Source organism: Clostridium uliginosum, assembly GCF_900112485.1.
GTDB lineage: Bacteria > Bacillota > Clostridia > Clostridiales > Clostridiaceae > Clostridium > Clostridium uliginosum.
In genome coordinates, this window is sequence record NZ_FOMG01000029.1 from 1 (window position 1) to 49,779 (window position 49,779).

A 49,779-nucleotide genomic window follows, 5' to 3' on the forward strand; every position below is an offset into this window, starting at 1 on the left:
TAGCATGTATAGTAAGACAAAAAAGTCACCTAAGAATATTTTCAATATCCTTAGATGATCTTGACAAGGATAAATCCTTATCTAAATGACATTGGCATATTGACTTGTTATTTTTTTGAATGTGCCTAAAATTGAAGAACTTTAAAATATAGATAGGCTTTAAAAGAAGTCTATCTTATTTTTTATAAAATATAGTGATTATAAGGTTTGATTATAGTGTATAATCAAAGTAAAGTAATATAGCGTAGATAGGTAGGTGAAATTTATGCCATATAATGTGAAGATTGAGTTAGAAAATTTATTAAAAGAAATAAATCAAGTTTCAGATGTAAATTTTATATATCTATTTGGATCTTATGCATATGGAAATCCTAATGAAGATAGTGATTTAGATATATGTATAGTAACGAATGATAAGAGCAAAAGAAAAATAGAAATTATGAAATTAATAAGAAAATCAATATCTAAAGTGGCAACAATGCCGGTTGATTTGTTAGTTTATTATAGTGATGAGTTTAATGAAAGAGCTAAATTGGAGTGCACTATGGAACATGAAATTTTACTTCAGGGAGTTAAACTTTATGGATAACAAAGGTATAGCTAAAGAATGGTTTGAATTTGCAAAAAGAGCAAGCAAAGGTAATAGGTAAATAATATGCCGACTTATACAATTTTTGCAGGTGTTAATGGTTCAGGAAAAACTTCAATATATAAATCTATATATTACAAAAGTAGCTAGTAAAATGTATTAAGTTTTACTAGCTATATTTATATAAAAAATATTAGCAACAAAGATAAGCTTCCAATCTCTGTAAGGTACCTGCTGCCTTACAAAAACTGGAATAGTTTTTGTTAATATTGAAAGATGGCTAACATTTTTAGAAAAAGATACATCTGAAACTACATTAAAGGAGTTGATGAAATTGGCTTATGTTATAATTAATGTAGTTTTTACGTGTAGCAAAGAAAAATGAGTAGAGGGAAGGGAGAAATATGTATGAGATATGTATCAAAACGTGCTGTTAGCCAAGGCTCCGTGCAAAGACTACATGAAAATACAGAACAAGGTCTTGCTTGGAGCCGAATTTTGACTGATTTAGGCTAAGGTACATTCAAAAAAATAATAGACCAAATATACGACGCATCTTTGGTCTATTATTTTCTTTCAAGTGCCTAAAATGTTTTTGTGTAGACTTTGCTTTCATTATTTACAGACTAAATGTAGATAGGAGCAAGGATTATGAAATACGAAAAGGCACAAAATATATTGCCACAGGATATTATTGAATTAATTCAACAATATGTAGATGGTGGTTATCTGTATATACCTAGGAAAAGTGATAATAAAAAAGCCTGGGGGGAAAACAGTGGTATAAAAAATAGTTTGAATAAAAGGAATAAGGAGATTTTTAATAGATATAGGCAAGGGGTGTCTGTTGAAGAACTTACTGAACAATTTTATCTCACTGAGTATAGTATTAGAAGAATAATTAGAGCAGAAAAACAATTAATATAATTGAAAAGGGTGTTTTTATATCATGTATTTATATGATATAAAAATGCCCTTTTTAATTTGTTAGTGTAAAAACAGACAACTTTAATACAGAATTATTTATGAACTAGATAACGTAGGAGAAATGAAGTTATAATCTTACTGTAGGGTTTCGGTAGTGAACTCTATAGTAAAAGGAGTTTAGAATCAATGATAAAACAAAATTTAAAAATAGAAAATATACCTACAATTTTGTGGGGGGAAAAATCAGATAAATTATTCGTAGTAGTGCATGGTAATATGTCAAATAAGGCAGACGACTTTATTGTTGTATTTGCAGAAGAAGCAACAGCAAGAGGTTATCAAGTGCTTAGTTTCGATTTGCCTGAACATGGTGAACGTAAGGCTGAAAATTATCCATGCAAGGTTCAAAATTGTGTTAAGGATCTTGATACTCTTATGCGTTATGCAAAGTCATTATCAAATAATATAGGTGTTTTTGCTAGCAGTATGGGAGCATATTTTAGTTTACTTGCGTATAGCCATGAGCCCTTGAAACAGTGTTTGTCTCTTTCTCCAATAGTAAACATGGAACATATCATAAATAATATGATGACATGGTTTAATGTAAGTGAGGATAGATTAAAATCAGAAAAGGAAATTTCAATGCCAAATGGACATATACTTTATTGGGATTACTATTGCTATGTGAAAGAACATCCTATTGCCACTTGGGACAAACCAACTTCAATTCTCTATGGTTCAGAAGATAATATGTGTGAATTCGATGTGATATCTGGGTTTGTACAACGTTTTTACTGTAATTTGGAAGTAATGGAGAATGGAGAACACTATTTTCATACTGAAGAACAACTGCAATTTTTCAGACAGTGGCTAAAAAAACATATATGCATAAATGAGCATAATGCGTAGTAAATCTATTGAATAATCTTAATAAATTGTGTTAAATAGCAACAAAAATAGTCAGAAAGCTTCCAATCTCTGTAAGGCGCCTGTTGTCTTACAAAGACTGGAATAGTCTTTATTAATATCAAAGATGGCTAACATTTTTAGAAAAAGATACATCAGAAATTACATTAAAGGGTAGGCTTATTTTAGTCTATCCTTAATTTTTATAAAAAAGTATCAATGAAAATTTGAATTTGGCAATATTATTGAATATATTGTAGATGAGGAAATGAATTGTTATAATGAAATGGTTGCATATTGACTAAATTCCAATTTTTGTAAAGTAACTGTTACCTCACAAAAGTTGGAATAAATTTAGATAATAGAAAGTAGGAGCATAAATGAAAAACATATTTAAAAAGATCTTTGGTGGTAAATCAGAAGGTACTTCAGAAGATGGGACAAATATTTATAGATATAAGGAACCAGTAAGTGATGAGGATAATGTAGTATTTACACCATATGCAGAAGAAATTACAAAACATTTCAATGAAGCTTTTCCAGGAAGGGAATCTTCTACTTTTCATGAGTTAATTTCTGATATTGTACATATTGATATAACAATTATGGAACCAATAGAAAATCAGCCTTTTAAAGTATTATTTACAACTGGTATGAGTAGTATGCCTATGACTCTCCCAGATGAAATATCAGAAGATAAAAGAGATTTATATTATAGGTCAGAATTAATGATGTTTTTACCTGAAGACTGGGATTTAACAGAGCAAAGCATAAAAGATGAGAATAACTATTGGCCTATAAGATTAATGAAACAGATGGCACGTTTTCCTCATGAATATAATACATGGTTTGCATATGGACATACTGTACCAAATTATGAAACATATGATCCATATGCAGAAAATACAGATTTAAATGGTGTTATATTTAATATGTTTAAAGAAGAAATCAGTGTAATAAATACAAATGATGGTAATAGAATTAATATATATTACGTGCTTCCTTTATATAAGGAAGAAATTGAATATAAGTTGCAAAATGGTATGGATGCATTTATGGAGAAACTTGATTCTGTTGATTGGATAATTCTAGATTCCAAAAGAGAAAATACATGTAAATAAAGATATATACGTAATATTAAATAATTGTTTATAAATATTCTAAGATTTATATTAATGAACAAACTTTATTGGAACTTATATAATCTAATGACTATGTTTTAAGTGAATGTTGATATTGTAATATAAAGCTCATGGACAGTGGAATTCACTTTAAGAACTCTAAAACGAATATTAGTCCTATTAATGCATGCTCCCAATCAAAGATTGTGACAAGCAATGAATAGTACAAATATTCATTAAGAGTTCTACAAATCAAATTCCAATGCCAGTTCGCCTTTATATTAAAATATCAACACTATTTTAAAACATAGCCATTCTAATAAATGCTTTTATAATGACAAAATAAGTTATTATAAAAGCATTTTATTTTTTGCAACTTTTTATATGTATTAATTGTCTAATAAATGTAATAATGCATTAAAACAATTGTTAAGTAAGAGTCAAAATTTTATATTTTGTTCCTCGAACTTACTCAGCGAATGCATATGAGTCGAGTTTCCTATATGGATTTCACTGTCCATGAGATTTATATAACAATATCAACACGGTTTTAAAACAAAGCGTATTATTATTTTTAGAACTTGTGGTATCTAGACATGAAAATAAAAATTATTATGGTAAGGAGATAATATGATTAATGATAATACATTAGTATATAGACTTGATGATAAAAGTCTAATGAAAAATAGTTTAATAAAAATGGCCATGAAGGGAGATTCTAAGGCATTTACAACTTTAATAAAGGAAAATAAAATGTACCTTTATAAAATTGCTTATAGTTATGTAAAAAATGAACAGATTGCTTTAGATATATTACAAGAAAGCACTTATAAGGCATTTCTTAATATAAAAAAGCTAAAAAAAGAAAGTGTTTTTAAAACATGGATAACCAAAATAGTAATAAATGAATGTATAAATACAATAAGAAAAAATGACAAAGTTACTTATTTAAATGATGATGCCATTTTTCTTAAAGAAGAATTAATATCTACTGAGGAAAAGCTTGATTTATATGAAGCAATTGATAAATTACGAAATAGCTATAAATCAGTAATAATTCTTAAGTATTTTAATGATCTGCCATTAAAAGATATTTCTTATATTATGGACATACCCGAAAACACTGTTAAAAGTCACTTAAAAAGAGCTAAAAATGATTTGAGTAAAATTTTAAAGGAGGACTTTTTAAATGAATAAGAACTATGAAAATATTACTATACCAGATAATATAGATGATTTTATAGATATGGGCGTACAAAGAGCTATTGATGTAAAAAATATGAAAAGGAAAAAAAGCATCAGAAGAAATTTGGGGATTACTGCAGCTTCTTTAATTGCTATTTTAACTATAGGACTTTCAAATCCAGCAATGGCAGCTAAAATACCTATTGTTGGAAGTGTATTTCAAGCTATTGAAAAAAATATATACTTTCCAAGTAATTATTCAGAATATTCTACATCAGTAAATAAAACAGCGTACTCTAATGGAGTAGGTGTAACTTTGTCTGACATATTATGCGACGGACAATCTTTATATGTAACATATATTGTTGAGAGTGAAAAGCCTTTTAAATATACGTCATGGGGAGATGCACCTTTAACAATGAATCAGCTTATGACAAGGGAAAAATATAATAAAGTAGATTTCTCTGATGAAAAATTAGACAATACAGGAATTGCTGGTCTTGAAGGAAAATTTATTGATGATAACACCTTTGTAGGAATGGAAAAATATAAACTTTCTTCACTTAAAACACCTATTCCAGATCAGTTTACATTCCAAATTAAATATACAGACTTTGAAACTCATTCATTAGATAATCATGAAGAACGTGATGTGAAATCTGGTACATGGGCTTTTAAAATACCTGTAAAAGTAAATAAAGATATTAGAAAAGTTGTGAATTTAGATAATATAGGAAATGATAGTGTAACTTTAAATTCATTATCTATAACACCTTTTGATATGATATTTAGTGTAACTTATAACAAAGATAAGTGGTCTGATTATAAAGTTGCAATTTATGATGAAAATGGAGAAGAACTTCAGTTTTCAGACAGTGGAGTGGACAAGGATAATAAAACTGAAAATATGAGTTTTAAAGCACCTTCTACTGAAAGTAAAAATATAAGAATTGTAATAAATAAACCTATATTAAAAAAAGGAGAAACAATAACAGATTCAAAAGGACAAAGTGAAACTTCATATGAAGAAATTGGGAAAGACTTAATATTTGATGAGATAATAAAAATTAAGGCACATGAAAGAAAATAACAAGTCAAAGAAATAGAAATAACATTTATTAAAGAAGACTAGAAAAATTTCGCTAAGAGTTTCTAACATTTAAAGTTGTACCCATAAAAGATTGCTCCTAATATGCATTAGGACAATCATTTATGGAACAACTTCAAATGAAGAAACTCTAAGCTTATTTTTCAATGCTTCTTCCACAAATGTTATTTCTATTTCTTTTTTGAATATACATCTTATCATTATTTTCCAATTTCATATATTTGTTCTTCTAAAGCTAGGCTTCATCAGCTTTTTAGGATTTAAAAATTCTATACTTTCCTATACATAAATAAATGTATCTACGCTTCATAATCTACTTTAGCCTAACCAAAAAACTTTGAATATATTATTTTTTTAGTTAAAAATTAAATTTTAAATGAGTGTACTATTACATATATTTCTAAAAAAGTTATAAAATTGTTGTTTCATGCAATTAATTGTTATATTTTTAACTTTTATGGCTTAAATATATTGCAATTTATGTTTAAACATGGTATATTTACTCTCGTAAAGTTAGTTGTACATACAACTGAGGAATTTATATATATAATTTAAGCTAAAATAACTAACTTTGAACGAATTACTAGTAATTTATCTAAGATATAACTTTAAAAATTAAAAATCAGAATGATAAAAAATAAACAATCATTCAAAGAAAAATTTTATCCGATAGCTAGCATCCGTAACAATCCTTCTTCTTCAAGTAGGTGATAACGACTGCACGCTCCTGGATAAGTTCAACTAAATTTAGCTGGAGTATAAAACTCCACCTGAAAAGTTTCACTTTATAAACAGAAAGAAGATGAATGTGATAGAAACGAATATAGTAAAAAAAGACAAGTTAACACCTAAAGATTATTTGAATAAAGTTTTAGCTGGAACTGCAACAGGAATTGTTGTTGGGTTAATTCCAAACGCAATTCTAGGTTCAATATTTAAAGGACTAATAGATGTTTCTCCAATATTTGCTATTCTCTACAATGCTGTAAATATTATGCAATTCATAGTGCCAGTTCTTGTAGGTGTATTAGTAGGATTACAATTTAATCTTAATCCTATGCAATCAGTTATTGTTGGAGCAGCAGTATTCTTAGGTTCAGGTGCTTATAAGATCACTGAACATGGAGTACAAATGGTTGGTATAGGTGATCTAATAAACATAATGTTAGTTGCATGTATAGCTGTATATGTTGTTAGATTAATAGGAAATAAATTAGGTTCTTTAACAATATTATTATTACCAATTATTGGAGCTGGTGTGGGTGTTATTGGAATACTTATGCTTCCTTACGTAAGACTAATTACTATAACAATAGGAAATTTAATTAATAATTTTGCAGTTTTACAACCATTATTAATGTGTATTTTAATTAGTATTTCATTTTCAGTCTTAATTATTTCACCAATTTCAACTGTAGCAATAGGTATTGCAATAGGTATAACAGGACTAGGTGCTGGTGCTGCTGCTATTGGAGTTACTGCTTGTACAGCTGTTTTAGTAATTGGATCAAGAAAAGTGAATGAAAGTGGAGTTACTTTATCTGTGTTATTAGGAGCTATGAAAATGATGATGCCAAACTTAGTTGCTCATCCAATAATAGCAGTACCTATTATTGCAAATGGTATCTTAAGTGGAATAGGTGCATATCTGTTTAACATATTAGGAACACCTAATAGTGCTGGATTTGGACTAGTTGGATTAGTTGGTCCTTTAGCAGCTACAAATGGCTCAACAGCAAGTCATTCAATGGCAATGATTGGAGTGGCAATGGCATTCTTTGTGATACCTTTTGTAGGTGCATTTGTTATTGATTGGTTCTGTAGAAAAGTTATACATTTATATGATGAAAATATTTTTAAATATATTTAATGCAAAAGAGGAGAGTGAATTGAAATGAAAATTGCAATTGTTGGAGCAGGAGCTATGGGTTCACGTTATGGATATATGTTACATGAATCTGGAAACGAAGTTTTCTTAATAGATGCGTGGAAAGCTCATGTAGATATTATAAATAATGAAGGATTAACGATTGAAGAAAATGGAAAATGTAAGAAGGTAAAAATACCAGCAATGTTACCAGAAGATGCTAAAGAAGTTCCAGATTTAATAATTTTATTTACTAAATCAATGGGATTAGAATCTATGCTTAAATCTGTAAAGAATGTTTTAGGAAAGCATACAAGAGTATTATGCCTATTAAATGGATTAGGTCATAATGAAACTATTGAAAAATATGTTGATAACAAAAATATACTTATGGGAGTAACTTTATGGACGGCTGGATTGGCAGGTCCTGGACATGTTGTATTAAGTGGAGATGGAAGCTTAGAAGTACAAAATATTGATCCGAATACAGAAGTAGAAGCTAGAGAGATTTGCGACATATTAAGTCAAGCAGGATTAAAAGCTCATTATAGTGCGGATGTTTTATTCTCAATATGGCGTAAGGCTTGTGTAAATGGAACTTTAAATAGTTGTTGCACAATTTTAGATTGTAATATTAGGGAATTTGGAGAATTAAAAGAAGCACCTAAGCTTATTCGTAATATTATAAAAGAATTTTCTGATATTGCTGCTAAATATGGAGTAAAATTAAATGTTGAAGAAGTGGCAAAAGGAATAGAAAAAATATATGATCCAAGCCAAGCTGGAGAACATCATCCATCAATGCATCAAGATTTGATTCAAAATCATCGTCTTACAGAAATTGATTATATAAATGGATATGTATCTAGAAAAGGTAAAGAATTTAATATAAATACACAATGTAATGATTTATTAACAACTATAGTTCATGCAAAAGAACAATTACTTGTTAAATAAATACAGTCCTTTAAAAAGTTGATTATTATTTAAATAGTAATCAACTTTTTTGATATTATTTATAAAATTGGCTTTGTTTTAGAATAGTGTTGATATATTATTAATTTAGTTGTAATTTTTTTAAATTATCCTTAATATATTATTAATTTAGTTGCAAATTTTTCAAATTATCTTTAATATATTATTTATATGGATAAAATTATAAAAAGTTAGAACGGAGGACATAATGCTTGAACAAAATTTTTGTGAGTGTTTATTTTTCACTGCAACTAGATTAAAAAAGATAGCAGCTAAAATAGCTGAAGACGAGTTAAAGCCACTAGGATTATCCCCTACATATGTATATATACTTCTTGGCGTAAAGTTTAAACCTGGAATAACACAAAAGGAATTAAGCGAAGAACTTCATTTAAAGCCATCTACAATAACTAGACTTATAGATAAATTGGTTATAAATGGTTTAGTTGAGAGACAAGCTGAAGGAAAGTTATCTCATATATATTTAACTAAGGATGGAGAAAAAATTCAAGAAGATATACAAAAGTATAGGTTAAAGCTACATAATCGTTATAGAGAAGTATTAGGCTTAGAAGAATATAATTTCTTAACTAATATAACAAATGATTCTGCAAAAATATTAGAATCTAAGTAGATATATATATGTTGCAATAATAAGTCTTCAATAAATCAAGTAGCTGTTTACGGTTTTGTTGTACATTTAAATTTGCAATATATATATTAATTAAAAGAAAACTTTAAGTAAAACCTTAGCACAAGCAACTCAGATAGGGACAATGTATTAACGATATGGGCTATAGTTAAATTGGTTATGATGCGTCTTAAGTAAACTGAATACACAAAAAATAGAGAGCCAAATGTGCTCTCTATTTTTTGTGTATTCTGATTTTCTTCTTATAAATAACGCATAACTCAAATATTTAAACCACTGACTCTTTAAAACTAATAATCTGAATCTCTTTCTCTAAACTTCCCTGTTTTACTAAATAAATCATTAATATGATTAATATATAAAATCATACATAATTATATATATTTATAATTAAAACACAAATTGTAGAAATATATGTATTTATGGAGGAATCTTGAAATCATTGGCGAATTAATTACTATAGATAACATTACAAAATAAAACTTAAACTACTTTTATTTTTTCTGTTCTAAGATATTTTGAAAGGGATGTTAACTTATCATGAAAATTATTCCATTATTATTAGAAAATAAAAATTACATAAAACAGTGTGCAATGCTACTTAAGACTAATTTTAAGGATTTCTCTAATATTGAAATTGCAAAAAAAGCAATACTTAATTCTATAGATGATAATAAAATTAGTATAATTGCAGTCGATGAAGATAATAAGGTATTGGGGTGGATTTGTGGCGTTGAAGAGTACAATGCACATGTTTGGGAAATACAACCTTTAGTCGTACATAAAGAAAATCAAGGAAATGGCATTGGAAAATTGCTTATTTGTAAATTTGAAAAGTTAGTTGCTTTAAGAGGCGGAGTCACAATTATTTTAGGTACACAAGATGAAGATAATAGCACAAGTTTAAGTGGAAAAGATATATATCCAGACATTTTTAAGCAAATAGAAAATATAAAAAATTTAAACCATCATACTTATGAATTCTGTTTAAAACTTGGATATAAAATAGTTGGTGTAATACCAGATTCAAATGGTTTTGGGAAACCAGACATTCTAATGGCTAAAAGAGTAATATGTAATTAATATTTTTTTGTTTACTATAATAATTTCTTTTAGCTTTAATTTGCATAAAAAGAATTTTTTGATGAATGTGCTATGTTTTCCTATAGAAACCAGTATTAGAACCTCTTTTTGATGGCTGTTTGCAGTTTTTAGAATGTTTTTTTGATGTGGTAGTCTGCAAACTTACTACAGAATTATTATTATGGATTCAGTTTTAAAATTGTTATATTATAAGAATCGTTATAATTTAAAGAACTTATCATTAAACAACTCTTATAGGAGAATTTTGCAGTTAGTTTCTTAAGAGTTTTGTAGCAACTTTTTATTCTCTTTAATATATTCTTCTAACTTTCGATAGCCAAATATCATCTTAATGTTATTTCTTTATTTATTCAAATAATATCTAAGTAATTTTTCATAGTGATTTTTGCATGTTGAATAATGCTTTGTTATTTGTGTATAAATTTTATTAAATTCTTTCAATAAGATTGAAAAATTATATACAACTACAAGTGCCCTATTAAAAGTTGCATCTGAAACAATATTAACTCTACTATCATCTTTACTTAGATAAAAAGTATTGTATAATCCATTTACATTTTCCATGCATATTGCATTCTTTTTTGGCTTGTCTAAAGAGAAATACTTTAATTCACATTCACTTTCTATAATTTGAGTTGCTTGGACTTTTGCATTTTCTCCCTCACAAGTTCTTAAACTTCGTTTTAAGTTGTTATTTTCTTTTACTCCTTCAAAATTCTTTACACAAAGTACATACATTACACATATGGCATACTCTTCTTCAACAAAAGTTCCAATCTCAAAATTATTACCTCTCACACATTTGAATATAGTCCATCCAAGTGCACTTTTTTTGCATTTTATATACATTTCTTGTTCAATCATTCCACAATTTATATAAAATATTTCTATACTATTAATTTCTTCAATTACTTTATAATTTTTTTGAAATAATCTTTTAAATTCATTATTCAATTTTAATCAAACCCTCCTTAACCAAATCTGTTATATCATCTAATAATCCAGCATCCATAGTAAATTCTTCTGTAGGTCTATAATAATAATGGTTGGCAATTTCACATTCCTTTTATTCTTGTTTTACTTGCTCCTAAAGGTATTAGGTTTAATTAGCTAGAAAATCCTTTATCAGATATTATGTTAACTACTAAAAAATAATGAACCAGCCTACTTAAATTTCAACTGATTCATTTCATCTTTTCACTGTATTATTAATTTTATGTCATTAATTATTTTGTTCGTTCTATTTACTTTTATTAGCCTAGATAAATAACTATTTTTATGCAGTCAAATAACACTTAATTTTGCAGTTGATTATTTCAATATTTTCCATAATTCATCACCAATTCTTCCTAAAGGTTCATTAGCTTTAACACGTTCATCAAAATCTGCTTTCCATATAAAAAAGTCAGATAATCCACCTCTTGGTGGGTATAAATTGCTATAAATTGACTTTATTTCATTTATAATATTATCAGAATCTGTATAGTTATTCTTTTGACATTCATTTAAAATTTTTACTACGTAATTAACTTCAGAAATATGGTAATTAATATCCTCTTTTCTATTTGCTTCTAATACTAAACTTAATGCACTAAATAAATTTTCTAATTTATCTATAATTAGATTATTTGAACTCATTAATATTCCTCCATTTAGTGAATATACTTCTTCTGGCACTTGGTCTTTAATCAATTGCATTTTTATGTAAAGTTTCTTCTCTGTACCTAGTGCTAATGCTCTACTTGGATATGAAATTCTCTCTGGGGATACAAATGTACCTCCCTCAAATCTATATATATCAATTCTAATTCTGTAAATAATCTAATTTTACCACTATCATCCTTATATTTTATATTTCATCTATTTATAATGTTTCCAATTTTTTCTTTATACTGTTTAATATATTCATAATTAACACTATATACTGACTTTTATCTTCATAATATATTGCTGTGTTTTCACTTACTATATTAATCTTATTTTCATCACTAATATCTGAATTAAGAAATATTGTGATGAATTCAGTAACATATATAAGATAATCCCTCTCCCCCTCATCTAAAATTTCCTCAATTGCATCCTCTACTGATTCAATATCTTGATGAAAATTTCCTCTTAAAAAATTTATGAAGTCATCTCTCATTTCACTTTCTAACATATGTCTTCCTCCATTTATTTAGTTGGATACCCTGTTAACATATAGTATCCACCTTTACCATCTTTTTTTAATATAATCATTCCATTATACATATCTTTTGCTGAACTTTCCCCTCTCTTAACCCCAATACCTATTAAATCTTCTTCTATACCCTTATAATCTAATACTAACTTATTTCCTTTTTTACTATTAGATAACTATTCATTAATTTTAATCTTATTATTTTTATTAGATAATATTTTATAACATACATCTTCAGCTATATTTTTATCAGAAAAAGAAGATGAACCTGATATTTTAGGTTGGTTTTTCAACCTATCCAATAATTCTTGTTCTGTTTTTCCTACATGTTTTTCTAATAGATGACCTCCCATTGATTCATGTACATCTAATCCTCCATTTAAAGTATCTTTTATCTTTTTAGGGTCTGTCGCCCCCTTAATTCTTTCCCCTTTACCAACAACCTTTTCAGTTATGCTCTTAGCCAGTTTTTCAATTCCACTAGAATCCCTAACACCATTCATAGCAAACACAGTTCCTTCAGCTATTTTGCCTGATGTTTCTTCTACTCCCGATGCAAGTCCTGCCTTCACACCTTTATATACTTTTCCTATTAAGCTTCCTGCTCCTACAGCACCTATTGCAAATAATTGTTCTCCTACACTATAGCGTCTTCCTGATACTAAGTCTTTTCCATCAACTATTTCTGCTAACATTTTATATTCACCCAAAACTGGTATAAAATATGCTCCCATAGATATCGTTCTTTCATCATTTGTTTCATAATCAAAGTCTGATGAAGTTATCATTTCATTTATATACTTGTCATAACTATCTATTTTTTTCTTATTTATTTCTGCATCAAATATTAATTTACTCATAAAGTTCGAAGTATTTTCTGCACTCTGTTCTGACAAACTCGCATTATAGACATCTATTTCTACTTTCATATCTTCATATTCTTTATGCATAGCTATTGATATTCTTCCAAATCCAAATAAATCTTCTAAACCGATTTTATCCTTATCAATTACACATCCCTTTTGCCCTTGTTTTACTTGCTCCTAAAGGTATTAGTATTGATTAACTAGGATTTCCTTTATCTATTACTTGAATATGTTAACTACTAAAAATAATGAACCAGCCTACTTAATTTTCAGCTGGTTCATTTCACATTTTTATGCTATTAGATTAAATCTAATTATGACGTGACTTTTATATATTTGCTTGGTATATTGTCAGCTAACCATACTTTATCATTACCTAAATAAAATTTAACTCCTTTATCCCAAGCCTTTTTAGCATCAATTTCAAGAATAACTGGCTTATCATCATGTCTTTTACCAACTTGAAGTGCAGTTTCGATATCATTCGATAAGTGAACATATTGCCTTCCTTTTGGTAATAGACCTTTATTCTCTATTGACTCTAAAAAACGTCTTGCAGTTCCATGAAATAATATTACTGGCGGCTCTGCACTTTCTTTTACTATCTTCATCGGTACAGAATGTCCATATAAAGCTCTAATTTTGCCATCAACTAATTCATGTCTTTTCTTATCAGAGTTCTCAATTATATGCTCTAAATCTCCTATGGTTACACCTTCCCATTTACTATTTTCTTTTAAAGCAGTCAATAATTGTTCTACACTAACCCATCCGTTCTCATCTAGCTCCAATTCATACTCCCAAGGAGCATGTCTAAGAGCATACGATATTTCCTTACTTAATTGTAAATAGTTAATAAGACTCATCTCCTTTTTTATTCTCTATTGAATTCAATCATTTCACTAATGGCAGCCTCTAACCAGCCCCAAAAATCATTATACTCTTTTCTTTGCTCATAACCTTCTGATGCAAAATCATGTATTATTTGGACTTTTTCACCTTTACCTACTTCAAAGCATGCTATATTATCATTGTCATCTCGTCTTGCAAAAGGTATTAGCTTTCTATTCGGATATCTTTCCTTAACTCCTTTTAACCTATTTAATACTCTTTCTTCATCCATTATATACCATAAATCAAAATCTAATAAATTTAATTCTATAGCTTTAATAAATGAATCTGGATATTGAAACCCCTCAATTCCTAGTCTATTTTCTAAAACTTCTACATTCATAATTATTTACCTATCCTTTCCATAGTATCTGCTCCAAATGGATTATTATTTCTAAATGATGCTTTTTGCTTCCCAATTCTTAATTCAATTGCCTCTCCCCATGTCTTGGGAACACCCTTTTTAGTTGTAAATCTATCAATTAGATTTTCTGGTAGAAGCTCGTTAGCATCATGAATAATCGCTTGTGCATCTATTCCTGCCTCTCTTGCTGAAACTACTCTTGTATTATCTATTGTAGTTAGCTTACCATCACTCATTTTAATAACATCAATCGAATCACCGTTCCAACCATTTGCTTTCATGCTACTAATTATTTCATCTGCACCATTAACTGAACTTTGGCTAAATCTGATTTCATTTGCATTTACTAAAACAGGTTGTCTTACACCATTAATTCCTCCCCCTTTACCAACAACCTTTTCAGTTATACTCTTAGCCAGTTTTTCAATTCCACTAGAATCCCTAACACCATTCATAGAAAGCACAGTTGCTTCAGATATTTTACCTGATGTTTCTTCTACTCCCGATGCAAGTCCTGCCTTCACACCTTTATATACTTTTCCTATTAAGCTTCCTGCTCCTACAGCACCTATTGCAAATAATTGTTCTCCTACACTATAGCGTCTCCCTGATACTAAGTCTTTTCCATCAACTATTTCTGCTAACATTTTATATTCACCCAAAACTGGTATAAAATATGCTCCCATAGATATCGTTCTTTCATCATTTGTTTCATAATCAAAGTCTGATGAAGTTATCATTTCATTTATATACTTGTCATAACTATCTATTTTTTTCTTATTTATTTCTGCATCAAATATGAATTTACTAATAAAATTCGAAGTATTTTCTGAACTATGTTCTGACAAACTCGCATTATAGGCATCTATTTCTACTTTCATATCTTCATATTCTTTATGCATAGCTATTGATATTCTTCCAAAGCCAAGTAAATCTTCTAAACCTATTTTATCCTTATCAATTCCACTTGATATCTTAGCTTGCATTGTAAATAAAGATGAAGGTGCTTCGCCTTGTATTCCTACATTGTTTTCTACTCTTATATCTTGCAGCTTTGAATCCCTTAATTTTTGTATTGTTTTAACTTGAGCATTGTAAAATATATCATCTACTTCTCTTTGATATTCTCCTATAAATCCATCATTACTGTTGTAACCCACAGTACTGCTTTGATACATGGTATTCATATTATAATTATAACCACAACTGCTATTTTGTCCAGCACCATTAGTAACTGCTCCGAAAACCTTATATTTGTCCATATATTCTTGAATATGTTCCATATTACTTTTTATTGATGTATAATCTTCATTTCCTAATTCATTATGAGCATTTATCTCTTCAAAAGCATCATTGCCAGTTTCTTCTATATTTCTTAAAATTGGAATCATATAATATAGCATAGAATAAGCATCAGTAGTTTTTTTAGATAAAATACCTGAATCTAAAATATAATTTCTCATTTCATATTCTCCTATACCATATTTGCATTATAACTTTCTGCTTCTTCTTTATCTTGAGCACTCAAATTCTCTAAACAGTAATTTACATAATACTCTGCTTGTCCATAAAAATAGCTTAATGTATTTAAATCTTTAATAAAATTATTTGCCAGAATCTTTTCATCATTCTCTGCTTTTCCTAAATACATCCCTATAAAACTTTCAAAATCTTGCTCATACATTTTAGATGCATTACTTACTAGCTCTGCTGCTTCCCCTATTATATTAGCAATATTTTTTAATTCATTACTTACCTTTATAGTATCAGCCATTTATTCACTCACCCCATATTCAAATATCTTTAAAAGTTCTAATCGTATATCTCTAGGATTTGTTTTCATTAATTCCTTCTTTAAGGTATCATATCTATATGTATAACCTTCCTTATAATAAATGTTGCATATATTGAATTCCTTATTTTTTTCCTTTTGTATACATAAAACTTCTTCACTTTTTTTATTTAATAATTTATTTACAATTAAATCACTAGGTTCTAATATTTCTTTTTCACTATCTGTAGGATCATTACTACATAAAAACATATAATTATTAAATATTGAATATATCATAAGTGATTTTGTTGTTTCTTCAAGGATAAATTGTCCTTTTTTATACTTCTTTAAAAACACTATCGAATCAGTTTCATCTATTGAAATTAGCAAATTATTAACCCATATATATTCTTTTGCATTTTTATATTTCTCTAAATTTCTAATTATTCTAAATGACTTTTCATTTAATTCACCATGACTTTTTAATATATCTTTCATAATTAAAGATTCTTTAGGTGAATCTTCGCATTCTTGGTTATTAATTAAGGTTTCAATTGGGTTTATCCCATAAATATTTGTTCCATCTAATGCACTATTTAAATAATATAATTCGCTTGCACTAAGCATTTTTCTTCCTCCAAACTACTTCCATAGAGATGGCATTTTACCATTCTGCATATATTCACTAGCATTAGTTTCCAATTTAAGCATTGTATCTAAATTATCTTCTGCTACACTTAAAAGAGCCTCATGATATTTCTTAAGTATTAACATTAAACTTATTGCAGAATCTTTACTTTTCCCCGTCCATACATCTGTATCTAAAATTGCTAATGCGGCATTAACCTTATCTAATGACTCTTGCATAGTTTTATTAGCTTTCATAAAATCTCCAATATTATCATGTATACTATTATCTAATTTATATAGCATGCTTTACCTCCTCTAACCATTATGTTTATCATGATGATGTCTACATGCATCTTCATATAATCTTTTATATTTAATATATAGTTCATTAGCCTTAACCTTTTTGTTATTAATAATGCTTATATCATCTCTAATCTTGGAAAATAATCGATTAACTTCTTTACTAAAATCCTCAGATTTATAATTAAAATTATCCATAACTTCTCCCTGTAAATTGTACATTGGTTCATATACAGTAGTAAACTTATTAAAATGCGTTAAGCAATTATCTAAATATCTATCAAGTTCTTCTTTATATGTTTCTAATTTGTTTCTAGCCTTTTCATATTCTCTCATTTTTGTTTTATAATATCCCTTATTACTCATTATTCCTCACTATTCATTTATAATCTATTTTTTATATAATTTTCTTCCTATAGCATATTCTCAAAACGGTCAGTATAACTACCTCTATCTAGAACAAAGGTGGCTGCGCCACGTTTCAATGGACAATGGACAGTTGACAATTAAAAGTTGAAAGCCACAGGCTTTCTTCAAATATATTTTAAAAATCTTCTTAAGAAGATTTCTTCCTTCATTGTCAATTGTCCATCGTCCATTGTCAATTCAAAAGCATCTCCATAACCTTAGATTTCATCAGCTTTTCAAGCTTCGAAAATTCTATACTTTCCTATACATTAAAAAAAGACTACCTATATTTATTAAAAATAAAAGGTAATCTTCACCATAACATAAATATTAAGAAATTTATGTTTATTATTCAAGTTTATTACTTGTTAAAGTATACCATATTGAAACTCACAATTCAACAATTTATGACTTTTTTCGGCGTTAAGGGTTAAATTTATTAGTTAATTCATAAATTTTGTTAAACCATCCTGTAAATCTAATATTTAAATACATAAATAATTAAACTTAAGAACATCAAAATGAGTATAGTCCAATTCCAGCTTGCTCCAAAGATAAGCTTCGGACAAGCAATTAATGTGACAATATCAACACTATATTAAAACAGAGCCAAAAATTTAAAAATAACCTACAATAAAAAACATGTATTAGTATAAATGTTAAATTTGACAAAAATAAAGAAAATTATATAAACTAATAGTGCAAACTTAGCAAAAATAATTATAATTTAACTATTTACTAAACTAGAAAAAATTGATTTTGATAAATAAATTAGGCTCTGTTTTAATGTCAACACGGTTTTAAAACATAGCCATAATTGAGTTAACACAGACAGCGTAAAACACTATAGTTGACTTGTTAAGCCATACCAGGAGGTTACAAATGAATAAAAAAGTAAAAATAGGAATTACTTTTCTAATAATAATCTGTATCATAGCAGGAATTAAGTTGAAAGTAGATGCTATTACTACAAGTAATATTAAACAGATGATGAACAATCAAACACCTAATGCAGATGAAACAACCAAAACAGATGATATCAATAAAGTAACAGAACTTTATCAGATATATGACGATCAAGGAAAATATCTTCACTCATTTAAAAATCTTGAAGTATTAACCATGACAAACCAAATAGGGCATTACCCTGATTTAGAATTTCTTAAAGACAATAAGAAATTACAAAAATTATATATAAACACTATGGACGGAGAAATAGATAATATAGATGGATTAAAAGAATTAACCAATCTAGAGTACCTTGGATTGCAAAATGCTCAAATAAATAACATTAATGCCCTTTCAAATCTTACGAATCTTAAGGAATTGTATATTTCATCTAACAAAATAGAAGATTGGAGTGGACTTAATAATTTAACAAATCTTGAGAAATTAACAATTGAATGTCCTAAGTTTGATAATAAGGCAATAAACGAGTCAATTATTAATTTAAAAAAATTAAAAATATTAACTTTACGTAGCACTAAACTTAGCGATATAAGCAGTTTAGAAAATCTTAAAAATATTGAAGAATTGGGATTACACTCAAATGAATTAGAGGATATAGGCCCTTTAGAAAATCTTAATAATATTCAAACGCTGAGCTTATCAGGGAAAAAGATACAGGATATAAGTTCATTATCAAATTTGACAAACTTAAATAAACTAAATTTATGGCGTAGCAATATAGATGATATACATCCTTTATCGAGTTTAAAAAATTTAAATTGCCTATCTTTAGATTATAATAATATAGAAGATTTAAGCCCATTATCAACTTTAATAAATTTAAATACACTACATTTAAACAATAATAATATAAAAGATATATCACCAGTTAAAGATTTAATTCATTTAAAGGAATTATACCTTCAAGAAAATAAAATAGAAGATATTTCAGCTTTACAAAAATTAAAGTCATTGAGAAATCTTCACATAGAAAAAAATGAAATAAAAAAGATTGATAGTTTGATGGGATTGGAAAATTTGTATGAATTAAAATATGATGATAATACTATTGAAGATAAAGAAAAACTAAAAACATTAGACGATAGAAAACGTAAAAACTTGGATGAGCATATAAAAAAGGGTATATAAATAAAAAGGCCACTGAATTACTAAGTGAAGTAATAACAAAGAAATAGAAATAACATTTATTAAAGAAGACTAGAAAAATTTCACTAATAGTTTCTAACATTTAAAGTTGTACCCATAAAAGATTGCTCCTAATATGCATTAGGACAATCATTTATGGAACAACTTCAAATGAAGAAACTCTAAGCTCATTTTCCAATGCTTCTTACACAAATGTTATTTCTATTTCTTTTTTGAATATACATCATGTCAGTAAATGATTTGTATTATAAGACAACCCCTTTGATTATTTATATTTACGTTGTAATACTCTTATTTTTAAATTTACCCTTTTATTATCATTTTTTCAATGTGCCTTAAGCTTCAGCACTAATTTCATGTTCTGAAGATTTAATTATTTCATTTCTAATATATTCAAGTATTGCATTTTTCCTTCTTATCACTTGAATATAGCTTAGTCCTTTTTTAGCTGCATAATCTTTAAATGTGAATCCATTATAGTAAACTAAGAATATTAATTCAAAGTCTGTAGGAGATAGTTTAGAGATTATAGCTTGAAGTTCACTTAATCTTTCACTTTGAATAAAGTCATTCTCTATAGATTGATTACTTTGAAGTAATTCTGTAAAGTCAGCAGATGAATCCCCTTCACCAATTGGTGTATTAAGACTTAATGTATTTTTATGCTTTTTATTATTTCTGGCAGTACACTTCATACAATTTTTGATTGTAGTGTAGACATAACTAGAAAATGAATTTGATCCTTCTTTGTATTTATCTACTGCATTAATTAATGCGATGTATCCAATTTGAACTAAATCAAAGGTATCATAATTTTTAATATTAAAACTACGAGCAGTCTTAAAGATGAATGGTTTGAATTGAACTAAGAGATTTACTATAGCTTCATCGTCCCCCTTTTTAGCTTCTTCAACTAATTTTTCAATTTCTTTATATTCCATAAAAATCCCTTCCCTTTCTAAATGCTTATTAAGGTATTTCCAAAGAAATAACTAATTAGTATGCTTGTCTTTTTTGAACTATACTGCGTCAGCAAATGTAGCTAAACAGCAGTATTAACTGCCTTTTCTTCCTTGTCTATAGTTCAAAAAATCCTACGAATCTTTGATTAGTTATTTATTTTACAATCCCTATTAATAAATATGCACGAAAAGAAAATAATGATTGCCTGTATCATTTAAAATAAATATAATATAATTATACCATATTTTGTAAATGTTTAACACTAATTGAAATAAACATATGATTGAATTATTTATCTTCTGATAATAAAAATTCTCCTGCCTTTATTGTATATATATAATCACACAGTTTATCAATATCCTCCCTATTATGACTAGATAATAATATTGTTACACCCTTATTTTTTAAATCCAATAATATCTTTCTTACAAGCTCTACTGAATCTTCATCTAATGAATTCATAGGTTCATCCAATATTAATAGTTTAGGATTTTCCATTAATGCTTGTGCTATTCCTAACTTTTGCCTCATTCCTAATGAGAATTTTTTTACTGGTCTTTTATCATTTGGATCTAAAGTCACAAGACTTATATAATGTTTAATTGTTTCATCATTAATTTTATTATTTATGCTAGCTAATATTTTTAGATTTTCAAAAGCAGAATATTGAGGAAGAAAACCTGGATTTTCAATTATTATTCCTGTTTCCTCTGGGAAAGCACCATTCTTTATAGATTTATTAAAAACATAAACTTCTCCATCCGTAGGATTTATTAATCCACATATAGATTTAAATAACATTGTCTTGCCTGAACCATTTCTTCCAACAATACCGTAAATATTCCCTTCTTTAAATTCAGCAGAAATATTTTTTAATATATCTGTGTCATTAGCTTTTTTTGATAGGTTGTTTATTTTTATGATAACTTTATCATTCATAATTTCCTCCTAAATTTAACTACTAATCTAAGAATTTATAATCACTCCTAATAGTTCTAACTCTTCCTATTATATAAATAGTAAATATTAATATAAACCAATACAATATTCTAAATAATATAAATGAATAATTTGCTATATTTTCAACTGGTGAACTAATAAAATATATATTATTTGTAAATGATAATTTAGGTATAATACCACCTAATGAATCGAAAAATCTATTAATTGTATTTATAAATATAACTACAACAAGAGATAATCCATCTTTATTTAAAAATGAATCAATAACAAAGTATAACAATCCTTCTAAGAAAAAATATAAAATAACATACAAATTTATCAATAAAACATATATTGATGGAGTTATCTTCCTAGTCAATATTTGCACACTATCTAAAGATGAAAATACATCTTTTGTACCACCCATAATATGATAAAAATAATCACTCCATAAGTTTTCAAGTGGAAGAGTAGCTATCCCCTCAGCAAATGAAAATAGGTTAATTAAAAGAGTAAATATTATTGATATAATCAATAATGTAATTACATTGATATTATACACTTCTGATTTGTTATTAAATTTTAAATAGTAATATTTATAAAAATTAGTTTTTTGATTTACATTATAAATTATCAGAAGGTATCCTAATGAATAAACTATAAATAACGGGAAGTAATTAAACTGTGTTATAAATAAATCAAAAATATTATGGTGATTTGCTTCACTTAACAGATTGATAAATAAAGCAAAGTGATATAAAAGTAATGGCGTTAAAATTATTATAATTTTATAAGATGTAAGTTTTAAAACAAGATGATTATAAATCTTTTTCATTTCTATACAGCACTCCCACATAAAATAACACTATACCTATAACAAGCAATACAAATTGATAAATTAGCACTGGAATTTCACTTCCAATAGCAATGGGTCTAAATAACATAGCCATATTTAAGCTACTAAGCCTAATATAACAAAACAAAGTTAATGACAATATGTATATAAAAAATGGACATAAAAAAGATAAATATTTATTGTTAATAAAAGGTGACAAACCCAATGACAATGTCGCAAAAATAACATTAAATATAAATGATAATATAATAATACAAATAACATAAATCCATTTACTTTTTTCATACCAAAAAACGTATGCACCTGTAACTTTAAAGAAACTATTAGGATTTGTTTTAATTCCCAAAATTAAACTTATAAAAATTAATATAACTATTAATGCTGCTGATATTATTACTCCACTAGAAATTGCATTAACAAATATACGTGATATAATGTACTTCTTTCTATTCATTCTTGCATAAATAAACTTTAAGAACCCTGAATCTTTATCTTGCAAATAAGAATTAGAAAACACCAAAGCTGCTAATAATGGTGCAATCAAACAAAGTATGCTTGCTGGACCGAATGCCCTAGCCATTAAAAAAATATCTACCGAATCATAAAATTTTTTAAAATGATTTACGTTAATATTAAAAATATTCCAGTCATTACATACAATTGCTAAAAAACTTATTAACATAGTAATTAAAGTAATCAAAAACGTTAATAGTGCAGGTTTGGAAAAAATTGCTCTTCTTAGCTCGTTTTTAATATAATATGACATTTTATTCTCTCCTTTTGTATAATCACTTAAACGATATATCTATCAAGCCTCCCCAGGTAAGAACAACAACATCCATCTCACATATCTGCTACATTTACTCCTAAGAATTTGGATAGTGTTGGACTTTGTTTTGTGTAGCAAACTCGTTCGTTCCTAGTGAGTTTATTTCCTTCAGACCGAGACTTTACCTCAGGCTTCCTTCGCATTCCACCTCACGATGGACACCATTGTCATTGGCTAGTGGTACCATTACTACTTTCGCCGCCCAGTAGTTGCCCTTGCTAGGCACACTACAAAAAATAAGGGCTGTCTCAGAATAAAATGGACCCCGAGTGAAGTAATAACAAAGAAATAGAAATAACATTTATTAAAGAAGACTAGAAAAATTTCACTAAGGCATATGAAACAAAATAACAAGTCAAAGATGTTATGTATATTTTGAGTCAGACAAGAAAGTAACATTAGCCAATAGTAGGCTATTAGCTAATGTTACTGACGTAGTATGACTAAAAATAGACTAGCATACTGACTTGTTATTTTGTTGAATATGCCTAAAAGTTTCTAACATTTATGGAACAACTTCAAATGAAGAAACTCTAAGCTTATTTTTCAATGCTTCTTCCACAAATGTTATTTCTATTTTTTTGAATATACATCATATCATTAAATGATTTGTATTATGATACAGCCCCTTGTTTTATTTATTATGGAGTAAATTTACCATCTACATTACATTTAATAAAATTACTTATTTGTAAATAAAATATTTTTTTAAAGTTCTAACCATTTATTATGCATAAGTAACTATTTAGCTATAGCTATTTATTTACATTGTGGTTAACCATAAATATATTATTACATAGTATCCAAATTAAATAAATATGCATTCCTCTAAACGTACAATATCAGGCACTAAACGCAAATACTTGATTTTTTTGCCTTATTTTTCTGATTTATTCCGTTTAACACCAAAATATTCCGTTTAGTTCCTAAAAATGTACGTTTTATGCCAATAGTATTGAATTTTTATCAAATATAGTATATATTTACTTGTTTACAAATACGATATTGACTTGTTATTTTTTCGAATGTGCCTATCCTATCATGCCACCTGATGTTTTCTAAATGATCTATAAGCAAAAGGTAATAATAAAATCGTAAATAATCCATATAAAACAGGAAGTATCTGATAAGGTGTGATTACCTTTCCTCCAAAATCATAAAATGTATATGTCTGAATCAAGTTCCAACCTAGCAGCATCTGAGATGGGAACATGTTTATACATTTGTCCCAAAAGCCTCCTTCAATTAGAAACTTACCAATGGTTGAAGGAACCATGATAATTAGAACTATCAAAATAATCGTTGCAAAGGATGTTTTTACTTTAGATGAAAGGAACATAGTCAAACTACTAATAAACAGGCAGCCTAGATAACCCAAAAGCAATATCATCAAAAAAGCCTCACTGTTTGTGATATGATAAAAACTTTTCCAGCCTTCGAAATGCGCCTGAATTTGAGAATCACCACCTTCAAATCCAAATATCATAAAAGTAAAACCGAACACTATACACACAGTTATCCAATATACCAAAGAAGTGGATAACAATCCAGCAAACAGCTTATATACAATCCCCTTTTTCTTTCCATGCTCAGTAGTAAGTAAGATTACATCGCTGCCTGTTTGATATTCTACAGAAAATATGGGTGCCATTAAAATACAAATTACAAATGATAAATAAAAGATTACTCTTGCACTATTTTCAAATGATTTAAACCAACCATCTGCATAGGAATACTTAAGCGGTGTAGTTAAGTTTTTAGCAGAATTTATCAAATATTCTTTCTCATTTGCATTAAGGCGGCTTGCTTCATCACTAGCCAGAAATTCTTTTAAATGATCAACCCGATTTGAATAAAATCTATCCGCATCATCAACACTTAATCTGTCAATCATCTCATAATCATAGAAATGAATTTTACAATAAGAGGACATAATTAACTCACGTATATCCATAAATCCCTGCATTCTGGAATACTGCATGTTTGCAAGCTTAATATCTGCTTCATTTGTCAGTTCCCTTTTTTCATTTATACCCGCATATTTACTATCTGAATTGATATCATAATTCTCTTTTATCACATTTCTAATGGTTTCCTCTGTTAAGATTCCATTCCATTTCATTTTTTCATCCTTCAGTAACCTTACTGCTTTAATTCCTTTAATGTGGTTTCCAGCAGCATCAGTATATGACTCTTGGAACAAACTGGAAAACAGCGAGCTTGCTAAACAAACTCCTAATACTATTAAACTTATAATTGCACTCCTTTTACAAAATATTTTTTTCATTTCATATTTCAAAATTTGCATTTTCATTCACCTCGCCAAAATAGTATATAAACAAATCTTCCAAAGTAGGTTCAACCTGTATAGCAGATGATGACGGGCTTGTTTCTGAAATAATCCTAAGTTCAACTTTCTCTCCACAGTTCTTTTCATTGCTGAATAAATACGTTGAACATAATTCTTCTGCTTCTTTCAAATCTGCTAAGCAAGTCCATGTCTTACCTCTTACTTCAGACAGTAAATTTTCAATATCTCCCTGTGCAATAATACTTCCATCTTTCATAATTAAAATTTCTTTTGCTATGGATTCTAAATCTGACACAATATGAGTAGACAATAGAACAATTCGTTCCTCAGCAATGTGGCTGATGAGCATACGGAACCGGATTCTTTCTTTTGGATCTAGTCCTGCTGTTGGCTCATCTAAGATTAAAATCTCTGGATCATTTAAGACTGCCTGAGCAATCCCAAGCCTTCTCTTCATTCCACCAGAAAAAGTTTTTATTTTCTTTTTTCTGACTTTTGTTAGTGAAACTATCTCCAATAATTCACTTACACGTTTTCTTGCGATTATTGGCTTTAATCCCTTTAAGGCAGCTATATATAACAGATAATCCTCTGCGGAAAATTGCGGATAATATCCAAATTCTTGTGGCAGATAACCAAGAATTCTCCTATATCTTTCATCCATATCTTGGATATCTTCATCATCATACTGTATCGTTCCCATAGTAGGAGTAACTAAAGTACAAAGCATTCTCATAAGAGTTGTTTTTCCTGCACCATTAGCCCCTAAAAGACCATATACTCCTTTTTCTAATGTAAAGCTTACCTGGTTAACAGCCGTATTTTCTTTAAAATTCTTACATAAATTATTTACTTGTAATTGCATTAGTACACCTCCAAATAACATTTGCTACATTTCACAATTCTTTTCCCAACAAAAATAAGATACCCCAGAGAAAGAATCAAAAGTACATACCATATTTTCATCTGCAACAATTCATATACATGATAATCTTTCACCAATAGATACCAAAAAACTGCTCCACTTATGCAGCTTCCTCCAGCAAGAAGCTCTGAACATATTCTTCTTTTACTCAATAACAATGAAAAACAGATGCAGCAATTAAAATTAAATGGTACAAAAAAGTAAATCGCTGACTCATACAGAGAAAATCCACCTATTTGCGCTGTTATTACAGTTAATATAGTCAATAATATCAAATCCAACATTCCTACTAACACTAATCTTGAAAGGTACACCTTTCGTAAGTCAAAGTATGTTGTATTTTCCACTTCATAGGTATTAGTGGATATATTTTTCCATAGCTCCGGTATTGAAAATATAATTAACAACGGTGCAAATATGGCACAATAACTCATTTTATTTTCACTTATACCTTCATGTAAGTTCATGAACCCTAAACTAAAAGCAGCTACAAAAAAAACAATAAGTTGTGTCAACCAATACCTTTTACTCAAAGATAACATTTGCTGAAATAGAAACTCTAATCGGTTCATAGGTTCTAAAAGCATTTGCCTGCGATATTCCTTTTTAGAAGCATCAATTGTCTGCATCATCTTTTCTTCATCATAAGCTGGAATTTCCTGATTTAAATGAACATCCATAAAAATCCTCCTTATCTATGCTTTTTTTAAGCATCTTCTTGCTTTCTGAGAGACGATATTTTACTAATGAAATCTTAATATCCAGTATTTCTGCAATTTCTCGAATCTTTAGATTCTGAAAGTAGTATAAGAGAACCACTTCCTTAAACTCATTTGGCAACCTAGAAATCTCTTGTTCCATTGATACCTTTAGCACAATTTCTTTTTGTACTTCTTTCGTATCCACTATTTGGTCTTCCTCTTGCAAGGTGGACACTTCTTTATGCTTTTTATATTCATTTTTACACAAGTTTCCTGCAATAACATAAAGATAGTTTTTTGCCTTCCCCTTGTGAATATAGCTGTTAAAATGTCTAAAAAAATTTATAAAAGTATCTTGTGTAACATCTTCAGCCTGCCATTTATTAGAAAATTTATAATAACAATACCTATATATTTCACTATAATACTGCTTTACAAAATCATTAACCGCAGATTCATCGCCCTGCTTCATTCTTCGTATCAGAAAAAAGTTCTTGTCCACTACTTTATCTCCTTTCTACAGATTAAAAGTACTTTCCATTATGTATAACAACCTATGCAAACAAAAAGTTAGGATAATTTATATTTTTTCTCAAATTACTCTTTAGCTGCCTATTTATGCAAGCAGCCAAATGGTGGTGGAGGTACTCTTATCATACATAAATATACAAACTTTTGTCTTTTTTTGCAAAATAGCCTCCTATGCCATAATTTATAATGTTTTGTAAGATATTAGTTTATTCCTTGGGAAAATATGAACCTAAATGATAAGATATTGTTGAAAATTGAATAATGCGGTGTAAAAAAATAAAACTAACATTAGAAGATGAGTATAATCCTCACTTAATTGAAACACAATCTGTAGATTATATAATCTATATAAGTAAATGGTATTTAGTGTATTGTTTTTATATAAGAATATAAATTAAATTACTACAAAAATATGTTCTTTAAAAATTGAATAATATGATATTTTCAAAAATGTGATATACTTAACAGGGAATGGTAAAAAACATGAAAAATTTATGGAGAATAATGATGAATGAACAAAAAGCACTAAAGTATATAAAGCATGTATTAATAGTAGGAATAATTGTAGGTATATTATTTGGATTAAATATAATATCCGCATTTATGAGAGATGTAGAATTTAAAGTAATATATGCTATGATGACACGTATGATAATGGCTATTTCTATTCTATTGGGAATGACTTGGGGAGTATATATAAAAAGGAGCCGAATATGCTCAGTATTACTATTTAGTATTAGTATGTTTTTTTTCATACTTGAATTGACTGAGAATATTAAAATTAGTACATTGATATCTTTGATATTTATAGTAATTTATTTTAATGGAATAAGAGCAACAATATATTATCATAATAAACTAAAAATTAAAGGATAATATTTGGAGCTGAATGTATATAAAAAATAAGTCTTAAATATTCCTTCATTATGAATCAATAAAGATAAATAACAGATTAAAATATCGCTTATTCGAATGAATTTGCGATATTTTTTGTTGCACAATTCTATTTAGATGTGAGGGGTAACAAAGTGTAGATAAGATTACATGTCTATATTTAATCAAGATTTATTATTACATTAGTAACAAAACATGTAACTATAAATGTCACATAGTTTGTAACATAATATATTACAACGAGTATGATCTTTGATTAGTTATTTATTTTCTGTGTACATCCATAATACTTATAATCCCCCTGATTTAATAAAGTCTTTAGTAACAAAGATTATCAGCAAGCTTCCAATCTTTGTAAGGTACCTGTTACCCTACAAAAACTGGAACAGTTTTTATTTCAGCAGTTTTTGCAGGAAATGGAACAAAAGCAATTCAATCCACTGTATTCTTGTTGTTTAACTTACCTTAATTGGATATAATAATATAAAATAAGGCACATAAAAAATAATAGTTAAGAAATTGAAACAGTGGAACACTAAATTGAAATGAGCAATCAATAATTTGAGGAACATTCAAAAATGGAGAAGGAGATTTTATGACAATTAATAACTTAAGAGAGCTAAGTCTTACTAGTACATCAAAAGGAATGTTATATAAATGTATAGGAAATATAAATGGCAAAAAAGTTTTTATTAAGACAGGAACTAAATTAAAAAATAAATTTTCCATACTAGAACCCGTTAGTGAAGTTATTGCTAGTGAAATAATTAAAAAATTTAATATAGAATGTGCAGTTAATACTTTAAGTGAAATGAAATTACCTAGTTTTAATAAAGAAGTATTGGTAAATATATCAGAGAATTTTTTAAAAGATAATGAATCATTAATGAGTATTAGAAGTATTTTAGGTAATATTAGTAGAGAAAATCTATATGATAAAGTTATAGCGATAATTCCTAGCTTTAAAATAGATATAGATAGAATGATAATAATGGATTTTTTAATAAATAATATTGATAGACATTTAAGAAATTTTAGTGTTGTAAACAAAGATGGAAATATTATAAAATTTGCTCCACTTTATGATCATGGGTTATGCTTATATGCAGATATTCAAGACTTCGAATTAGAACAAGATGATAAAGAAACTTGGGAAATGATAGATGAGTGTAAGCCTTTTTGTGAATCACATTATAAACAATTAGAGTTAATTGGTGATGTTAAGTTACCTAAAGTATCTTTAAAAGAATTATTTGATATAGTGGATAAGTATAAGGAACATTTATCAGAATTCAGAATTGAATGTATTAAGTATTTGTTAGAAACAAGATATAATTATTTAATAGAGAAGGAGATTTTATGATAGAGAAGTATATATTGATGTGTAAAGATGTTCCGGTTGGAGATCTTATTTATAATACAAATACTAAAGAATTTAGTTTTGAAAAATATGATGAAATTACAAATAGAAAGTATCTACCATTAGGCATGTATAGTTATAAAAATTGGAATATAGATTATGAACCTTCTCATGATGATATTGTGTTTTGGCTTGAAGATAGGGTTGTTCCAAAAGAAAGAGCAAATATAGATGAAATATTAAAGGTTATGGGGTTAATAGATTATGATTTTTGGGAATTATGTAGAAGAACTAGGGCAATGTGTATGGAGGATTACTTTTGGTTAAGTAAAGGTGAAAAATATGAGGATGTTCATATAAGATATTTATCTGAACATAATAGAATAGAGGAAACTCCAATACCGTTTGAAGTAGAGGAATATCCTGCTGAATATAAAGTTATAGGAAATAAAATAATTAAGAATAAAGAATAAAGATTCATTATAAATCAATAAAGATAAATAATAGATTAAAATATTGCTTATTCGAATGAATTTGCGATATTTTTTGCTATGTATTGCATAAAAAAAACCACCACTATAAATATGACGGCTTTGTAAATTATTCATCTTTTATACCCTTATAATACCACAAAATAAGGAAAATTTCAAGTCTTGTACTGTTAGAAATGAAGTGGTATTAATTATTAGAGGTGATAATTTTATGGAACAAAAAAGCATGACCGCATTGGTAAGTGCATTTTCAAGGGCATATCATTCAGTGCAAAATACAGAGAAAGTATTTGATGATTACTTGGCAAAGGATATTTTAACTCAACATGAATATGAACAAATTTCAAGCAATATGTCAAAAGGAATTAGTTTCTTCAATCCATCATTTGAGGGTACACAAGAAGAAGCCTTGAAGTGGATTGTAGATAATCAGTTATCTCCATCGCCAATTGGTAGAGCGGCATTTGCAAAAAAAGCACTTGAAAATGCTGTGCGAATTGGTGCAAAGCAATACTTGATTTTCGCAGCAGGATATGATACATTTGCATATCGTCAGCCTGACTGGGCATCAAAAATCCAAATATTTGAACTTGATCACCCTGCTACTGGTTCTGACAAACAAAAGCGTATTCAATCAATAGTAGCAGAAAAGCCTGCTAATCTGCACTATGTATCTGTAGATTTTACAAAAAACAACTGGGAAAGCAATTTAATTGCCTGTTCAGAATTTGCTCAAAGCAAAATCAGTTTTTGCAGTTTACTTGGAATAAGCTATTATTTGTCTAAGCAAACTTTTGCTGAAACAATTAACACTATTTCAAGCATTGTGCCAAAAGGTAGTAGTATTATTTTTGATTATCCAGATGAAGATACCTATACTCCAAGAGCAGGAGAACGAGCCAAAAAGCAAGCAGCAATGGCTGGTGCAGCAAACGAAAAAATGCTTGCAAGTTATTCTTATTTAGAGTTAGAGAAGTTATTAGCTGATAGTAATTTCTTGATTTATGAGCATTTGACACCAAATGAAATAACAGAACAGTATTTTAAAAAATATAATCAAGCAAATCCAGAGCATCCTATAACAGCTTTTGATAATGTGAATTATTGTTTGGCAGTGAAGAAATAAAACTAACATTAGAAGATGAGTATAATCTTTACTTAATTGAAACACGCTCGTAATTTAATATGAATTAAACTTAGGGAGGTGTAAAAGTTAATGTTTTTTCAAAAAATTATTAATCGAGTTAGTGTATTAATCTCATGGCTTTATGGATTTACAATATTACGCATATATGACTTTCTATATATTCCGAAAATTAGTTTTCCAGGTGATCCTTTTTTCCAACATCCAAGCAATAAAGGTATTGTAAGAGGTATTTTATCAGTTGTAGTTTATTTTAGTGTGATGTTTATCTTGAATTATATAGTAAAATTAAAAGTTAAAGAAGATTCTAAAAAGTTTATTTATAAAAATGCTATAGCATTTTTCGTTGGTTTATTTCTATTTTTTATCATTGGACCGTTATTTCTACCTTATAATGACGTTTCTGGGCCATAATGTGGTATATGCGGGATACGTGCAAAAAACATATTATATCATAGATATTTTGCTTTAAATTAATTCACAATCTCTCATTTGGCTAAGTAAAATATAAAACCATTCTTTGAAAATTGAAAAATGCGGCATTTACAAAATATTGAGCTTATATTACTTTCAACTTATCCAACAATTAATATTGATTTGTGAATGAATATAAAATAATTAAATGTGGATAATAACATTACTTGATTAATTTCTAAATTAGATATAGAAGGAGACGCTAAGTACATGGAAAAAGTTTTGTTAATGACAATAATAAAATGTGTTGGAGTATATATTTTGGCAATATTTTTAACTAAAAGCGTTGGAAGAAAACTTATCTCTCAAATGAATTTTTTTGATTTTATTATGGGAGTTTCAATGGGATCAATAGTTGCGTATGCGGTTGTTGATAAACAGTTTGGAGCAATATCAGCCATAACTGCATTAATTTTATTTTGTATTCTTACAATTGTAACGGGATATTTAAGCATGAAAAGTTTAAAAATAAGAAAAATAATAAATTCTGAACCGATAAATTTAGTAGAGAATGGTAAGATAATAGAGAAGAATATGAAAAAAAATAAACTAACAATTAATGAATTAATGATGAAACTAAGAGAAAAAAATATGTTTCATTTAGCTGATGTAGAATTTGCGATAATGGAAACAGATGGGGAATTATCTGTACTGCCGAAAGCTGATAAAAAGCCACTTACACCTTATAATATGAAAGTTAATGTAACTAGTTCAGGCATTGATAAGGATATAATAATTGACGGAATTATAATAGATGAAAATTTAAAAAATATTGGGCTAGATAAAGAATGGTTAAAGTCAGAATTAAATAAAAAAAATATAAAAGAAATTTCGGAAGTATTCTATGCTGGCGTGGATAACACACAAAAATTATATATATCAAAGAAGAATATAAACAAAGAATAAATAATAAAACTTAAATACCGCATTATTCAGAATGATATGCATCCTTTCAAGCAACAGATTTTTATTTTTTTTAATCTGTCTACCTTAAAGTGAGCATATCAGAATGGATTTGCGGTATTTTTTTGTACATAATACTATTTAGATGTGAAGAATGACAAAGTGCAGATAATGTTAAAGACGATTAGTAGAAATATAACGAGTTGTAATTATTTTAAATTGTTATATAATATGTAGATTTGATGTTATCTTTAGTGATTATAGTATAGATAGTAAATAAAAAAGTATTTCTTTGAAAATGAATAATACAAATAATAATTAATTAATATGCATTTATATTGATAAACGATAAAAGTATATTGCTATTTAATAAAAAAAGTGATATATTGGTAATACCATATTTTACAAGGAGATGCTTGTTTATGAAGAAACATTTATCAATTGGCTTTAGTAAAGTTTTTTTAAATTTTTTACTATTTATGTTAGGATTTTTTTTAGTTTCAATGGTATTTGTTACAATATATCATGGGATAAATATACAAGTAGGTATTGAGTTTATAGTAGGATTAATATACTTTTTAATAATATACACTTTACGTAAAATTGTATATAGCACTGATTCTACACCGTTTTGTTTTGATAATGTCAAGAGATTTAGGAGAATTGGATATTACATGCTTGTTATGGCAATAGTTGATGGCATTATAAATTGGAAAATGAAAAGTAATTTTGAAGTATTTGGGACAAACTCTGGATCTCTTAAATTAAGTTTTATCATGTATATTATATTAGCATGTATAGCTTTAGTTTTATCAGAAATATTTGAAAAAGCAGTTGAAATAAAGGATGAAAATGACCTTACTGTTTAAAGGAGCACCATATGGGAATTATCATTAATTTAGATGTAATGATGGCAAAAAGAAAAATATCACTGTCAGAGTTGTCAGAAAGAGTTGGAATTACAAACGCAAACTTATCTATATTAAAAAATAATAAAGCAAAGGCCATAAGATTTTCTACACTTGAAGCGATTTGCCGTGAACTCCAGTGTCAACCCGGTGATATATTAGAATATAGTGAAAATGAAGAATAACAAATTACAATACCTTATTATTCAAAAAATGTAGCAACAAAGATTATCAGCAAACTTCCAATCTTTGTAAAGTGCCTGCTACCTTACAAAAACTGGAACAGTTTTTGTTTAATCCACAGACAAATAGTAATTATTTATATAAGGAGAGGAGTAAAACTATGGCTTATAAATTGAAGGAAGTAACAATAAGAACAAATAATTCTGAAGAAGGAACAAAAAAAATTGGTGAAATTTGGGGGGATATTACGAGCGGAAAGCTACCCCTTCTTTTTGATACCGAGCATATGTTTCAACAAGGCGTTTCTCCAGTTTCAAAATACAGTAACTATTCCAGTGATGAAAGTGGAGAGTATGACCTTACCATAATAGCTGTAACAGCTGATTTTTTTCAAAAAATCGAAACAGCAGTAAGTAAAGGCTTATATAAAAAATATGATGAAAAAAGTGAAAATGGAGAAATAGGTGTATGTACAAGAAATGCCTGGGAAAAAGTATGGCTTGAGCAAAAATCAGGCGATATAAAGAGAGCCTTTACCGAGGATTATGAGAGTACCGTTCCCAGTGAATATACGAAAGATGGAAAACCACATTGTTATTTATATATTGCCATTCAGTAGAATGAAAAAACGAGATTGTTAACATAATACAAAGCTGACAAATTCCAATTTGCCTGATTGAACCAAACAAGCATAATATATGGTACAATATAGCAATATATAAGTTATATAATACGAAAGATAGGGAGAAAATATAAATGAAAAGAGATTATATATTGATTAATGGTAAAAAGCTAGACATTCCCAATTGGGGAAAATGGGCAATACTATATTTGGTTTACAATATAACTATACTTGCAATTCATACAGCAATAATAACAGTAGGAATTCATATTGGGGTAGAGCCGGCAATTATGCGTCAAGTAGCATATTATATTGATGCATTTATTATATTAACATTTATACATGATTTGGCACCAAAATTTAAAAAAACTTTTTCTATGTTTATTAGTTTTTTTGCGATATTCTTTTATGTGGCAGAGTATAATTTGCAGGCTTCATTACCTGCTATTATATTTATAGCCATAATTATTTTATATAATATACTTTTATACAAGAAGTTTGCTTAAAATCTAAAATATATAGTCAAATCAGAATTAAATAATTATTAGAATACCGTATTATTCAAAAAATGAATTTGCGGTATTTTTTTGTGCACAATTCTATTTAGATGTGAAGAATGACAAAGTGTAGATAAGATTACATGTCTATATTTAATCAAGATTTATTATTACACTAGTAACAAAACATGTAACTAAAAATATCACATAGTTTGTAACATAAAATATTATAACTAATGTAATCTTTGATTAGTTATTTATTTTACAATACCTAATAATAAATATGCACGAAAAGAAAATAATGATTGCCTGTACTTATTAAAATAAGTATGGTATAATTATGTCATAAATGTAAACGATTGGAAAATAGAAACCTGTGAAACAAAAGAAAAATTATTAACATATAGGCAAGATAATTAACTATAGCTATAATAATAAGCTATTACATTTAAAAAAGCCTATAAAAAACCAAACCTCCTAATTATATAAGTAAAACATGAATAAAGAGGATGTTGCTTAAAATGGTTTAAAAAATCATTTTGCAACATCCTCTTTATTATTTCTATATCCACATTTTTAAATTAGGCGCTGTTTTAAAACCGTGTTGATATTGTTATATATTGTAAAGTGGGCTAAGAAATTGATATAGGAAACTCGACTCATATTCATTCGCTGAGTAAGTTCGAGCAACAAAATATAAAATTTTGACTCTCACTTAAGAATATCTAAATGAGTATAGTCCCCTTTTAGCTTGCTCCAAAGGCAAGCTTCGGACAAGCAGGAAAGGTGACAATACCCAAGGAAACTCGACTCACATTTGTTCGCTGAGTAAGTTTGAGGTACCAAATGTAAAATGCCCACAGGGAAAGTTCATGTTTCCAAATATAAAATTTGGACATTTACTTTTGGACTCTCACTTAAGAATTCTAAAAGTCCAATTTCAATGTCCACTTTACAAAAATATAACAATATCAACACTATTCTAAAACAAAGCCTTAAATTAAAGTTTTCCTTAAAATTTAATTTAAGGTTTTCACTGTCTGCATGTCATATTTAGTATCTATGCATTTGGTATTTAAATTGTAATTGAATTTAGTTACCATCTTATCTATACCAAATATGGATAAAAATATTAAAACATAGCAACATATATATCCATACCGTCCTTGTTCTTCAACGAATAAATATGCTATTCCGTATCCACCAAGTATTAAATAAAATAAATTTACTTCTTTAATTTTGGTTATTAAATTTTTGTTGCTTAATCCTATAAATACTAACAACATTATTAATGTATAAATCAATTGAATTGCTAATGTGCCTTCTTTTTTTATTGGGAATTTAATTTGATCTTCTGGTACATCCATTTGAGCCCATACATACCCCTCAAAATCGCCTACAGACCATTGAAGTGTAAATTTTCCTAATAAAAATATTATAGTTTTAAATACTGAATTAGATCTAAACCTATCCAATATTATCTCTTTACTTTTTTCCTGTAATTCATCATAGTTATTTATATGTTCTTCTATGAATTTTGCATCTTCCTCGTTCCACCTACCAAATGCTTTATAATTACTCCCCTTAAGAGTACTAGTTATCTTAGGTTCTCTAGCATTCCATAATTGTCTTTCTGTAATATTTAAACTTTGAAGGGTTGTACTTACTATAATCATTATTAACAAATAAGATGTTACTAATATAACTATATCTTTTAATTTTTCATATATAGAATCTAAAAAGTATATCCCTATATATATTACATATGCTATTAAAACAACCATTGCAGTTGTTCTAAAAAGGTTCCCCACGGATAAAATTATCCCACATATTAAAAGTTGAAATTTAGATTTTTTATTTCTTGAATAATGTATAAATATGTACATACTTAATAAATAAAAAGGTATTGCTATATTTTCAGTACATAATACTGATGTATAAGTGATAAATGGTGGAAATATTGCAGCTATAAATGCTACAAATTGTGCGTATTTTTTATTTTTAAATATAATATCACCTAATAAATATAATAAAATTATATCTACTAACCCAAATAATAAATTTATTATTTTGATAACTAATAAACTTTTAAGAGGAAATAAGAAATTAATAAGGGCTGTGTACAACACCATCATTGTAAGATGTGGAAATCTAGCTATATATGCTGTTCCACGAAACATACTTGTATCACCCTTTAAAAACTTAATAGATGAATCATAGATAAGTTTAAAATCTGATGATGGAACACTTGGCATGTTTAATAACCATAAAATTCTAAGCATAAATCCCATAATTAAGATCAAAAGTAATCTTTTTCTTGTAGGTATATTTAACTTAAATATTCTATATCCCATAAATATAGATATTCCTGATACAATTAAATACACTATAGTACTTTTACTAAATCCAATTATGTTTGCAACCATAATTCCTAAACTTCCAATCAAAACAAAAAATAATAAACTCTTAATTGTTTTATTCATAAAACGTGTAAATGTCTCACTAAATTTATTCATAACTTCTCCTATTCATATGTAATTAAGGCACATAAAAGAAAATAATAGACCAAAGATGCATCGTGTATTTTGTGTCAGACAAGAAGGCAAGTTCTTTTAATAGCGAGCTATTAGCTGAATTTGCCAACATAAGTGTATACTAGTCGAGCTTCCTTATGACGCAAAATAAACATGCATACTGGTCTATTATTTTTTGAATGTGCCTAAAGTAGCTGTTGAAAAGTAGAAATGCAATTTCTATTTTTAAGCAGCTCCTTTCTTAGCCTTCAGCACTAATTTCTTGTTCTGAAGATTTAATTATTTCATTTCTAATGTATTCAAGTATTGCTTGTCCTATTAATATAGATACAGATAGTATAATTATACCATAAATTAATCTTATCGCTATCAGGGTTTTTTATGAACTTATATAAGCAAGTGTTTCGTGATAACTGTAGTAAAAGTTTATGTATTTTTATATTGGAATATATATATTTATCTCTGCACCTTTTGTAACATTTGAATTAGTAAGCTCCATTTTTCCATTATGTTGTTTTACAATGGAGTCTGCTATGTATAAACCCATTCCATAATGTGATTTGCTGCTTCTACTTAGGTCCCCCATATAAAACTGCTGTTTTGCATTTAGTAAGGCTTCCTTTGAAAAACCATTTCCATCATCACAAATTGTAAACCTAATATAGTTTGAAATTTGATCTACAGAAAATATAATTGTGCCATTTTCCTTTGAATAATCAACAGCGTTTGAAACCACATTCATAATTGCCCTTTGAAGTAAGTTAAAATCAGCCTTAAAAACCTTTGGAAGATTATTAATTTTTAAATCCACTTTTATTTTTTTTATGGAAGTTAAAGCATTTATATGGTTGTAAATTATATCTAAATATTTTTTGCTATCAAGCTCTTCTTTTTGTAGAATATATCCTATATCAGCCTTTGAAATTTCAATTAATGCCTTAATGTACTGTTGCATATCATGGGCACTATCAATAATGTAATTTGTATATTCTTTTTGCTCATCAGTTTGATTTGTTTCCTCTAAAAGTTCTGCATTGCCTCTAACAATTGTTAAAGGTGTTTTTATATCATGGGCAAGAGAAGAGATTTGTTTTCTTCTTTCTTGCTCTAAATCCCACTGCTTTTTCATGGATGTTTTTAATGCTTCTTTCATTTCATCCATTGAAGAGAGTACATTATCTATTTCAAAAATGCCACTGTATTTTATACTAAAATCTAAGTTTTCATTTTGTATTTTCTTTGCTGCATCCTGAAGTAATTCCATGTTTTTTGTGAACTTTTTTCCAAAATTATAGGCTAAGAAGAAACCTTCCAAAATAAAACCAAAACAAAATAGGAAAATTAAAAATAGATCTGGATTTGGCAAAAACTTACGTAGGGTAGGAGAAGTATACTGGCTGGATATTGAATATTGAACAATGCACACTTCATTTTCTCGAGGTATTTTTAAATAGTGATGTAGAAAATTACTGCCTTTTTCACTATTTTTTACTGCATCCCATGCTTTTGTAGCTTCCTTAGGATTTAAATTTCCTGAAATTATTTTTCCATCATTTGTGTATACTCCATATTTACAGGTATCTGGAATTAAGCTAGGAGTAACATTCTTACTTGATGAAATTTCATTTTTCTGCTCCATAAGTTTATTTTCAGCATAATTAGCAGGAAGCACATTTATGCTTGAAAATATGATAGAGTACAGAATTAATAAGGCAAGCATAATAACAATTGTACTTATACAAAACATAAATAAATACTTAATAAATATAGTTCGGAGTTTTATTTGCTTTTTTATATCCACTTGTATCCAATCCCCCAAACAGTTTCAATAGGAGAAACTTTGAATTTTGAAAACTTTGCCCTTATATTTTTAATGTGTTCTACTACTACTGAATACTCACTTTCTCCATCAAATCCAAAAATGGCTTCATATATTCTTTCCTTTGAAAATACTTGTCCTCTGTTACAGACAAGAAACTCGCAAATTTCATATTCACTTTTTGTAAGAGAAACTTTTTTATCATGAATTGTTATTTCCTTTCCAGACAAATTAAACTGAATATTGCCAAGATAGATTACATTTCTCTTTTGACGGTTTTCACGTCTCAAATGAGCATTAATCCGTGCTCTTAGTTCACCTGATCCAAAGGGTTTTAAAATATAATCATCAGCACCTACTCTAAATCCGTACATAATATCATTTTCCATGGATTTTGCTGTAAGAAATAGTATTGGACAATCTACTTTGCTGCGAATATCTTTACATAAAGTAAAACCATCTATTTCATTCATCATAACATCCAATAAAATTAATTGAAATTCACCAAGTTGCTGCTTTAAAACCATACTTGGATCAGATATATTCGTAACAATGTGGCCATCTTTTTCAAGTATATTTTTTATCAACGCAAGCACTGCCTTATCGTCATCAACAGCTAATATTTTTGACATTTTTTATCACCTTCTATCATATCTAGTATTAAAAGTAATAAAACCTTTAAAATATTTTCTAATTTGGTGTATAGAGGAAAAATATCATACACTATATTACTCTTTTAGTATAATTTAAATGTAAAAGTGGTGCAAATATTACATAATTTATCATATATCACTATTCACTTTTTCTTCCTTCCCATCTAAAAAACCATAAGCAGGCAAATATAGTAATGATAATTGTGCCTAAAATACACAATATAATACCTAAACGAAGTTCTGAAATCTCTTCAAAAAAGCTTTGGTCTTTTAATGTAAATTTATGAAAATACATCATTAATCGCATTCCCCAAGTACAAGGCACAAACTCCCATTTTCCAAGTCCTAAGTCTGTAGCAAAAATAATAGATAGCAAACTTTCAGTAATACCAATACCTATAGACGGTATATTTCCAAACTTCATACTAATAATAATGTGGAAAACATATATAAAAATACTACTAAAAAATAAAATGCATCCAGCATACATATAATATCTAAATTCAAATGGACTTTCATTGAGTATATATGAAAATCCAGCACCAAAGCCGCATACAAGTACTAACATAGAGCTAAGTCCAAATAAAAGAACAACTGTTAACTTGCTTAAAAATGGCATTAGTTTTATATCTGAGGTAAGCATTTGCTGAAAGTTTCCTGCTAAGGCTTCCTGGTCCACAACCATAGAACAAATAAGTGCAATTAATATTGGAAATACAAATGCTGCCATCTGTAAAAATACAAATACTTTAGAAGTTGGCTTCCATGGTGTATAGGAAAAATATGAAAGAAATATTATTATTCCTAAAAGAGGGATTAAAGTATGCATAATTAATAATGGCTGCCTTTTTATTTTTACAAAATCCGATTTAACAAAACGAAAAAAATATGTCATTTATCTTTTCTCCCTTTTTCGAAACAATAATGCAGTTAAAACTGAAAGAAGTATAAAAAGTATAATAGACACCATAACTCCAGGTAAAACTACACTGCTATCTTTTAATGGACTATCTATTGGAATCTTCAATCCACCTGGAAGTACACCTATAGCAGGACACATTAGCCTACTTGTAATACCGTAAGGAAAAGCAATCCATTTTACAGGCTCTATAGCTAATACTACACCTACCGCATTAAATGAAAAATTAATTAACATTGCTGCAATTATACCAAGTTTATATGTTAAAAAAAGGCATAATGGTATTTGCCACAAAAATGTAATAAAGATAAGAATGCTTCCATAGATACTGCTAGGAAAAGAAATGGATCTTCCCCATATAACACTACAAAGATTTATTACTATTGAAAAAATAACAGATGATATAAAATAATATAATATACAAACAATAATCTTACTAATCCACATTTTAGCTGGATCAATAGGAAGGCTTAAGATGGCATGTCCTTTCAATTTTTTAATATCTTTATTAATAACTTCTCCACAAATAAGTGTAAGTACACCAGGTAATATCACTGCATACCAATAGTTATAGCTACTAATTTGGAATAATTCATCTGGAGACAATACAATACAAAGCAATATTGTAATAATTGGCATAGTAAAAGCAAGCTTTTTTGTAAATGTATTTTTAAATTTCATATGTTCTGACATTATACAATTAAACATATTAACCAACCTTTCTATTTTCACTTACTATTTTCATAAATAATTTTTCAAGATCCTGCCCTGGATTAATTTTTTCTTCATATCCTAAAATTCCGTTTGAAATAATGCCAATGTGATCTGCAATTTGTTCAACTTCTGATAGATAATGGCTAGATAATATAACTGTAATTCCGCGATCTTTAAATGAGCGAATTAGTTTACGCAAATCCTGAATACCCATTGGATCCAGTCCATTGGTTGGTTCATCTAGTATTAATAATTTTGGATGATTTACAAGAGCAATTGCTATGCCAAGACGTTGCTTCATTCCCATAGAAAACTGGCCAGAATGTTTTTTACCTGTATTAGTTAAATCCACAATTTCAAGCAATTCATCAATTCTAGAATCTGGGAGACCAAATAAGGTAGTACGAACCTTTAAATTTTCTCTTGCTGTGAGATTTTCATATAATGGTGGTGCCTCAATTAGTGCTCCAATATTTAAAAGATCGTTTCTATTCCATGGGTGTCCATTATACATGATTTCACCAGAAGTAGCTCTAAGGATTCCTGTAATCATTTTTAAGGTGGTGGATTTTCCAGCTCCATTTGGTCCTAAAAGACCATATACAGAATTTTCCTTAACCGAAAGTGAAATATTATTTACTGCTAATTGATTTTTAAATTTTTTACAAAGATTCTCTGTTTTTAAAATATAATTTGTCATATTATTCATCCTTCCTTTTCCTTAAGCACATGAAAGAAAATAACAAATCAAAGATGCAATGTATATTTTGTCTTGTTATTTTTTTGAATGTGCCTTATATAGCATTAATTTTCTGTTCGAAATATAATTTACTATGAATTTATAAGGAATTTATAAGGATTATAAAAAAATAAAATCCGACCATATTTTAGTCGAATTTTATTTACTAGGAATCAAGAGAAAATAATTCATCAACAGTAGTATTAAGAAGTTTAGCTAATTTCATAGCTAGTTCTAAAGTAGGATTATACTTTTCATTTTCAATAGCATTAATAGTCTGTCTTGTTACACCTAGCTCATTTGCAAGATCTTCTTGACGGAATTTAAAAGATTTTCTTAATTCTCTAATCTTATTTTTCATTTGTTCATCTTTCTATTTAAGAAAAAGTGTATACATATATATATAAGATTTTGAGAAATCAAAAGAAAAAATGCTAGGCTATTATTATATGAACCGGTTTTAATAAAATCATAAGTTGACCATATAAACAAAAAAATCACTGTATAAACCCATGCAAATTTAACTGAAGTTAAGTTGATACTTAATTGCATTTCATCCATTTTTTTAAAAACTTTCATAAACAACATCCCCTTAAAATGTATAATCTTTTTTACATTTTAAGCATAACTATCCTAATATAAAATGTCAATAGTTTTTTACATTTCTATTATTTATCACTATATGTAATATACGATTAACCAGTTTGCAATGCTTAAAAGATGTGAAGGATGGCAAACAGTAGATAAATTTAAAGAAGTGCATTAGGAATACAAAGAGTTGTAATGATTTTAAATTGTTACATAATAGGTAGAAAATATGAAGCAATTAATATAAAATGTCCTTTGAAAATCGAATAATGTGATGTTTATAAAATATGTTATAATTTACTAAAGGTTAACTAGTAATATTTGGAGGGAATCATAATGAAATTTGGAGAAAATGAAATAAAATTAAAAGATGGAACGCCATGCATTTTAAGAAGCCCAAATGAAGATGATGCGGAAAAAATGATTGAATATCTAAAAATTACATCAAAAGAAACGCATTTCATGGTTAGATATCCTGAAGAAATTAAGATGACTATTGATGCAGAAAAAGAATGTCTTAAGAATAATTTAATTAGCGATAAAGATATAATGATTGCTGCATTTGTGAATGGTGAACTTGCAGGTAATGCTGGTATTAGCTGCGTAAGAAATCATATTAAACTTAAACATAGAGCAGTGTTTGGAATTTCTATTAAAGAAAAGTACTGGAATAATGGTATTGGAAGTATACTTCTCAAAGAGATAATTGAACAGGCAAAGAAGATGGGTTATGAGCAAATTGAACTTGGTGTATTTTCAGATAATGAGAAAGCACAGGTTTTATATAAAAAGTATGGCTTTGAAGTTTGGGGTACTACGAAGAATGCATTTAAACTTAAAGATGGAACATATCGTGATGAAATTATAATGGGAAGAATGATAAAATAAATATCAATCCAAATTAATAAATTCCACTTTATAGGTGAGAATACAAGTACACTAATGTGATATTTACAAAATATACTATAATTAATTTAAGCTATGTTTTAAAACCGTGTTGATATTGTTACATATTGTTCAGCGTGCTAAAGAATTCAACTTAAGAACATCTAAACGAGTATAGTCCCATTCCAGCTTGCTCCAAAGACAAGCTTCGGACAAGCAATTAATGTGACAATACTCATTAAGAGTTCTAAAAGTCGAATTCTAATGCACACTTCACAAAAATGTAACAATATCAACACTATATTAAAACAAAGCTTTAATTTAAAATGGTAAATAATAGTTAAGTAACAATTATTTGTATTATATAAGAGGGGGATAAACGTGGATATAAAAGATATTACTCAAAATATAGGATATTGCGGTTTGGTTTGCAAATTATGCCATGAGGCAGATAAATGTGCTGGGTGTAAATCTGAAAATAATTGTTGTGGAAGACATTTAAGCGAGAATGGTTGTTTTCAATTTGACTGTTGTGTCAAAAATGGGATAAATGGTTGTTGGGAATGTGAAGATGGTCCATGTGATAAAGATATGTTCAGCGAACATCACGATGTTAGAAATCGGACTTTTGTAAAAGTGGCAAAAAATGAGGGCATAGAAAAGCTTGCAGAATATGTTCTAAAAAATCAAAAGAATGGTATTATGTATGGATGGAATAAAGATTATGATAATTTAGGAAATGAAAAGGCTGTTATTGATTTATTACATAATGGATTAAATAGTAAGTATGCAAAATGAGCATAATATGAAGTTAGATGAAGTGGATTTAATTCAGTCACGCACATCTCATTGTGATACAACTCAAACTAATCAAATAGAAGTAAAATATATCCATCCTGTTTATGGATGTAATCCAGTTTATATAAAATATGAGGGAAATCTTATCAAGGGTTTTAGTGATTGTACATTATGCTTTCAAGCAACACTATATTAAAATAACATTCTGTTTTAATATAGTATTGCTATTGTTACATATTGTTCAGGCTGCTAAATAATTGATATAGCCTAAAGTTATAACATAGATTAAGAATACCGTACTACTTTAGAAATAAATTTGCGGTGTTTTTTGTACTGTATAAGTGCAAATGTTAAACCAATATATATGGTTAGCATTTGCACTTATTTTATTTATAATTACGCTATGTTTTAAGTGAATTCCACTGTCCATGAGCTTTATATTACAATATCAACATTCACTTAAAACATAGCCTATAGTTAAAGGAATAATTGGTCTGGCATCAGTATTTACAAAGTATGTGCTAATTCAGTCATGTAGTAGGAAATTACGAAACAATATACTTTTGAGTGAATACTATAGTATATAAGATTTTTACTAATGACTATAAAGAGATTATTATGAAGCGGGTGCTTAAAATGACTATTGAATTTAATCGAATTATGTTTAATTTAAAACGAGGATATTATAGATATATTGGTTCTGGTTCTGGTAGACAAGTATTCGATTTGGGAAATGGATATGTAATCAAAGTGGCAAGAAATAGAGCAGGAATTGCACAAAATATGTGTGAGTATAAAATTTCATTTAATGATGATTCTGATTTATTTGCAAAAGTTATACAAGCTTCAAACGACTTTGATTTATTGATAATGCAAAAAGCTCATAAAATATATAATATTTCATATGTTTTTGAGTATTTTAATGTTGCAAGCAAAAGGGAACTGTTTAACTTAGAAGAACTACAGAGTATTAAGAGAAGGTATAATTTATTATTGGATGATTTTGATCGAAAAAGCAGCTGGGGAATGATTAATGGAAGGCCTGTCATTATTGATTACGGTTTCACAAGAGAAGTCATGGAAAGATATTATTAATGAACAATTATGTAAGATTGAGCATATATTAAATTATACAAAAGAGGAGAGGTGATTAATATGTTATGTTGCCAATGTTGTAGATGTTGCAGATGTTGTAGATGCCGTAGATGTCGTATACGTTGCAGACGTCGTCGTAGATTCTCTTCTTTATAATGCATGATAAATTAATTCCTTATGTGATAAATCTATAATGAAACCATTAATTCTAGATACCATATTATTTAGGTTTTTATAAATGAATAATATGGTATTTTTTAGTGTACAATACTTTTACGATAGGCTATGTTTTATAATATCAACACTTACTTAAAACATAGCCTTATGATAAGTAACTATTAAGAATTTATATTAGACATATTAAGGAAAAAGTAAACTTAAATATTAACAGGGAGAATGGGAGTCTTATTATTTAAGGTGTAATTATTTAATAGTAACCGTTAATTTATAGAATTAATACAATGATACTAGTAAATAATTATATTAGGAGAATTTAACTGTGTTATCTAATAGTAGATTTATACAACAATCATTGGAATTGCATCTTTTTTTTGCAAGAATTATGAAAGAACATTCATTCTTTTTAGAAGTAGGTTTTACACCAAAGGATTCAAATTATATTGATGAGGCAGACGCCTTTAGAATGAAGTTTGACAAACTTTTAGCTGATGCCATATCTCTTTCTAATGGTGTTGTTAGTAATGATGTATTACAATCTGGTGAAGTAGTAACCCCTTTTACATTAGAAGCTGAACAGGCTTCAGTATATTTTACAGGAGTGAAAATTCCAACTAATATTACTAAAATAGAGCAAGGATTAATGGGTGATTCCTTAATCAGAAGTAATCATCCTGTTCTTGAGCAAAGAGTATCTGAACTTAATGATAGAGCATTGGAATTAATTAGATGTTTAGCAAGGTTTAAGACTAAGTTATTATCAGATGTTATATCCTGTAGGATATTTACAACTAATTATCCTTTGCTTTTAGATCATATTTTAAGAGAAGCAAAGTTTTATTTTCAGCTACTTCAAAGATTGCAAAATCGTGAAGAAATCAACTTAGAGAGAGAAGCTTATGAACAAGAAACTTTCTGGAACAGAATTATGGCTGAACATTCAAAATTTATTCGTGGACTTCTTGATCCAACTGAAGAAGAACTAATAAATACAGCAAATAATTTTGGATATGAGTTTGATCAGTTGACAATAGAAGCAAAAGAAGCTATGGATAATTCCATGCCAATTGTAAAAGTTACAGATGACAGTTTTAAAGCAACTGTAGAAATAAGTAAGTTTAAGACACAAGGTACACAAGGATTGGTAGAGTGTAAAATCAAATCTATAATAATACCATTATTGGGTGACCATACTTTACGTGAAGCAAATCATTATTTGCGTTTATTAAAAATGTTTAAAAAAGCACCAGAAAGTGATTATTAATAAGTTTAACCTAGAAAAGATAGTCTAGTATGAACTTTTTTATATTATTTATAAATAAAAGTAACTAATACAGATTTTCTTGACCACCATCATGAAATAGGAGGAATAACTGGATCTGATATTCCTATTCCAAATAGCAAAAGAGCCTGCATCTTTTATATATGCAGGCTTTAGTTGTCTTACAATTTGTAGGTATTGAAAAAGAAAGGAAGAAAAATACTGTATTTATAAAACGTTAGTTTACATATTATTCCAAATATGATTTAATAAAAATGAACATCTGAATAAATGGGGGGATTTTCTATTAAATATATATTTAAAATAAGTATAATCCTAATTTTAATATTAAATATTACAGGTTGCGATAAAAAGTTAAATACAAAGCAAATGAAAGATATCGAAGAAAATAGAACGGCAGAGGAATCACAAAATAATATAGATATACCAGATACTACAGAAATTATAGACACTTTATGTTCAGATGATTTTGGAGGAAGATTAGTAGGTTCCAAAGGAGATCAGGAAACTGAAAACTATATTTTTAAAATAATTAAAGATTTAAAACTAGAACCATTATTTGATGAAGAATATTATGAGCCATATACTCAAGAAGTATATAAAAATTATGGTTTAATTGATGATAATGATAAACCTGAAAATAAAGAGATTCATAATTTAGTAGGAGTTATTAAAGGTTCCGATAGTACAAAAGCAGTAGTCATATCAGCACATTTTGATCATATTGGATATCAAGATGGAAAGATAATTAGAGGGGCATTAGATAATGCCTCAGGAGTTGCCACTTTAATACGAATAGCAGATATTTTAAAAAAGCAATCTCAAAGTAAGACTTTTAGTCAAGATATAATTATTGCATTTTTTGATGGTGAAGAAACTTCTCAACAAGGAAGTAAAGCTTTTGTTAATGATATAAAAGATAGATATTCAAATTTATACAATATAAATATAGATTGTGTAGGTGGAAAAAAAGCTGGAAAGATATCCTTAAATAATAAAAGTAAGATATCAAATAAATTAACTGTAGCAATGAAAGAAACATTTAAAAATAATAATATGGATTTTTCAGATGTTGAATTAAAAGGTGCAACAAGTGATCATAAAAGTTTTGAAAAAATGGGTATTACTAATATTTATATAGGACAAGAAGACTTAAAACCATATGTTCATAATGAAACTGATAATCCAGATACTTTAAATTGTGATGAAATAGAAAAGGTGGCAAATGTTATAGGTAATTTTATAGAAATAAATGATGGTCAAATTTTTAAAGAGTAAGTTGTATAATATAAGAATAATAGACTTATTTAACAATTTTCTAGATTATAAATTATTAAAAACAAACAATAAATTAAAATACTGTATTGAAAAAGTTGTGGTATTTTTATTGTACAATAGTAAATTAATACGAAGAAAGGGGATGGTTTAATATGCTAATTATCGAACACTTAGCAGACCATAAAGAATATTTAGATAATGTAGTAGATTGGCTTTGGAAAGAATTTGGTAATGAAGATAATTATGCTTTTTGGGAAAGTATAGTAAAAAATAGTTTGAGAAAAAATAAATTACCTTTAACATTTATTGCACTTATGGATAATAAGTTGGTTGGAACTGTAGGATTATGGAGAAGTGATTTATTGAGTAGACAAGACCTTTATCCATGGCTATCAGCATTATTTGTTAAAGATGAATATAGAAGTAAAAATATTGGACAAGAGTTACAGCGATTTTTGATTAATTATTGCAGAAAAAAAGGATATGAAGAACTTTTTCTTTATACCGACATTTGCAATTATTATGAAAGAACTGGATGGCAGTATCTTGAAGATGGTATTGAATATTCAGGTGGAAATATAAAGATATACAAGAAAAAACTAAGTTAGTAATAAATAATATTCTTTTATGGTGCAATTTTATTTGAAAAATTATACTCCTAAAGGGCTGAATCATAATGCAAATCATTTACTGATATGATGTATATTCAAAAAAGAAATAGAAATAACATTTGTGGAAGAAGCATTGAAAAATAAGCTTAGAGTTTCTTCATTTGAAGTTGTTCCATAAATGATTGTACTAAT

The 49,779-nt window shown here is 27.8% G+C and carries 54 protein-coding genes and 2 pseudogenes; 30 read left to right on the forward strand and 26 right to left on the reverse strand.

Translation table 11 applies throughout. The annotated features are described in order from the left end of the window. Positions 1–265 precede the first annotated feature (265 nt). The 12 genes and pseudogenes from BM027_RS14920 (at position 266) to BM027_RS14965 (ending at position 10,413) form a co-directional block, all read left to right on the forward strand. Positions 266–589, forward strand: a complete 324-nt coding sequence (locus tag BM027_RS14920; protein ID WP_090093570.1) for a nucleotidyltransferase domain-containing protein — start codon at positions 266–268, stop codon at positions 587–589. A 66-nt stretch (positions 590–655) separates the two neighbouring features. Then, positions 656–736: pseudogene (locus BM027_RS18595) on the forward strand (ATPase); the annotation flags it as partial. Positions 737–970: 234 nt separating this feature from the next. Beyond that, positions 971–1,105, forward strand: a complete 135-nt coding sequence (locus tag BM027_RS18750; protein ID WP_278320253.1) for a hypothetical protein — start codon at positions 971–973, stop codon at positions 1,103–1,105. Positions 1,106–1,240: 135 nt separating this feature from the next. Then, the gene (locus BM027_RS14925) at positions 1,241–1,516 is read left to right on the forward strand and encodes a CD3324 family protein (protein ID WP_090093572.1); all 276 of its coding nucleotides are present in this window, start codon (positions 1,241–1,243) and stop codon (positions 1,514–1,516) included. Positions 1,517–1,702: 186 nt separating this feature from the next. Beyond that, positions 1,703–2,425: an alpha/beta hydrolase gene (locus BM027_RS14930; RefSeq protein ID WP_090093574.1), complete on the forward strand. Its 723-nt coding sequence runs from the start codon at positions 1,703–1,705 to the stop codon at positions 2,423–2,425. A gap of 377 nt (positions 2,426–2,802) precedes the next feature. Next, complete coding sequence (locus BM027_RS14935) at positions 2,803–3,543, forward strand: suppressor of fused domain protein (RefSeq protein ID WP_090093578.1); 741 nt, start codon at positions 2,803–2,805, stop codon at positions 3,541–3,543. Between the two features lie 630 nt (positions 3,544–4,173). Beyond that, on the forward strand, positions 4,174–4,740 hold the full coding sequence (locus BM027_RS14940; RefSeq protein ID WP_090093580.1) for a sigma-70 family RNA polymerase sigma factor: 567 nt from the start codon (positions 4,174–4,176) through the stop codon (positions 4,738–4,740). Beyond that, the gene (locus BM027_RS14945; RefSeq protein ID WP_090093582.1) at positions 4,733–5,818 is read left to right on the forward strand and encodes a DUF4179 domain-containing protein; all 1,086 of its coding nucleotides are present in this window, start codon (positions 4,733–4,735) and stop codon (positions 5,816–5,818) included. The genes BM027_RS14940 and BM027_RS14945 overlap by 8 nt, the downstream gene beginning before the upstream one ends. An 820-nt stretch (positions 5,819–6,638) precedes the next feature. Beyond that, positions 6,639–7,706, forward strand: a complete 1,068-nt coding sequence (locus BM027_RS14950) for a PTS sugar transporter subunit IIC (protein ID WP_423230339.1) — start codon at positions 6,639–6,641, stop codon at positions 7,704–7,706. A gap of 24 nt (positions 7,707–7,730) precedes the next feature. Then, positions 7,731–8,660, forward strand: a complete 930-nt coding sequence (locus BM027_RS14955; RefSeq protein WP_090093589.1) for a 2-dehydropantoate 2-reductase — start codon at positions 7,731–7,733, stop codon at positions 8,658–8,660. Between the two features lie 226 nt (positions 8,661–8,886). Next, positions 8,887–9,312: a MarR family winged helix-turn-helix transcriptional regulator gene (locus tag BM027_RS14960; RefSeq protein ID WP_090093591.1), complete on the forward strand. Its 426-nt coding sequence runs from the start codon at positions 8,887–8,889 to the stop codon at positions 9,310–9,312. 558 nt (positions 9,313–9,870) lie between these two features. Continuing rightward, positions 9,871–10,413 (forward strand): GNAT family N-acetyltransferase, encoded by a 543-nt coding sequence (locus BM027_RS14965; RefSeq protein WP_090093593.1) that lies wholly within the window; start codon positions 9,871–9,873, stop codon positions 10,411–10,413. A 363-nt stretch (positions 10,414–10,776) separates the two neighbouring features. Here BM027_RS14965 and BM027_RS14970 read toward each other — a convergent pair whose 3' ends face one another. The 11 genes and pseudogenes from BM027_RS14970 to BM027_RS15020 form a co-directional block, all read right to left on the reverse strand. Next, a complete protein-coding gene (locus BM027_RS14970) occupies positions 10,777–11,388 on the reverse strand; it encodes a hypothetical protein (RefSeq protein ID WP_090093595.1) in 612 nt (203 codons plus the stop codon). A 357-nt stretch (positions 11,389–11,745) separates the two neighbouring features. Then, entirely contained in the window at positions 11,746–12,072 is a 327-nt protein-coding gene (locus BM027_RS14975; protein ID WP_090093598.1) for a hypothetical protein, read from the reverse strand. Between the two features lie 226 nt (positions 12,073–12,298). After that, positions 12,299–12,592, reverse strand: coding sequence for a hypothetical protein (locus BM027_RS14980; protein WP_090093601.1), 294 nt, complete (start codon positions 12,590–12,592; stop codon positions 12,299–12,301). Between the two features lie 14 nt (positions 12,593–12,606). After that, positions 12,607–13,563: pseudogene (locus BM027_RS18600) on the reverse strand (RNase A-like domain-containing protein). Between the two features lie 230 nt (positions 13,564–13,793). Beyond that, positions 13,794–14,345 carry an RNA 2'-phosphotransferase gene (locus tag BM027_RS14990; RefSeq protein WP_090093606.1) on the reverse strand — a complete coding sequence of 184 codons (552 nt, stop codon included), beginning with the start codon at positions 14,343–14,345 and terminating at the stop codon, positions 13,794–13,796. Between the two features lie 8 nt (positions 14,346–14,353). Beyond that, complete coding sequence (locus tag BM027_RS14995; protein ID WP_090093609.1) at positions 14,354–14,713, reverse strand: hypothetical protein; 360 nt, start codon at positions 14,711–14,713, stop codon at positions 14,354–14,356. 2 nt (positions 14,714–14,715) lie between these two features. Continuing rightward, positions 14,716–16,197: a pre-toxin TG domain-containing protein gene (locus BM027_RS15000; RefSeq protein ID WP_090093611.1), complete on the reverse strand. Its 1,482-nt coding sequence runs from the start codon at positions 16,195–16,197 to the stop codon at positions 14,716–14,718. Positions 16,198–16,208: 11 nt separating this feature from the next. Beyond that, positions 16,209–16,508 carry a hypothetical protein gene (locus BM027_RS15005; RefSeq protein ID WP_090093613.1) on the reverse strand — a complete coding sequence of 100 codons (300 nt, stop codon included), beginning with the start codon at positions 16,506–16,508 and terminating at the stop codon, positions 16,209–16,211. Beyond that, positions 16,509–17,135 (reverse strand): DUF5081 family protein, encoded by a 627-nt coding sequence (locus tag BM027_RS15010; protein ID WP_090093616.1) that lies wholly within the window; start codon positions 17,133–17,135, stop codon positions 16,509–16,511. A 15-nt stretch (positions 17,136–17,150) separates the two neighbouring features. Further along, entirely contained in the window at positions 17,151–17,441 is a 291-nt protein-coding gene (locus tag BM027_RS15015) for a hypothetical protein (RefSeq protein ID WP_090093618.1), read from the reverse strand. 12 nt (positions 17,442–17,453) lie between these two features. Further along, on the reverse strand, positions 17,454–17,804 hold the full coding sequence (locus tag BM027_RS15020) for a hypothetical protein (protein ID WP_090093620.1): 351 nt from the start codon (positions 17,802–17,804) through the stop codon (positions 17,454–17,456). A gap of 924 nt (positions 17,805–18,728) precedes the next feature. On the opposite strand from BM027_RS15020, the gene BM027_RS15025 reads away from it, so the two are divergent. Beyond that, a complete protein-coding gene (locus tag BM027_RS15025) occupies positions 18,729–19,943 on the forward strand; it encodes a leucine-rich repeat domain-containing protein (RefSeq protein WP_090093622.1) in 1,215 nt (404 codons plus the stop codon). Between the two features lie 353 nt (positions 19,944–20,296). Here the strand turns inward: BM027_RS15025 and BM027_RS15030 are convergent, their stop codons facing one another. The 8 genes from BM027_RS15030 to BM027_RS15065 all read right to left on the reverse strand — a co-directional run bounded on the left by BM027_RS15030 (position 20,297) and on the right by BM027_RS15065 (position 27,990). Further along, the gene (locus BM027_RS15030) at positions 20,297–20,902 is read right to left on the reverse strand and encodes a sigma-70 family RNA polymerase sigma factor (protein WP_090093624.1); all 606 of its coding nucleotides are present in this window, start codon (positions 20,900–20,902) and stop codon (positions 20,297–20,299) included. A 310-nt stretch (positions 20,903–21,212) separates the two neighbouring features. Beyond that, positions 21,213–21,863 (reverse strand): ABC transporter ATP-binding protein, encoded by a 651-nt coding sequence (locus BM027_RS15035; protein ID WP_090093626.1) that lies wholly within the window; start codon positions 21,861–21,863, stop codon positions 21,213–21,215. Positions 21,864–21,885: 22 nt separating this feature from the next. Further along, entirely contained in the window at positions 21,886–22,701 is an 816-nt protein-coding gene (locus BM027_RS15040) for a hypothetical protein (RefSeq protein ID WP_090093627.1), read from the reverse strand. Further along, on the reverse strand, positions 22,685–23,488 hold the full coding sequence (locus BM027_RS15045) for a hypothetical protein (protein ID WP_090093629.1): 804 nt from the start codon (positions 23,486–23,488) through the stop codon (positions 22,685–22,687). The genes BM027_RS15040 and BM027_RS15045 overlap by 17 nt, the downstream gene beginning before the upstream one ends. Before the next feature lie 1,102 nt (positions 23,489–24,590). Continuing rightward, the gene (locus BM027_RS15050) at positions 24,591–25,859 is read right to left on the reverse strand and encodes an ABC transporter permease (protein WP_175560007.1); all 1,269 of its coding nucleotides are present in this window, start codon (positions 25,857–25,859) and stop codon (positions 24,591–24,593) included. After that, positions 25,840–26,727, reverse strand: coding sequence for an ABC transporter ATP-binding protein (locus BM027_RS15055; protein ID WP_090093634.1), 888 nt, complete (start codon positions 26,725–26,727; stop codon positions 25,840–25,842). The genes BM027_RS15050 and BM027_RS15055 overlap by 20 nt, the downstream gene beginning before the upstream one ends. Beyond that, positions 26,727–27,467 carry a hypothetical protein gene (locus BM027_RS15060; RefSeq protein WP_090093636.1) on the reverse strand — a complete coding sequence of 247 codons (741 nt, stop codon included), beginning with the start codon at positions 27,465–27,467 and terminating at the stop codon, positions 26,727–26,729. Before BM027_RS15060 ends, BM027_RS15055 begins: the two co-directional genes overlap by 1 nt. After that, entirely contained in the window at positions 27,430–27,990 is a 561-nt protein-coding gene (locus tag BM027_RS15065; RefSeq protein ID WP_090093638.1) for an RNA polymerase sigma factor, read from the reverse strand. Before BM027_RS15065 ends, BM027_RS15060 begins: the two co-directional genes overlap by 38 nt. A gap of 536 nt (positions 27,991–28,526) precedes the next feature. Here BM027_RS15065 and BM027_RS15070 point away from each other — a divergent pair. From BM027_RS15070 to BM027_RS15115, 10 genes are all read left to right on the forward strand, one after another. Then, positions 28,527–28,895, forward strand: coding sequence for a hypothetical protein (locus BM027_RS15070; protein ID WP_090093640.1), 369 nt, complete (start codon positions 28,527–28,529; stop codon positions 28,893–28,895). 613 nt (positions 28,896–29,508) lie between these two features. Continuing rightward, positions 29,509–30,276, forward strand: a complete 768-nt coding sequence (locus tag BM027_RS15075) for a HipA domain-containing protein (protein WP_090093642.1) — start codon at positions 29,509–29,511, stop codon at positions 30,274–30,276. After that, entirely contained in the window at positions 30,273–30,746 is a 474-nt protein-coding gene (locus BM027_RS15080) for a hypothetical protein (protein ID WP_090093645.1), read from the forward strand. The genes BM027_RS15075 and BM027_RS15080 overlap by 4 nt, the downstream gene beginning before the upstream one ends. Before the next feature lie 229 nt (positions 30,747–30,975). Further along, positions 30,976–31,890 (forward strand): class I SAM-dependent methyltransferase, encoded by a 915-nt coding sequence (locus tag BM027_RS15085; protein WP_090093647.1) that lies wholly within the window; start codon positions 30,976–30,978, stop codon positions 31,888–31,890. 90 nt (positions 31,891–31,980) lie between these two features. After that, the gene (locus BM027_RS15090) at positions 31,981–32,322 is read left to right on the forward strand and encodes a hypothetical protein (RefSeq protein ID WP_090093649.1); all 342 of its coding nucleotides are present in this window, start codon (positions 31,981–31,983) and stop codon (positions 32,320–32,322) included. Between the two features lie 270 nt (positions 32,323–32,592). After that, positions 32,593–33,288, forward strand: coding sequence for a DUF421 domain-containing protein (locus BM027_RS15095; protein ID WP_090093651.1), 696 nt, complete (start codon positions 32,593–32,595; stop codon positions 33,286–33,288). Between the two features lie 419 nt (positions 33,289–33,707). Next, complete coding sequence (locus BM027_RS15100) at positions 33,708–34,154, forward strand: DUF2975 domain-containing protein (RefSeq protein WP_090093652.1); 447 nt, start codon at positions 33,708–33,710, stop codon at positions 34,152–34,154. 11 nt (positions 34,155–34,165) lie between these two features. Further along, complete coding sequence (locus tag BM027_RS15105; RefSeq protein WP_090093654.1) at positions 34,166–34,378, forward strand: helix-turn-helix domain-containing protein; 213 nt, start codon at positions 34,166–34,168, stop codon at positions 34,376–34,378. Positions 34,379–34,536: 158 nt separating this feature from the next. After that, positions 34,537–34,995: an AraC family transcriptional regulator gene (locus BM027_RS15110; RefSeq protein ID WP_090093656.1), complete on the forward strand. Its 459-nt coding sequence runs from the start codon at positions 34,537–34,539 to the stop codon at positions 34,993–34,995. A gap of 137 nt (positions 34,996–35,132) precedes the next feature. Next, positions 35,133–35,504: a hypothetical protein gene (locus tag BM027_RS15115; protein ID WP_090093659.1), complete on the forward strand. Its 372-nt coding sequence runs from the start codon at positions 35,133–35,135 to the stop codon at positions 35,502–35,504. Between the two features lie 1,010 nt (positions 35,505–36,514). On the opposite strand, the gene BM027_RS15120 is transcribed toward BM027_RS15115, so the two are convergent. The 7 genes from BM027_RS15120 to BM027_RS15150 all read right to left on the reverse strand — a co-directional run bounded on the left by BM027_RS15120 (position 36,515) and on the right by BM027_RS15150 (position 43,234). Further along, positions 36,515–38,011 carry a glycosyltransferase family 39 protein gene (locus tag BM027_RS15120; RefSeq protein ID WP_090093661.1) on the reverse strand — a complete coding sequence of 499 codons (1,497 nt, stop codon included), beginning with the start codon at positions 38,009–38,011 and terminating at the stop codon, positions 36,515–36,517. 454 nt (positions 38,012–38,465) lie between these two features. Further along, on the reverse strand, positions 38,466–39,830 hold the full coding sequence (locus tag BM027_RS15125) for a sensor histidine kinase (RefSeq protein WP_090093663.1): 1,365 nt from the start codon (positions 39,828–39,830) through the stop codon (positions 38,466–38,468). Then, positions 39,821–40,480 carry a response regulator transcription factor gene (locus BM027_RS15130; protein WP_090093665.1) on the reverse strand — a complete coding sequence of 220 codons (660 nt, stop codon included), beginning with the start codon at positions 40,478–40,480 and terminating at the stop codon, positions 39,821–39,823. Before BM027_RS15130 ends, BM027_RS15125 begins: the two co-directional genes overlap by 10 nt. 160 nt (positions 40,481–40,640) lie before the next feature. Further along, positions 40,641–41,396 carry a lantibiotic immunity ABC transporter MutG family permease subunit gene (locus BM027_RS15135; protein ID WP_090093667.1) on the reverse strand — a complete coding sequence of 252 codons (756 nt, stop codon included), beginning with the start codon at positions 41,394–41,396 and terminating at the stop codon, positions 40,641–40,643. Further along, on the reverse strand, positions 41,397–42,128 hold the full coding sequence (locus tag BM027_RS15140) for a lantibiotic immunity ABC transporter MutE/EpiE family permease subunit (RefSeq protein WP_090093669.1): 732 nt from the start codon (positions 42,126–42,128) through the stop codon (positions 41,397–41,399). A gap of 1 nt (position 42,129) precedes the next feature. Further along, positions 42,130–42,834, reverse strand: coding sequence for a lantibiotic protection ABC transporter ATP-binding protein (locus tag BM027_RS15145; RefSeq protein WP_090093671.1), 705 nt, complete (start codon positions 42,832–42,834; stop codon positions 42,130–42,132). 205 nt (positions 42,835–43,039) lie between these two features. Further along, positions 43,040–43,234, reverse strand: a complete 195-nt coding sequence (locus BM027_RS15150; RefSeq protein ID WP_090093673.1) for a helix-turn-helix transcriptional regulator — start codon at positions 43,232–43,234, stop codon at positions 43,040–43,042. 563 nt (positions 43,235–43,797) lie between these two features. Here BM027_RS15150 and BM027_RS15160 point away from each other — a divergent pair. From BM027_RS15160 to BM027_RS15195, 7 genes are all read left to right on the forward strand, one after another. Then, positions 43,798–44,349, forward strand: coding sequence for a GNAT family N-acetyltransferase (locus tag BM027_RS15160; RefSeq protein ID WP_090093677.1), 552 nt, complete (start codon positions 43,798–43,800; stop codon positions 44,347–44,349). A 378-nt stretch (positions 44,350–44,727) separates the two neighbouring features. Further along, the gene (locus tag BM027_RS15165) at positions 44,728–45,144 is read left to right on the forward strand and encodes a DUF3795 domain-containing protein (RefSeq protein ID WP_090093679.1); all 417 of its coding nucleotides are present in this window, start codon (positions 44,728–44,730) and stop codon (positions 45,142–45,144) included. A gap of 7 nt (positions 45,145–45,151) precedes the next feature. Further along, positions 45,152–45,340, forward strand: a complete 189-nt coding sequence (locus tag BM027_RS15170; protein ID WP_139209559.1) for a hypothetical protein — start codon at positions 45,152–45,154, stop codon at positions 45,338–45,340. A gap of 440 nt (positions 45,341–45,780) precedes the next feature. Next, positions 45,781–46,239 carry a hypothetical protein gene (locus tag BM027_RS15175; protein WP_090093691.1) on the forward strand — a complete coding sequence of 153 codons (459 nt, stop codon included), beginning with the start codon at positions 45,781–45,783 and terminating at the stop codon, positions 46,237–46,239. Between the two features lie 499 nt (positions 46,240–46,738). Then, on the forward strand, positions 46,739–47,680 hold the full coding sequence (locus BM027_RS15180; RefSeq protein ID WP_090093684.1) for a DUF2935 domain-containing protein: 942 nt from the start codon (positions 46,739–46,741) through the stop codon (positions 47,678–47,680). 288 nt (positions 47,681–47,968) lie between these two features. Beyond that, positions 47,969–48,976, forward strand: a complete 1,008-nt coding sequence (locus BM027_RS15190; protein WP_090093686.1) for a M28 family peptidase — start codon at positions 47,969–47,971, stop codon at positions 48,974–48,976. Positions 48,977–49,128: 152 nt separating this feature from the next. Further along, on the forward strand, positions 49,129–49,584 hold the full coding sequence (locus BM027_RS15195) for a GNAT family N-acetyltransferase (protein ID WP_090093688.1): 456 nt from the start codon (positions 49,129–49,131) through the stop codon (positions 49,582–49,584). The last annotated feature ends 195 nt before the right edge of the window (positions 49,585–49,779 follow it).

Excerpts from the sequence above, each read along its gene's own strand:
- BM027_RS18750 (WP_278320253.1), top strand. The coding sequence starts at position 971 with ATGAGTAGAGGGAAGGGAGAAATATGTATGAGATATGTATCAAAACGT.
- BM027_RS15005 (WP_090093613.1), bottom strand. The coding sequence starts at position 16,508 with ATGGCTGATACTATAAAGGTAAGTAATGAATTAAAAAATATTGCTAAT.
- BM027_RS15195 (WP_090093688.1), top strand. The coding sequence starts at position 49,129 with ATGCTAATTATCGAACACTTAGCAGACCATAAAGAATATTTAGATAAT.
- BM027_RS14920 (WP_090093570.1), top strand. The coding sequence starts at position 266 with ATGCCATATAATGTGAAGATTGAGTTAGAAAATTTATTAAAAGAAATA.
- BM027_RS15150 (WP_090093673.1), bottom strand. The coding sequence starts at position 43,234 with ATGAAAAATAAGATTAGAGAATTAAGAAAATCTTTTAAATTCCGTCAA.
- BM027_RS14930 (WP_090093574.1), top strand. The coding sequence starts at position 1,703 with ATGATAAAACAAAATTTAAAAATAGAAAATATACCTACAATTTTGTGG.
- BM027_RS15010 (WP_090093616.1), bottom strand. The coding sequence starts at position 17,135 with ATGCTTAGTGCAAGCGAATTATATTATTTAAATAGTGCATTAGATGGA.
- BM027_RS15135 (WP_090093667.1), bottom strand. The coding sequence starts at position 41,396 with ATGACATATTTTTTTCGTTTTGTTAAATCGGATTTTGTAAAAATAAAA.
- BM027_RS14955 (WP_090093589.1), top strand. The coding sequence starts at position 7,731 with ATGAAAATTGCAATTGTTGGAGCAGGAGCTATGGGTTCACGTTATGGA.
- BM027_RS15015 (WP_090093618.1), bottom strand. The coding sequence starts at position 17,441 with ATGCTATATAAATTAGATAATAGTATACATGATAATATTGGAGATTTT.
- BM027_RS15025 (WP_090093622.1), top strand. The coding sequence starts at position 18,729 with ATGAATAAAAAAGTAAAAATAGGAATTACTTTTCTAATAATAATCTGT.
- BM027_RS14940 (WP_090093580.1), top strand. The coding sequence starts at position 4,174 with ATGATTAATGATAATACATTAGTATATAGACTTGATGATAAAAGTCTA.
- BM027_RS15055 (WP_090093634.1), bottom strand. The coding sequence starts at position 26,727 with ATGCAATTACAAGTAAATAATTTATGTAAGAATTTTAAAGAAAATACG.
- BM027_RS15080 (WP_090093645.1), top strand. The coding sequence starts at position 30,273 with ATGATAGAGAAGTATATATTGATGTGTAAAGATGTTCCGGTTGGAGAT.
- BM027_RS15045 (WP_090093629.1), bottom strand. The coding sequence starts at position 23,488 with ATGTCATATTATATTAAAAACGAGCTAAGAAGAGCAATTTTTTCCAAA.
- BM027_RS14960 (WP_090093591.1), top strand. The coding sequence starts at position 8,887 with ATGCTTGAACAAAATTTTTGTGAGTGTTTATTTTTCACTGCAACTAGA.
- BM027_RS15115 (WP_090093659.1), top strand. The coding sequence starts at position 35,133 with ATGAAAAGAGATTATATATTGATTAATGGTAAAAAGCTAGACATTCCC.
- BM027_RS14950 (WP_423230339.1), top strand. The coding sequence starts at position 6,639 with ATGAATGTGATAGAAACGAATATAGTAAAAAAAGACAAGTTAACACCT.
- BM027_RS15120 (WP_090093661.1), bottom strand. The coding sequence starts at position 38,011 with ATGAATAAATTTAGTGAGACATTTACACGTTTTATGAATAAAACAATT.
- BM027_RS14980 (WP_090093601.1), bottom strand. The coding sequence starts at position 12,592 with ATGTTAGAAAGTGAAATGAGAGATGACTTCATAAATTTTTTAAGAGGA.
- BM027_RS14990 (WP_090093606.1), bottom strand. The coding sequence starts at position 14,345 with ATGAGTCTTATTAACTATTTACAATTAAGTAAGGAAATATCGTATGCT.
- BM027_RS15050 (WP_175560007.1), bottom strand. The coding sequence starts at position 25,859 with ATGCAAATTTTGAAATATGAAATGAAAAAAATATTTTGTAAAAGGAGT.
- BM027_RS15030 (WP_090093624.1), bottom strand. The coding sequence starts at position 20,902 with ATGGAATATAAAGAAATTGAAAAATTAGTTGAAGAAGCTAAAAAGGGG.
- BM027_RS15085 (WP_090093647.1), top strand. The coding sequence starts at position 30,976 with ATGGAACAAAAAAGCATGACCGCATTGGTAAGTGCATTTTCAAGGGCA.
- BM027_RS15190 (WP_090093686.1), top strand. The coding sequence starts at position 47,969 with ATGGGGGGATTTTCTATTAAATATATATTTAAAATAAGTATAATCCTA.
- BM027_RS15140 (WP_090093669.1), bottom strand. The coding sequence starts at position 42,128 with ATGTTTAATTGTATAATGTCAGAACATATGAAATTTAAAAATACATTT.
- BM027_RS15040 (WP_090093627.1), bottom strand. The coding sequence starts at position 22,701 with ATGAAAAAGATTTATAATCATCTTGTTTTAAAACTTACATCTTATAAA.
- BM027_RS14965 (WP_090093593.1), top strand. The coding sequence starts at position 9,871 with ATGAAAATTATTCCATTATTATTAGAAAATAAAAATTACATAAAACAG.
- BM027_RS15060 (WP_090093636.1), bottom strand. The coding sequence starts at position 27,467 with ATGGATGTTCATTTAAATCAGGAAATTCCAGCTTATGATGAAGAAAAG.
- BM027_RS15175 (WP_090093691.1), top strand. The coding sequence starts at position 45,781 with ATGACTATTGAATTTAATCGAATTATGTTTAATTTAAAACGAGGATAT.
- BM027_RS15100 (WP_090093652.1), top strand. The coding sequence starts at position 33,708 with ATGAAGAAACATTTATCAATTGGCTTTAGTAAAGTTTTTTTAAATTTT.
- BM027_RS15105 (WP_090093654.1), top strand. The coding sequence starts at position 34,166 with ATGGGAATTATCATTAATTTAGATGTAATGATGGCAAAAAGAAAAATA.
- BM027_RS14975 (WP_090093598.1), bottom strand. The coding sequence starts at position 12,072 with ATGAGTTCAAATAATCTAATTATAGATAAATTAGAAAATTTATTTAGT.
- BM027_RS15095 (WP_090093651.1), top strand. The coding sequence starts at position 32,593 with ATGGAAAAAGTTTTGTTAATGACAATAATAAAATGTGTTGGAGTATAT.
- BM027_RS15130 (WP_090093665.1), bottom strand. The coding sequence starts at position 40,480 with ATGTCAAAAATATTAGCTGTTGATGACGATAAGGCAGTGCTTGCGTTG.
- BM027_RS15000 (WP_090093611.1), bottom strand. The coding sequence starts at position 16,197 with ATGAGAAATTATATTTTAGATTCAGGTATTTTATCTAAAAAAACTACT.
- BM027_RS15110 (WP_090093656.1), top strand. The coding sequence starts at position 34,537 with ATGGCTTATAAATTGAAGGAAGTAACAATAAGAACAAATAATTCTGAA.
- BM027_RS14925 (WP_090093572.1), top strand. The coding sequence starts at position 1,241 with ATGAAATACGAAAAGGCACAAAATATATTGCCACAGGATATTATTGAA.
- BM027_RS14945 (WP_090093582.1), top strand. The coding sequence starts at position 4,733 with ATGAATAAGAACTATGAAAATATTACTATACCAGATAATATAGATGAT.
- BM027_RS14935 (WP_090093578.1), top strand. The coding sequence starts at position 2,803 with ATGAAAAACATATTTAAAAAGATCTTTGGTGGTAAATCAGAAGGTACT.
- BM027_RS15090 (WP_090093649.1), top strand. The coding sequence starts at position 31,981 with ATGTTTTTTCAAAAAATTATTAATCGAGTTAGTGTATTAATCTCATGG.
- BM027_RS15075 (WP_090093642.1), top strand. The coding sequence starts at position 29,509 with ATGACAATTAATAACTTAAGAGAGCTAAGTCTTACTAGTACATCAAAA.
- BM027_RS14995 (WP_090093609.1), bottom strand. The coding sequence starts at position 14,713 with ATGAATGTAGAAGTTTTAGAAAATAGACTAGGAATTGAGGGGTTTCAA.
- BM027_RS15170 (WP_139209559.1), top strand. The coding sequence starts at position 45,152 with ATGAAGTTAGATGAAGTGGATTTAATTCAGTCACGCACATCTCATTGT.
- BM027_RS15070 (WP_090093640.1), top strand. The coding sequence starts at position 28,527 with ATGAATGAACAAAAAGCACTAAAGTATATAAAGCATGTATTAATAGTA.
- BM027_RS15020 (WP_090093620.1), bottom strand. The coding sequence starts at position 17,804 with ATGAGTAATAAGGGATATTATAAAACAAAAATGAGAGAATATGAAAAG.
- BM027_RS15145 (WP_090093671.1), bottom strand. The coding sequence starts at position 42,834 with ATGACAAATTATATTTTAAAAACAGAGAATCTTTGTAAAAAATTTAAA.
- BM027_RS15035 (WP_090093626.1), bottom strand. The coding sequence starts at position 21,863 with ATGAATGATAAAGTTATCATAAAAATAAACAACCTATCAAAAAAAGCT.
- BM027_RS15160 (WP_090093677.1), top strand. The coding sequence starts at position 43,798 with ATGAAATTTGGAGAAAATGAAATAAAATTAAAAGATGGAACGCCATGC.